Source organism: Streptomyces sp. NPDC002130, assembly GCF_040296465.1.
GTDB lineage: Bacteria > Actinomycetota > Actinomycetes > Streptomycetales > Streptomycetaceae > Streptomyces.
The window spans coordinates 1-43,738 of sequence record NZ_JBEOXI010000042.1; the positions used below are offsets into that span (position 1 = coordinate 1).

Here is a 43,738-nt window from a genome sequence, read left to right on the forward strand (position 1 = left end):
GCCCGGGGGTGCGATGTGATCACCTTCGATCACGAACACGTACCCACCGAGCACCTCAGCCGTCCGGTCATCCGGCGGACGGCGGCCCGGGCTTCAGGTCAGGCCCAGTGCCGGCAGCACGGCGGCTTCCACGAATCGGACCAGGTAGTCCGGGTCCGCGTACTCGCCCTCCAGGACGGGCCGGATGCGCAGGACGCCGAACATCTGCGCCGGGATGTACTCCAGCGCCGGGTGGTCGGCGGGCACTTCGCCCCGTTCGATCCCACGTCGGATGATCTCCTTCAGCGCGGCGATCTCCGGTTCGACCAGCGCCTCGCGCAAGGCGCGCTGCAGCTCCGGGTCCTGAGGGGCCGCGTGAACGAGCGCCTGGAGGAGCTTGGTGTCCCGGCCCGACAGCTCTCCCGCCGCCCGGGCCGCCTCACGCAGGTCGTCCGCGAGCGAGCCGGTGTCGATACAGCGCGTCCGCCGGTGCGAGCGCAGCGCCGCAGCGACGAGCTGGGGCTTGGTCTTCCACTGGCGGTAGAGCGTGGACTTGCTGCACCGGGTGCTGGCGGCGATCCCCTCCATGGTGACGGAGTCGTAGCCGCACTCACGGAGCTGCTCCAGCACGGCGTCGTAGAACTCCTGCTCACGCTCGGGGGTGATCTTGGAGCGGCGCGTGACACCGACCGGCTCGGGCCGGTCCGCGGCCTGCGACGTCATGGGCGGTGCTCCTGCTTTCCTCGGGCGGCCGGAAAATTCCCGGCTCGCGATGTGTTCCACGTCTATCGATACGCCAGTGTACCGGTACGCGGCCGTATCGGTACACTGGCGTATCGGTACGCTCCCGTACCGATAACAGCACCACCGTCACCGAAGGGGCCGGGGGATGAATGCCCGTACCGAGCCTGTGCCGGCGGGGTCCGACGCCGTAGCGCGACCGCCGCTCGTCCGGGAGCTCCTGCTCGTCGCAGGGCTCTTCCTCGTCTACAAGTTCGGGCGGCAGCTGGCCACCGGCCACACCGGCGAGGCCTTCCACAACGCACACCGCGTGTGGGACTTCGAGCGAGCGGTCCATCTCCCCGGTGAGGGAGCGGTGCAGTCGCTCCTGCTGCACGGTGACGGCCTGGCGCACATCGCGAACACCTATTACGCGGCCGTCCACTTCCCCGCCACGGCCGCCTTCCTGATCTGGCTCTACCTGCGCCGGCCGGTCCACTACGTCTGGGCCCGCCGGGTGCTGGCCGCGGTCACGGCCGCCGCCCTGGTGCTCCATCTGCTGTTCCCCCTCGCCCCGCCGCGCATGCCGGCCGTGACCGGCCTGGTCGACACGGCGCGGGTGTACGGGCCGTCGGTGTACGGCAATCCCGCGACGGACTCCCTGTCGAACCAGTTCGCGGCGATGCCGTCGCTGCACTTCGGCTGGGCGCTGATGGTCGCGATCGGCCTGATCGCCGCCACCCGCTCACGGTGGCGTTGGCTCTGGCTGGCGCATCCCCTGCTGACACTGCTGGTGATCGTCGGCACCGCGAACCACTACTGGCTCGACGCGATCGTGGCGGCGGCCCTGCTCGGCCTCGCCCTCTCGGTGATCCTCCCCCGGGCTCCGTCCGGGGAGAGCCCCGTCTCGCTTCGCTCGCCGCACCGCACGGCGACCACGGCAGGCCGGACACGGGGCAGTCTCGTACCGGCTCGGCGGGACGAGCAGGCGCTCGCGGGAGCCGGCCGATGAACACCGTGCCGGCCGCCGTCGCCCTGTCCCTCGTCTCCGCCGTCGCCTACGCCGCCGCCGCGGTCGGCCAGGAGCGGCTCGCCTCCCGTTCCCCGGGAGCGGGCACGCTGCGGCTGCTCGGCAGCGGCGCCTGGTGGTGGTCGGTCGGGCTGAACGCGTCGGCCGCGCTGCTGCACGTCGTCGCCCTCCGGTACGGCCCGCTGACCGTGGTCCAGCCGCTCGGCGCGCTCACCCTGGTCGCGGCGGTGCCCATGGGGGCGCGGATGGCGGGACGGCGGGTGAGCGCGGTCGAGTGGAAGGGCACCGCCCTGACCCTCCTGGGACTGGGCGCGATCCTGGTCACGGCGTCCGGTCCGGCGCCGGACGGTGTGCTGAGCGTTCCCGAGGCGCTGGCAGTGGCCGGCGCCACCGCGGTGTTCATCGGGGTGCTGTCCCGGCCCGGCGCCCGCCCCGGGCTGCGGCACGCGACCGCGTCCGGTCTCGCCTCCGGGGTCGCCTCGGCCCTCACGCAGACCGTGACGGTGGCCGCGACCGACCGGTCCGGCCCGGCGCTGAGCGTCCAGGTGGTCGGCGTGGCCCTGCTCGTGGCGGCCTTCGCGGCCGGCGGGCTGGTGCTGTCGCAGACGGCGTACCGGGGCGGTCTGGGCGGACCCCTCGCGGTGGTGACCCTGTCCAACCCGCTGGCCGCCGCGGTGATCGGCCTGTCGCTGCTCGGCGAACGCCTGCAGGGCGGGCCGGCGGGTGTGCTGCTCGCGCTCGCCGGGGCGGGCCTGGCGGCCTGGGGCGTGGTGTCGCTGACCCGGGCGGCACCCGCGACCGCCCCGGTCGACGACGACCACCCGGTGGCCGCCGTCCTGGCCCTGGAGCCCGGCTCGGCCACGCCCGAACCGGCCCTGGTGCCCCGGCCGCACGATCCGGGGCACCTCACTCCCGCTACGCGGTGATAATTGCCGGGTCGCTCACCCCCGGCTGCCCGTTCTCGACGTGCCCGGCGAACCGCCGCAGGAACGCCTTGTCGCCCTCGGTGGTGACGGTCAGGTCGTACCAGCGGCGGCTGGCGGCGAGTTCGACGGTCCTGCGCACCGTCGCGCCCGGGCGGACGGTGACGGTCGAGGGCCGGCCGCCGTAGCCGCTCGCGAGCTTCAGACGGGCCGTGCCGGAGCCCTTGTTGGTGAAGGTCAGCTCGATGTCGTCACCGGTGTGGCGGGCCGTGACCTCGCAGCCGGCCGTCTTGTTCGAGCCCCTGAAGACGCGCACGAAGCCGTTGGGGCCGTGCACGGTCAGGTCGTAGGAGCCGCCGGAGTACGCCGAGTTCCAGGTGTCGGAGAGCGTCTTGCCGGCCTCGGTGGTGTACGTCCAGGGGCCGTCGGCGCGGTTGCCGGAGGTGACGTGGAAAGCGCCGCCGGCCTTCGGGCCGGAAACGAAGGTCAGGTTGAGCTTCCCGGCCGCCGCGTCGACCGAGGCGTCCACGTGCGGGGCGTACTTCAGCGGCCGGGAGCGGCGCAGACCGCGTTCCTGCCGGGGCATGCGCGGGTCGGTGGGCGGGACCGGCTTGTAGTCGGGGTGACGTTCGCGGTCCTGCGGCTCGTACCCGTCGGTGCCGGGCAGCGGGGCGGGGCGCGCGTCCTTGCGGGAGAAGTCGAACGCGGACGTCAGATCACCGCAGATGGCGCGTCGCCAGGGCGAGATGTTCGTCTCGCGGACGCCGAAGCGGCGCTCCATGAACCGCAGGATCGAGGTGTGGTCGAGGGTCTCGGAGCAGACGTAGCCGCCCTTGCTCCACGGGGAGACGACCAGCATCGGCACCCGGGGGCCGAGGCCGTAGGGGCCGGCCGTGTTCTTGCCGTCGCCCGGGAAGAGGTCGAGGGAGACGTCGACGGTGGACAGACCGCGGGAGGCGTCCTTCGGGGGCAGCGGCGGCACCACGTGGTCGAAGAAGCCGTCGTTCTCGTCGTACGTGATGAACAGGGCCGTCTTGGACCAGACCTCCGGGTTGGAGGTGAGGGCGTCCAGGACCTGGGCGATGTACCAGGCGCCGTAGTTCGAGGGCCAGTTGGAGTGCTCGGAGAAGGCCTCGGGGGCGGCGATCCAGGAGATCTGGGGCAGCTTGCCGGCCTTGACGTCGGCGCGCAGCAGGTCGAAGTAGCCCTCGCCGGCCTTGGCGTTCGTGCCGGTGCGGGCCTTGTCGTACCAGGGGTCGCCGGGCTTGGCCTCGCGGTACCTGTTGAAGTACAGCAGCGAGTTGTCGCCGTAGTTGCCGCGGTAGGCGTCCTGGATCCAGCCCCAGGAGCCGGCGGCGTCGAGGCCGTCGCCGATGTCCTGGTAGATCTTCCAGGAGATGCCCGCCTGCTCCAGGCGCTCGGGGTAGGTCGTCCAGCCGTAGCCGAGCTCGTCGTTGCCGAGGACCGGGCCGCCGCCGGTGCCGTCGTTGCCGGTGTACCCGGACCACATGTAGTAGCGATTGGGGTCGGTGGAGCCGATGAACGAGCAGTGGTAGGCGTCGCAGACGGTGAAGGAGTCGGCGAGGGCGTAGTGGAAGGGGATGTCCTCGCGGGTCAGGTACGCCATGGTCGTGGTGCCCTTCGCGGGCACCCACCGGTCGTACTTGCCGCCGTCGTAGGCCTGGTGGCCGTCGGGCCAGGAGTGCGGCAGGCCCTCAAGGAACTGCATGCCGAGGTCGTCGGCGTCCGGGTGGAACGGCAGGATCTCCTTGCCGTCCTTCTCCTGGTGCCAGACCGGTTTGCCGTTGTCGAGGGTGACCGGACGGGGGTCGCCGAAGCCGCGGACGCCTCTCAGGGTGCCGAAGTAGTGGTCGAAGGAACGGTTCTCCTGCATGAGGACGACGATGTGCTCGACGTCCTCGATCGACCCGGTGCGGTGGTTCGCGGGAAGGGCGGCGGCGCGCTGGATGCTGGCGGACAGGGCACTGAAGGCCGTGGTGACACCCGCGAGTTGGAGAAAGCGGCGCCGGTTGACTTCGGACATGAAGGACAGACCTCTCATCCTGAGGTGCGGGATGGCCGGAACGTGACGGAATCTGCGCGGAAGGAGTGTTTCAGGGACACCAAACGCCAAGGAAGGGGCGCGTGACACTCGTGTGAAAGTCGCCGGTACGGACGGTGTGCCGGGGCAATGCCGGGGGAGGGTGAGGGACGTGACAGAGACGCAGACGGTTTCCCCGCCGACGAAACGGCCCGTTCGCCAGCTCCTCGCCGCCTCGGTGGGCAACGCCGTGGAGTGGTACGACTGGTACGCCTACACGTTTCTGGCCACGTACATCGCCGCTCAGGTCTTCCCGCAGAGCGCGGACAACTCGCTGGTGCCGCTGCTGTCCACGTTCGCGGTGTTCGCGGTGGGGTTCTTCATGCGGCCGGTGGGCGGGCTGCTGATGGGCGCGGTCGCGGACCGGCACGGACGACGGGCCGCCCTCACGGTCACCATCCTGCTGATGGGGGGCAGCAGCCTGCTGGTCGGGCTCACCCCGACCTACGCGGCCGTGGGCGTCCTGGCGTCGGTGGTCCTCGTCCTCGCCCGGCTGTTGCAGGGCCTCTCCGTGGGCGGCGAGTTCGCGGCCTCGACGACGTTCCTGGTGGAGTCGGCGGGGCCCGGCCGGCGCGGGCTGTTCTCCAGCTTCCAGTACGTGTCGACGACGGTGGGACAGCTGGTCGCCTCCGGCGTCGCCACCCTGCTCGTGGACACGCTGAGCGACGGGCAGATGAACGGCTGGGGATGGCGGGTGCCGTTCGTGCTCGGCGCCCTGCTGAGTCTGGTCGGGTTCTGGATCCGGCAGGGCGCGCAGGAGACCCGCAGCGCCGAGCAGCAGCAGGCGCCGCGCCCGGGGCTGTTCGAGGCGCTGCGCCGGCATCCGCGCGAGTCGCTGCTCATCGGCGGCATCACGGCCGGCGGCACCATCGCCTACTACACGTGGACGTCGTACCTGCCGACGTACGCCGAACTCAACGCCGGCGTCGAGAAGGCGGACGCGCTGCTCGCGGGCACGATCTCACTGGCCTTCTTCGCCCTGCTGCAACCGCTCGGCGGTCTGCTCTCGGACCGCTACGGCCGCCGCCCCCTGCTGCTCTTCTTCGGCCTGGGCTTCGCGCTGCTCGCGGTGCCCCTGCTGCGCACCCTGAGCGACTCGTTCGCCGTGCTGCTGCTCGTGCAGTGCGCGGGCATGGTGCTGCTGACCGGGTTCACCTCGATCAGCGCGGCCGTGAACGCGGAGATCTTCCCGCCCCGGGTCCGCGCGGCGGGCATCGGCTTCCCCTACTCCCTGACGGTGGCCCTCTTCGGCGGCACGGCCCCGTACGTGGGCACGCTGTTCAAGGAGCAGGGGCACGCGGGGCTGTTCCCGTGGTACGTCGCGGTGATCTGTCTGGTGTCGTCGGTGGTGTACCTGCGGCTGCCGGAGACGGCTCACGCACCGCTGCGGCGGTGAGGGGTGCGCCGTCGGGGGTCGGCTCGCCGTCTCGCTCGGCCGCGGACGCCGGCTCGTGCGACCCCACGCCGTCCCTCGACCCGGCCGGTGATCCCTGGCCAGCCTGCCGGCGTCGGTACCCGCCGGGACGTTGTGGTGTTTCCGCGGTAGGGCAGACGACGGTGATCCGCTCCGTGTCCTCGGGACCGTTCTGCAGGCTGCGCACCCGGAGAAGTTCGTAGACACCAGCTGAAGCAGTATCACCTCCGCACTGCGGATATTGGACCAGACGCCCTCGCGGGCGGCCGGACCGATGTCCTCGCGAGGCCCCGGCCAGGCGGGGCGGGAGCCCCCGTCGACGGTTCAAGCCGGCGTCATCCAGCTCTCGCGCTCTGCACAGTCCTCCTCGGTACTCCCATGTTTGATGCGACGTCAGGGCGCGGGCCGGAGGCACATTCGCAAGGGACCAAGTCTTTTGGTGTCGAGAGACTGGACAGAGGCAACGTTCGTATCCGTTAATCCATCCCATGTAAGTGGCGTGGCGGCCGGGGACGGTGGCCGCTACAGCTCCGCCGTGAGTGAACGCACCGACGATCAAGAGTCACCCTCGCCTCACCGAAAGGTGCAAGATGACTTCTTCCGTCAGCAGGCGGCGCCTGCTTCAGGGAGCCGCGGCCACCGCCGCCACCGGATCCTTCGTCTCAGCGTCTCCCGCCCAGGCGGCCGCTCCTCCCGCAAGGGCCGAGATCGGGGTCTTGGCGCACCCTTTCGCGCTGGACCAGGTCCGGCTCACCGCGAGCCGCTGGCTGGACAACCAGAACCGCACGCGGAACTACCTGCGGTTCGTCGATGTAGACCGGCTGTTGTACAACTTCCGCGCCAACCACCGGCTGTCCACCAACGGCGCTGCTGCCAACGGCGGTTGGGACGCGCCGACCTTTCCCTTCCGCACCCACGCCCAAGGCCATTTCCTCACGGCATGGGCACAGCTCTACGCGGTGACCGGGGACATCACCTGCCGGGACAAGGCAGCCACCATGGTCGCGGAGTTGGCCAAGTGCCAGGCCAACAACAGCGCGGCCGGCTTCAGCGCCGGGTACCTCTCCGGCTACCCCGAGTCGGACTTCACCGCTCTCGAGGAGCGGACCCTGAGCAACGGCAACGTGCCATACTACACCATCCACAAGACCCTCATGGGCCTGCTGGACGTGTGGCGCCACATCGGCAGCACACAGGCCCGCGACGTGCTGCTCGCCCTGGCGGGATGGGTCGACCGGCGCACCGGCCGACTGAGCACCCAGCAGATGCAGGCCATGCTGCAAACCGAGTTCGGCGGCATGAACACCGTGCTGACCGATCTCTACCAGCAGACGGGCGACACGCGGTGGCTCACCGTCGCCAGGCGATTCGACCACGCCGCGGTGTTCGACCCCCTGGCGTCCAACCAGGACAAGCTCAGCGGACTGCACGCCAACACCCAGGTTCCCAAGTGGATCGGGGCCGCCAGGGAGTACAAGGCCACCGGCACCACCCGCTACCGGGACATCGCGGTCAACGCCTGGAACCTCTGCGTCAACTCGCACACCTATGCCATCGGCGGCAACAGCCAGGCGGAGCACTTCCGCGCCCCGAATGCCATCGCCGGCTACCTGAACAAGGACACCTGCGAAAGCTGCAACACCTTCAACATGCTCACCCTCACCCGGGAACTGTTCGAGCTGGACCCGAACCGGGCCGCCCTGTTCGACTACTACGAGCAGGCGTGGCTGAACCAGATGATCGGCCAGCAGAACCCGGCGGACAACCACGGCCACGTCACCTACTTCACCCCTCTCAACCCGGGAGGCCGACGCGGAGTGGGCCCGGCGTGGGGCGGTGGCACGTGGAGCACCGACTACGGCACCTTCTGGTGCTGCCAGGGCACCGGCCTGGAGACGCACACCAGGCTGATGGACTCGATCTACTTCCGCACCGACAACACGCTGATCGTGAACCTGTTCGTGCCCTCGGTGCTCGACTGGTCGGAGCGGGGCATCACGGTCACCCAGACCACGGCCTACCCCATCAGCGACACCACGACCTTGCAGGTCACCGGGAACGTCAGCGGAACCTGGGCGATGCGCATCCGCATCCCTGGCTGGACCGCCGGGGCCACCATCAGCGTCAACGGCGCGGCGCAGGACATCACCACCACCCCCGGCGGCTACGCCACCTTGACCCGCTCCTGGACCTCCGGTGACACCGTCACCGTCCGCCTGCCCATGCGGATCGTCATGCGAGCGGCCAACGACGACCCGAACGTCGCTGCGATCACGTACGGCCCGGTGATCCTTTCCGGCAACTACGGCGACTCAGCGCTGACCTCCCTCCCGACGCTGGACACGTCCTCGATCACACGGGCCAGCAACACTGCGCTCGCCTTCACCGCCCGCGCCAACGGCTCCGCCGTCAGCCTGGGCCCGTTCCACGACGCGCACGGACACAACTACACCGTCTACTGGAACACCGGCGGCACCGGCACCGTCCGTCTCACGAACGCGGGCAGCGGTCTCGTGCTGGGCATCCAGAACATGTCCACGGCGGACGGTGGCCGCGCTCTGCAGTGGAACGACTCGGGCACCGCCGACCATGACTGGCAGATGGTCCCCGACGGGAACGGGTTCCGCTTCCGCAACGCCCACAGCGGCAAGGTGCTCGGCATCCAGGACATGTCCACGGCAGACAACGCGACCGTCCTGCAGTGGTCGGACAACGGCACCGCCGACCACCGTTGGACACTGCTCGACCAGGGAGACGGGTCCTACAAGATCCGCAACGTGCACAGCGGCAAGTTGCTCGCCATCGCGAACAACTCCACCGCTGTCGGCGCGTTTGCAGTCCAGGACTCGGACAACGGCACCGCCGACAACCGGTGGCGCATCGTGCGGAACTGAGGCCCTCCCCGGAAGCGGATCGCGGTCGCTCTCCCCCCTCCCGCTTGCGCGACCCTTCGACCCTCGTTCGACATGACGAACCTCGCCCGCCCGGGCGATAGCGCATCAACAGTCCGGACAGCCTCTGACGGGCCAACCGGAACCGCTCACTCAAGGAATGGGACCCCCATGCGCAGACGTGGTTTCAACCGCAGGCAGCTGTCCGTGGTGCTCGCCGCCCTGGTCACTTCGGCGGTGACGCTCGTCGCCAACCCGGCTCAGGCGGCCACCAGCGGCGCCTTGCGCGGCGCTGGTTCCGGCCGGTGTCTCGATGTGCCGAACGCCAGTCAGACGGACGGCACGAACCTGCAGATCTGGGACTGCTCGGGCGGGACAAACCAGCAGTGGACGCTGACGGACAACAACCAGCTGAGGGTGTACGGCAACAAGTGCCTTGACGTACCGGGCCACGCCACCACGGCCGGTACCCGGGTGGTGCTCTGGGCCTGCAACGGCGGTACGAACCAGCAGTGGAGGGTGAATTCCGACGGCACGATAGTCGGAGTGGAGTCCGGGCTGTGCCTGGACGTCAGCGGCGGTGCCACGGCCAACGGCACGGCGGTGCAGCTCTGGAACTGCACCGGCGCCAGCAACCAGAAGTGGACCGGCCCGGCCACCGCGCCGGGCGGCACGTGTGCTCTTCCGTCGGTATTCCGGTGGGCGTCGACCGGCCCGTTGGCACAGCCGTCGAACGGCTGGGTCGCGCTGAAGGACTTCACCACCGTGCCGTACAACGGCAAGCAGCTGGTCTACGCGACCACCTCCGACGGATCGTCGTGGGGCACGATGGCGTTCCGTCCCTTCACGAACTGGTCGGAGATGGCGACGGCCACCCAGACCGGGATGAGCCAGGGCCTGGCCGTGGCGCCCAAACTGTTCTACTTCGCGCCCAAGAACATCTGGGTGCTGACCTCGAACGGGTGGGGTACCGCCTGGCCCTTCACCTACCGCACGTCCAGCGACCCCACCAACCCCAACGGCTGGTCCGCGCCGCAGGCGCTGTTCACCGGCAGCCTCCCCGAAGGCGGCCCGATCGACCCGACCATGATCGCCGACGACCAGAACATGTACATGTTCTTCGCCGACGACAACGGCAAGATCTACAAGTCGACCATGCCGATCGGGAGCTTCCCGGGCAGCTTCGGCTCGTCGTACACCACGGTCATGAGCGACACGAAGGAAAAACTGTTCGAGGCGCCGGAGGTCTACAAGGTCCAGGGCCAGAACCAGTACCTCATGATCGTTGAGGCGATGGGTGCGAACGGCCGCTACTTCCGCTCGTTCACCGCCTCCAGCCTGAACGGTCCGTGGACCCTCCAGGCCGGCAGTGAGAGCAGCCCCTTCGCCGGCAAGGCCAACAGCGGTGCCACCTGGACCAACGACATCAGCCACGGTGACCTGGTCCGCACCAACGCCGACCAGACCATGACCGTCGACCCCTGCAACCTGCAGTTCCTCTACCAGGGCAGGAGCCCCGCATCCGACGGCACCCCCTATCTGCAACTGCCGTACCGGCCGGGTGTCCTCACCCTGCAGCGCTGACCCGAACGCACATGATCACAAGCTCCTGACCCCGTCGATCAGGCCCGCGAAGCGCCCTCCGCAATGCGGGCCAGGAAGGGTCCCCCACACAGGATCGCGCCTCGACCGCGGACGGGACGGCGACGCTGATCCGGGAGCCACACCCCCGCCGACCAGCTCTGCACCACGCTCCAGTAACCCACCTCAGCGACGGCGGGGCCGCAGACGGTTGTGCCTGCTGCCCCGCTCGGGGGTTGGGGTCAGGACGGGTCGCCGTACTGGAGGCCGCGTCGCGCACCGAGACGGCCGACGGTGCCGCCGTCATCCGGTGGACTGGCAGCGGCGGCACGAAGCAGTGGGGTCATCCAGCGGCCAGAGTGGTCCACTTCTGATTGGAGCCGCCATGGCAGTCCCACAGGTGGAGCTGCGTGCCGTCGGCCGTGGAGGAGCCCGGAACGTCGAGGCAGCGGCCGGAGGCGGGGTTGCGGTAGCCGCCGTTGTAGGGCTGCCAGACCTGGTTGGCGCCGCCGTGGCAGGACCAGAGCTGTACTTTGGTGCCGTTGGCGGTGGCCCCGCCGGCTGCGTCGAGGCACTTGCCCATGGAGCGCAGCGTGCCGTCGGTGTAGGCGGACCAGAACTGGTTGGCACCGTCGCCGCAGCTCCACGTCTGGACAGCGGTCCCGTCGGTGGTGGTGGCACCCTTGACGTCCATGCACTTGCCCGCCACACCGGACTGTACGCGGGCGGGGGCGGGCGCGGGGTTCTTCAGCCATCCGGCGCTGTCCGCTGCCTGGATTCCGCGGTGGAAGGCGTCGGCCATATTCTGGTACCCGGAGTCGTTGGGGTGCAGGGGGTCGGCCAGGTCGGTCGTGGTCAGGCTGCTCATGTCGACGTGTGCGACGTGTTTGCCCGCGGCCTGTGCCTCGCTGACGATGTGGCGGGTGGCCTGGTTGTACGCGCCCCGGAACCGCTCCTCCGAGCTGCTGGTGGACACGACCAGGGAGGCGACGAGGACGGTTGCGTCGGGGGCGTCGGCGGTGATCTGGTTGACCAGCGACTTCAGCCGGGCGATGGCCGTGTTGACCTCGGAGGCCCCTTGGAGGTCGTTGGTGCCGATGTGCAGCGTCACGACATTCGGCCGATAGCGGGTGAGAGAGGCGTCGGCCAGTGCGGCGATCTGGTCGATGCGGTATCCCGAGTGGCCTTCGTTGTCGGGGTCGGACATCGAACCGGCCCGCCCGGTGCCCACGAAGTCCAGCGGATGACCGTCCGCCCTGAGCCTGTCCCACAACGGCGCCCGGTAGCCGTTGCCCGTACTGCTTCCAACGCCCCAGGTTATCGAGTCGCCCAACGGCATGACCCGCAAAGGCGTGTCGGGGGCGGCGGCGGCAGGGGCCACCCCTGCCGCTGTCACTCCGAGCGAGGCGGAGACAAGCGTGACCAGGGGAAGAAGCCAGGACTTTCTCATCGAGGTTCCTCTCTTCTACGAGTGATTGCCGCTCAGCGGGATTGACGGCCGAACACGAGGGCGCCGCGGCGAGAACTACGGCTGAACTCCACTGCCACCGGCCTGGGTTCGAACATCCCAAGGCGCAATCGCCGTGCGGCTCCGCCTCGTGGGCGAGAACAATGGCTGAGCTGAAAGGCAGACATCCCATTACTGCGACGCGATGTTCAGTCGAAGCGCTTCGATGTTGTTGTGAGGTTAAGTGAAGGCATGAGGGGGCACAAGGTCGCCTCCAAGAATCCTTCAAGGGACGAGAAGGGACTCCTCAGCGATCTCTTGGCACACCGCCAAGACGTTGATCTCGACGCTCCCTCTGGCGCCTGACGAGCATCGAAGCGCTTCGGTGTCATTCTCCGCTCCATCACGAGGAAATCCCCTTTGTCTGCATACCCGCCTCACACACCAGCGCCGTTCCGCGATCGCGGCCGCCGTTCGCGAAGCGCGTGGACGACCTGCTGTCGCGGCTCGCCTTCGACCGAAAGATGGGATCCCTGCCTGGTCAACGTCTGCCGTCGAGCGCTTGGGCGGCGACGGCCACTGGTACCTGTCGGCGGGCGCGTGGGAACGCGCAACGCCCGTGAGACGCCGGACGGCCCGTCGCACCACCCCCGGACGAAACCCACCGCCACTGCTGGGCAAGACGCATCACAAGATCCTGACCAGCTCTTTCACTGGGACGCTTCCGCCTGACAGAAGCCGCCTTGCGCCGCAACCGCACCGCTTAGGACCCTGATCCCAACCACGGCACGCGGGGCGAAGACGCCCCGCCGACAGGGACGGGAACCCCATGCCTCACACCACCGCCTTCGCCAGGAACCAGTGGTACGTCGCCGCCTACAGCCACGAGGTGGGACGGGAGTTGCTCGGCCGGACGATCCTCGGGGAGACGCTCGTGCTCTACCGGACCGAGGAGGACGGTACGCCGGTCGTCCTGCACGACCGCTGCGTGCACCGCCGTTACCCGCTGTCCGAGGCGCCGACGCGGCTGGACGGGGACCGGATCGTGTGCGGGTACCACGGGTTCACCTACGACACATCCGGTACGTGCGTGTACGTGCCCGGGCAGAAACGGGTGCCGCGCACCGCCCGGATCGCCTCCTACCCGGTCGTCGAGCAGGACTCGCTGGTCTGGGTGTGGATCGGCGACCCGGCGCTCGCCGACCCGCAGACCATCCCCCGGGCCCGGCACCTCGACTCCCCCGGCTGGGTCACCGTGCGCGGCATGGAGCCCATCGACTGCGACTACGGACTGCTCGTCGACAACCTCCTCGACCTGTCACACGAGACGTATCTGCACGGCGGCTACATCGGCACCCCCGAGGTCGCCGAGACGCCGATCACCACCGAGGTCGACGAGGGCGCCGGAATCGTCCGGGTGAGCCGGCACATGGACGACGCCGAGTGCCCGCCGTTCTACGCCAGGTCGACCGGCATCGAGGGCCGCATCACCCGCTGGCAGGACATCGAGTACCACGCCCCCTGCCTGTATCTGCTGCACAGCCGTATCGCCCCGGTCGGGGTGCTGCCCGAGGCGGACGGCAGCGACCCGAACGGCTTCCACACCGAGATCACCTACGCGATCACACCGTCCGGCGACGGCACGGTGTACGACTTCTGGGCGGTCTCCCGGGACTGGGCGACCGACGACGCCGAGGTCACCGAGTTCCTGCGGGGCAACAACCACACCGTGGTGATGCAGGACGTCACCGCGCTCAACCTGCTGCAGAAGACCCTCGGCAGCGAACGCACCGGTTACCAGGAGCTGAGCATCAACATCGACACCGGTGGTCTGGCCGCCCGCCGCATCCTCGCCCGGCTGGTGGAACAGGGCGAGAAGCCCGAGGAGAAGGTCCGGTGAGCGCTCCGACCGGCGAGGTCTACCGCATCGCCTGGCTGCCCGGCACCGACACCCTGCACGGCACGTGCCACTGCGGCCGCGAACACACCGCGCATGACCCCGTCGAGATGTGGGAGTGGATGCTCGCCCATCCGCAGGGGCACTTGGTCGACGAGCCACGAGGAAACAGTTCATGAGCATCTACGAGTCCGAACTCGTCGTCGAGCGAAGGGAGTTCGCGGCCGACGGCGTGCTCGCCCTCACCCTGCGCCATCCGCTGGGCGAGCCGCTCCCGGCGTGGGAACCGGGCGCCCACGTCGACGTCCTGCCGGCGCCCGGTCTGGAGCGGCAGTACTCGCTGTGCGGCGATCCGGCGGACCGGTCGGCCTGGCGGATCGCGGTGCTGCGCGAGCGCCCCGGGCGGGGCGGATCGGCCCATGTGCACGAGCAGTTGGGCGAGGGCGGCAAGGTGCGGGTGCGCGGGCCCCGGAACAACTTCCGGCTGGAGCCCGCTCCCCGGTACCGCTTCGTCGCGGGAGGCATCGGCATCACACCGATCCTGCCGATGCTGGCGGCGGCCGAGGCGGCGGGCGCCGACTGGACGCTGCTGTACGGCGGGCGCACCCGCGGGTCCATGGCCTTCGCCGAGGAACTCGGCCGCTACGGGGACCGCGTGACGATCGCGCCCGAGGACGAGTCGGGCCTGCTGGACCTGCCGTCCGTGCTGGACGACGTGCCCGGGGGCACCCTCGTCTACTGCTGCGGTCCCGGGCCGCTGCTGGACGCGGTCGAGGCCCGGTGTCCGTCCGGGGTGCTGCGCGTCGAACGGTTCCAGCCCAAGGAGCAGGAGAGCGGCACCACCACCGCGTTCGAGGTGGAACTCGCGCGGAGCGGACGGACGCTCACCGTCGCTCCGGACGTGTCCGTGCTCGACGCCGTGCGCGCCGCCGGGGTCGAGGTGCTGTACTCCTGCACCGAGGGCACCTGCGGCACGTGTGAGACCGACGTCCTCGACGGCGAGCCGGACCACCGGGACTCGGTGCTGACGGAGGACGAGCGCGCGGCCGGCGAGACCATGATGATCTGCGTGTCCCGCTGCCGCGGGAAGCGCCTCGTGCTGGATCTGTGAAGCGCCCGCCCCTGTCCGCCCGGCCTGTTCAGGGCGCGGCCCACAGGCCCCGGACGTGTCCGAGGTGCCGGGCCATCACGGCGCGTACGGCCTCCTCGTCGCGGGCGAGCAGCGCGTCCAGGATCTCCAGGTGCTCCTCTGCCGACGCCTCCAGCCGCCCCTGTTCCACCAGCGCCGTCAGGCCGTAGAGCCGGGAGCGGCGTCGGAGGTCGCGTACGACGTCGACGAGGTGGCCGTTGCCGGCCAGGGCCAGCAGACCGAGGTGGAAGCGCAGGTCGGCCTCGACGTAGGCGATGAGGTCGCCGGCCGCCGCGGAGGTGACGATCTCCCGGGCGACCGGGCGGAGCGCCTCCAGAGCCACCGGGTCGGCCGTGCGGGCCAGCTCCGCCGTGGTGGGGATCTCGATCAGCGCCCGGATGTGCTTGTACTCGTCGAGTTGCCGCTCGGAGACGGCGGTGACCCGGAAGCCCTTGTTGGGCACGGTGTCGACCAGGCCCTCCTTGGCCAGGTCGAGCATGGCCTCGCGCACCGGTGTGGCGGAGACGCCGAAGCGGGCGGCCAGGCCGGGGGCCGAGTAGACCTCGCCGGGCCGCAGTTCACCGGCGATCAGGGCGGCCCGCAGCGCGTCCGCGACCCGCTCCCGGTGGCTGGGCTTCCTGCTTCCCAGCACGGGCAGGGCGGGGGTGTGCTGCGGAGCCATGACGTTCGAAGTTCCTCTCGTGTGCGCTTGCGGGGTGTCTACAGGACGAACCCCGCCGGGAACGGGTCCTCGGGGTCCAGCAGGTACTGGGCGGTGCCGGTGATCCAGGCGCGGCCGGTGAAGCTCGGCAGCACGGCCGGGCGGCCGGCGACCTCGGTGGTGCCGAGCAGTCTGCCGGTGAAGTGGGTGCCGATGAAGGACTCGTTCACGAACTCGGTGTGCAGCGGGAGTTCGCCGCGCGCGTGCAGCTGGGCCATGCGGGCGCTGGTTCCGGTGCCACAGGGCGAGCGGTCGAACCAGCCCGGGTGGATGGCCATGGCGTGCCGCGAGCGGCGGGCGGTCGAGCCGGGGGCGGCCAGGTAGACGTGGTGGAGGCCGCGGATGGAGGGGTCCTCGGGGTGGACGGGCGGGTCCTCGGCGTTGACGGCGGCCATGAGGGACAGGCCCGCGGCGAGGATCTCGTCCTTGCGGGACCGGTCGAAGGGCAGACCGAACCGCTCCAGCGGCAGGATGGCGTAGAAGTTGCCGCCGAACGCGAGGTCGTACGTCACCGTCCGTCCGTCGGCGAGGGTGGCCTCGCGGTCGAGGCCGACGGCGAAGGAGGGGACGTTCCGCAGGGTGACCGCCCGGGCGGCGCCGTCCTCGACCGCCACCTCGGCGACGACCGGGCCCGCCGGGGTGTCGAGCCGGATGGTGGTGACCGGCTCGACGACCTCGACCATGCCGGTCTCGACCAGCACGGTCGCCACACCGATGGTGCCGTGCCCGCACATCGGCAGATAGCCGGAGACCTCGATGTAGACGACGCCCCAGTCGCAGTCGGGCCGGGTCGGCGGCTGGAGGATCGCGCCGCTCATGGCGGAGTGGCCGCGGGGCTCGTTCATCAGCAACTGCTTGATGTCGTCGCGGTGTTCGCGGAACCACAGCCGTCGTTCGTTCATGGTGGCGCCGGGGATGGTGCCGATGCCGCCGGTGATCACCCGGGTCGGCATGCCCTCGGTGTGCGAGTCGACGGCGTGCAGGACGAGTTTGCTGCGCATGGTCCTCAGCTCAGTCCGGCCGCGACGGCCTTCTCGGTGGCGGCTCGGACGGCGGCTTCCTGCTCGGGCGGCAGTGGCACCCGCGGCGGACGGCAGGGGCCGCCGTGGCGGCCGACGAGATCCATGGACAGCTTGATGGCCTGGACGAACTCCACCCGCGAGTCCCAGCGCAGCAAGGGGTGCAGCTGCCGGTACAGGGGCAGGGCGGTGTCCAGGTCACCGCCGACGGCGGCCCGGTACAGCTCGACCGAGGACCGGGGCAGCGCGTTCGGGTAGCCCGCCACCCAGCCCTTGGCGCCAGCGACGGCCAGCTCCAGCAGGACGTCGTCCGCACCGATCAACAGATCCAGCTCGGGGGCGAGTTCGGCGATCCGGTAGGCCCGGCGGACATCCCCCGAGAACTCCTTCACGCCCTGGATGTGCCCCTCGCCGTGCAGCCGGGCGAGCAGCTCGGGCACGAGGTCGACCTTGGTGTCGATCGGGTTGTTGTACGCGACGACGGGCAGGCCCGCCCGGGCGACCTCGGCGTAGTGGGCGAGGACGGCACGTTCGTCGGCGCGGTAGGCGTTCGGGGGCAGCAGCATCACCGCGCGGCAGCCGGCCTCGGCGGCCTGCTCGGCCCAGCGGCGGGACTCCGCGGACCCGTAGGCGGCGACGCCGGGCATCACGCGCTCCCCGCCGATCGCGGCGACGGCCGTCTCGACGACCCGGGCGCGCTCCTCGGGCGTGAGCACCTGGTACTCGCCGAGGGAGCCGTTCGGCACGACGCCGTCGCAGCCGTTCTCGACCAGCCAGGCGCAGTGCTCGGCGTACCGGTCGTGGTTCACCGAGAGGTCGTCGTTCAGCGGAAGCGCGGTGGCGACGAGGACGCCGCGCCAGGGGCGGAGTTCGGTCATGACGGTCCCTCCTGGGAGTGTTGCCGAGCGAGGACGCCGAGCGGCACGGGACGGGCGAACGGGCGTTTGGCCGGGGTGGGTGCGCAGCCCGCGAGAGCGGCGATCGTGGTGCCGCACATCCGGCCCTGGCACCAGCCCATCCCGGCCCGGCTGAGCAGCTTCACGGTGCGTTCGTCGCCCGCCCCGAGGCCCAGGGCCTCGCGCACGGACCCTGCGGTGACCTCCTCGCAGCGGCAGATCACGGTGTCGTCGGTGATCTGCTCGGGCCAGTGCGCGGGCGGCGTGTAGGCGGAGTCGAGGGCGGCGGCGGATCGTCTGAGCTTCGTACGGGCCTTGAGGGCGGCCGGCGCCGGGCCCGGGGCGGTGCCTCGCAGGTGGGCGGCGGCGGAGCAGCCGGCGATGTGCCCCTCGGCGAGGGCGAGGGCGGCACCGCCGATGCCGGTGGTCTCACCGGCCGCCCACACGCCGGGCACGTCCGTGCGCTGCTCGGGGTCGACGCCCACGGTGAGCCCGTCGAGGCGGCAGCCGAGGCTGTCGGCGAGGTCGGTGTGCGGGAGCATGCCGTGGCCGGTGGCGAGGGTGTCGCAGGGCAGGTGCCGCTCGGTGCCGGGCCGGACGCGGCCCTCGGCGTCGAGCGCGGCGACCGTGACGCCGGTCAGCCGGTCGTCGCCGTGGGCGCGGACGACGGTGTGGCGGGTGAGGACCGGAACGCGGTGGCGCAGCAGCCGGGCGGCGTGTCCGGCGCCCTCGGGGAGCTTGCCGGCCAGGGCCGGGGCGTGACGGGCGAGGCGCCCGGGGGCGGCGGACTCGACGAGTGCGGCGACCTCGACACCGGCTGCGGCGAGCCCGGTCGCCACGGGCAGCAGCAGCGGTCCGGTCCCGGCCACGACGGCTCGACGCCCGGGCACCGCCAGCGCGCCCTTGAGCATGGCCTGGGCTCCCCCGGCCGTGACGACGCCGGGGAGGGTCCAGCCCGGGAAGGGCAGCACCTGCTCGTAGCCGCCGGTGGCCAGGACCACGGCACGGGCGTGCACCTCGGCGGGCTCTTCCTGGTCCGGCCCGAGCAGGGCGTGCACGGTGAAGCTCTCCGACGTCCGCTCCACACACCACACGTGGTGTTCCGTCAGGACGCGCACGGCACCGGCGGCGATTCCGTCCCGCAGCCGCTCCCAGGTCCGCCACCGGTGGTGCAGCGCCTCGGGCCGCCCGGCGCCGAGTCCTGCGGCGGGCTGCCGGTAGAACTGCCCGCCGGGCTGCGTCGCGGCGTCGACGAGGACGACCCGTACGCCGCGCGCGGAGGCAGCCAGGGCGGCGGCGAGTCCGGCCGGTCCGGCGCCGATCACGGCGAGATCAGTCCACACGCCGCACCTCCGGTTGCCCCGCCCCGTCCGGCGTGCCGATCACGTCCCCGTGGTGGCCCGTTCCCCTCGCGCTCCCGTGGCGCCCCGTTCCGTCCGGCGTGCCGATCGCGTCCCCGTGGTGGCCCGTTCCCCTCGCGCTCCCGTGGCGGCCCGTGCCGTCCGATGTTCCCCTCACGCTCCCGTGGTGGCCCGTGCCGTCCGGCGTGCCGATCACGTCCCCGCGGTGGCCCGTTCCGTCCGGGGTTCCCCTCACGCTCCCGTGGTGGTGGCCCGTTCCGTCCGGCGTACCGCTCGCGCCACCTCGGCCCGCCCCGTCCTGCGTGCCCATGACGTCCCCGTGGCCCGTTCCGTCCTGCGTGCCGATCACGTCCCCCGGCCGCACCGGCACCAGGCAGGCGCGTTGGTTGGGGCGTCCGTTGACGGTCACCAGGCAGTCGAAGCAGACGCCGATCCCGCAGAACACCCCACGCGGACGGCCCTCGCCGCGCGTGGCACGCCAGGACGTGACGCCCGCCGCCCACAGCACGGCGGCGACCGTCTGCCCGGGCAGGGCCTGCACCGGTCGCCCGTCGAACGTGACCGTGAAGGCGGGGCCCGGTCCGGCCTCCGCCAGTTCCAGCGGGTTCACTCGGTCTCCTCGGTGAAGCGGTCGGGCCGGAACGGGCCGAGATCCAGGTCGGGCGTCCGCCCGGTCAGCGCCTGGGCGATCAGATGCCCGGTGCCGGTGGCGAGTCCGATGCCCGCGCCCTCGTGCCCGCAGGCGTGGAAGAGCCCGGGCGCCCTCGGGTCGGCGCCGATCGCGGGCAGGTGGTCCGGCAGATACGGCCGGAAGCCGGCGTAGGTCCGCATCGCCCGGACTCCGGCCAGGAAGGGGAAGAGCCCGGTCGCCCCGGCCGCCAGCGCGCGCAGTGCCGGCAGCGACAACGACCGGTCGAAGCCGACCCGTTCACGGCTGGCGCCGATGAGGACCGGACCGGCCGGGGTGCCCTCGACCACGGGGGAGGTCTGCAGCGCCGCCGAGTCGCTGGCGACGTTGGCCACGTAGTCGGCGGCGTACACCTTGTGCCGGATGCGGGGCGGCAGCGGCTCGGTGACCAGGACGAACCCCCGCCTGGGCAGCACGGGCAGGGACACTCCGGCGCGGGCCGCCACCTCGCCGCCCCAGGTACCGGCCGCGTTGACGACCGCGGGGGCGTGGAGGTCGCCCCGGTCGGTCCGCACGCCGCGCACCGCACCGCCCGGACCGCGCAGGACCCCGGTCACCTCCCGGCCGGTGAACACCCGGGCCTTCGAGGCGCGCAGCAGGTGCGCCGCCGCGAGGGCGGGCATCACCTGGGCGTCCTGCGGGTAGTGCATGCCGCCCACGAGGCCGGGGGTCAGGTACGGCTCCAGGTCGGTGAGCCGGTCGGGCGGCACCGGGACCGCCTCGACCCCGGCCGCGCGCTGCTCCGCCGCGAGTTTCTCCAGCCCGGCCAGGGCCCGGTCCGTGCCGGCGACGACGACACCGCCCTTGGCCTCGTACTCGACGGCCCTGTCCAGCCCTTCCCGGGCCAGGTCGGCCCACAACCGGGCGGACAGCAGGGCCAGTTCGAGCTCTGGTCCGGGTTCCTTGTCGGAGACGAGGAGGTTCCCCTCCCCCGCTCCGGTCGTGCCGCCGGCCACCGGACCCCGGTCCACCACGACGGCGTCCAGGCCCGCGCGGGCCGCGTACAGAGCGGCGGCGGCGCCGACCACTCCGGCTCCCACCACCACGACATCGCAGGTCAGCGACTCGCTCACGCCAGTACTATGTCACACACCACAGGGTCCGGGAAGGGTGCCGACAAGGCGGGCGGACATCCGGGGGCGGTCAGTCGGCCGCGGGGACGACCCTCAGGTGGGAGGTGGTACGGCGGGTGCGGCGCTCCCGGGACGTGGAGCGGCGGGCCTCGCGCAGGACGAACGTGACCCGGGCGCAGCCCAGTTCCTCGAGCGTCCTGGACGTCTCGATGACGACCCGGCACTCCGTGGCGCCCCGGTGCGGGTCCGGGTGCAGCAGGGGCCGTACGGCACCGTCCTGCTCGACGGCCCCCTCGCCGACCGCGCGGATCCAGTGCGGCAGGCCGTGCCGGTAGGCGGCCTCCATGATCGGGTCCTGGGCGATGTCGCGGCGGATGGCCTGCAGCCCGTGGTCGGGGCCGTGACTCTCCACGGTCCGCGCGAAGTGCGCGAGCATCGGCAGGCACCAGCTCGCCTCGTGCTCGCCGAGCACCGTGGGGGCGTCGGGGTGGAAGAGGACGAACCTGAGGAAGTTGTCGCCCGGCATCGCCGTCGGGTGCGGGCCCACCTCACGGAAAAGTGACCGGAAGGCGCCGTTGGTGAGCACCACGTCCCAGCAGTGGTCGACGACGAGCGCGGGGAAGGAGACACCCTCCAGAAGCCCTGCGTAGTCCTCCAGGTAGGCCTGGGCCTCGGGAGTCTCGGGGACGGGCCGCGGTGCCGGCCGCTGCCCTCCTGCCTGATATGCCATCGGGAGGTCACCCCTCTTGCCTGTGCGGCCTTGACGCGGCGCCCCGATCCTGCTGCCCGGAGCTGAGGCGTGTCAACTATCGTGGCATTCCATGTCTGTTGACGGCTGAAATTGGCCACAGTTGTGGCGAGACCTGGATGCGAGTTCGAACCACCGGCTACGCTCCGGGAAGTTCACGCCGGGGTAGGTCACGGCATCCACTTGTGAGAAGCCTGTGAGATACGTAGGAGATCTGTCGGTGACGGGTGGCTTCGTCGAAGGTCCGGGCGTCACGCCGACGGCCGTGCTGCCGGCCGTCGTCTCCCGTGTCGGCGCGCTCGCCGACCGGCTCGGCGTGCCGCACGCCGAGGTCTTCGACATCGGCCGGCTGTCCGTCGCCTCCGGCGTCCCGGAGCCGGTGGTGAAGGCCTTGCTGTGCGGCAGGCCCGCGGGCGAGCCCGATGTGCAGGCCCGGTTCCTGCAGCGGCTGGACCTGTTGCGCCGGACCCGGCTCAAGCCCAACGGCCGCAAGTACACCCAGCAGGAGATCGCCGACGGCGCCGGCATGTCCCGCCAGCAGGCCGGCGCTCTCATCAACGGCGACCGACGGCCGACCATGGAGCACTGCGACGCCCTCCAGCGGTTCTTCCGGGTGCACGCCGGCTTCCTGACGGCCGAGGACCCCGAGGCGCTCGTGAGCGCCCTCCAGCACACCGAGCAGGATCTGCTGCAGAAGCTCGCCGACCGTGAGCGGCAGGCCGCCGCGGCACAGGACGACCCGCTGGAGCGGCTGCTGCAGGACCACGGCGTGCGCGGCATCGCCTGGCGTGCCGCGCAACTGCCCACCGACCAGCACCGCGACAAGGTCGCGGAGTGGCTGGACATGCTCCTGGAGAGCGTCAAGCGGCCCGAGTCGTGACCGTGGGGAGAACTGTGGGCATCGGTAAGGAAATGCGCCGTCTGTGCGGCGAGCTGGTCGCGGAGCTGACCCTCCCCGCGCCGGCTCGGCCCGAGGAGCTGTACGCCGCCCTGTGCGACGGCATGAGCAGACGCCGCGGCCGCCCCGTGCGCTTCCGCACGGCCGCGTTTCCGCCCGGGACCGCCAGCGGGCTCTGGCTGGACATGGCCGAGCAGGACCTCGTCGTGATCGAGGAACGCACCGCTCCGGATCACCAGTTGGTGATCCTGGGCCACGAGCTGTGGCACATGAAGGCGGGGCACTGCTCCCACCACGTCGAGGGCGCGGCCGTCGCGGCCAGGCTGCTCGACGACGGGGCCGACCTCCAGGCGACCGTGCTGAAGGTCGCCGCGCGCACCCGTTTCGACCTCGACGACGAGCGGGAGGCCGAGAGCTTCGGCCTGCTGCTGGCCAGCAAGTGCCGGGCGTGGCTGACCGGTTCCTCCTCGCGGGGGCCGGTGCAGCGGGACCATCTGGCGGGGCGGATCGAGGCGTCGCTGGGGTACCGCGGACCGCAGGGCTGAGGGGCCGTTCCGCGCGGCGACGTGGTGCGGTGCGCCTGCGCCGAGCGGGCGAACCGGAGGGCGGCGGGACCGGATTGTCAGTGGTGGGCGGCAAGCTGGAGGTGCGCCACCGCTGTGCGGGGCGTACGCGCCGCGAGGGGCGCGGGACCGACGACGCCGACACGGGGAGAGCCGACCGATGCCCACCGCCGTTCTGACCGATCGTGAACGCACCGCCGTCCAGGCCTATCTGCGGCTGCTGCACACCGTCCGGGCCGCCTTCGACCTGGAGGGCAGCCCGCCGCTCGTCCCGCCCGCTGTGCTCGCCGAGGCGGAGCAGGCCCTGGAGCGTGCCGGACTGACCGGCAACGAGGAGGCGTTCTTCCGTCTCCTGGAGAACTGGTGTCCGAAGCCCGGTCCCTGACCGGGAGTGCCACCGGACGAGTGCCGGGGAGCGGGGTCAGGTGTGCGGTACGGCGACCGCCGTCGCGATCAGGCCCCGTCCCGCCGTCCAGCGGCCGTCGAAGTGGCCGAGGCGGCGGGCGCCCACCCATGGCCCGGGGACGAGCAGCTCCGCTCGGAAGGTGCCGTCGGCGGTGAGCTCGATGTCGGCCTCCATGAAGTCCAGCCACTTCCCGGTGAGGGGGAACCACGCCTTGTAGACGGACTCCTTCGCGCTGAACAGCAGCCGGTCCCAGTGCACGTCGGGGCGTTCGGCCCCGAGCCGTCGCAGCCGGTCGGCCTCGGCCGGCAGGGACACGGACGGCAGGACACCTTCGGGCAGCGGGCCGTGGACCTCGGCGTCGATACCGAGCGACGCCAGGTCGGTGGCGCGGACCAGCGCGGCGGCGCAGTAGCCGTCGCAGTGGGTCATGCTGCCGGTCAGTCCGGCCGGCCAGCCGGGGGCGCCGCGTTCCCCGGGCAGGATCGGCCGCGGCTCGACGCCGAGCTTCTCCATGGCTCTGCGGGCGCAGGAGCGCACGACGGCGAACTCCCTGCGCCGCTTGGCGACCGCCCGTGTCAGAAGGGCCGCCTCCTCGGGGTACAGCGGGGCGTCCGCGTCCTCGTGTCCGTACGCCTCGACGCTGACCACCGTCTCCGGCAGCAGGTCCTCGATCACCGCTGTTCGCCCTCCCCCGGCAGGATCCGCCGCAGCCGCCCCGGCGCCTGGGACCGCTTGCTCCACTCACGTGGATAGCCCACCGACACCTCCTCGAAGCGCACGCCCTCGTGGAAGGTGGTGCGGGGGATGTGCAGATGGCCGTAGACCATGGTGTGCACGGGGAATCTGCGGTGCCAGTCGGCCGTCAGGTCGGTGCCGCACCACATGGCGAACTCGGGGTGCCAGAGCACGTCCATCGGATGCCGGTGCAGCGGGTAGTGGTTGACCGGGATCACGGGCAGGCCGACGGGCAGTTCGGCGAGTCGGCGTTCGGTCTCGGCGACCCGGGCCCGGCACCAGGCCTCCCGGCTCGGGTAAGGGTCGGGGTGCAGCAGGTACTCGTCGCTGCACACGATCCCGGTGCCCTGCGCGTGCTCCAGGCCCTGCTCCTTGGTCGTGCAGCCGGCCGGCAGGAACGAGTAGTCGTACAGGAGGAACAGCGGGGCGACGGCGACCGGCCCTCCGGGGCCCTCCCAGACGGGGTAGGGGTCCTCCGGTGTCGTCACGCCGAGTTGGCGGCACATCTCGACCAGGTACTCGTACCGGGCGACGCCGCGCAGGGTGACGGCGTCGCCCGGATGGGTCCACAGCTCGTGGTTGCCGGGCACCCAGACGACCTTGCGGAAGCGGGCCGCGAGCGTCTTGAGGGTCCAGCGGATGTCCGCCACGGTCTCCGCGACGTCCCCGGCGACGAGCAGCCAGTCGTCGTCCGTCCCGGGCCGCATGTCCTCGACCAGGGCGCGGTTCTCCGGGTAACCGATGTGCAGATCGCTGATGGCCAGCAGTTGTGCGGCGCCACCGGCCGTCGACGTCACCTCTCGCCCCCTCCGCGCGCACCCGGACGTCACCAAGAGATCACATCCGCGCGACGGGGAGCAAGAGCGGCCCGGGGGCCGTGGCGGGAGAATTCCTTCACACGCGCGTTGCACGAGGGGGCCCGCCGAAGCCGTATGATCTGGCCCAACACCACCGCTACGAACTTCCCTTTCACAGGGGCGGTTTGGTGTCCCTCCCTTCTCCTGCCCGGGCACGGGCTGCTCAGCCCTGCCCGCGAACCGTGAAAGGCGGCCTGCATGGTCTCTCGCGTACGCGTCTGGCTCAACCGCACGTACGCGGAGAACGTGTTCTTCATGGATCAGCTGCGGAGGAATCCCAGCGACCGGGCGGTCGAGATCCATGCCACACACGGCGACCCCGACTCGCCGGTGCTGGCCGCCGCCGACACCGCCGAGCTGGAGCCCGAGAACCTCTCCCCCGCCGGGTACGTCGAGTACGCGCTGGACCAGTGCGCGCGGCGTGGCATCGACGTCTTCGTGCCCCGGCTGCACCAGTCGGCGATCGTGGCGCACCGTGCCGAGTTCGAGGCGGGCGGCACGGCGGTGCTGGCGCCGCCGCCCGAGGCCGTGGCCGTCTTCCACGACAAGGTGATCGCCTACGAGGCGGTCCAGGCGATCGGTGTGCCGGTGCCGCCGTGGTACCGGGTCCGCTCGGAGGACGAACTCGTCGCGGCGGTCGAGGAGTTGGAGGCGGGCGGTCACAAGGCGTGCTTCAAGCCGGCGTCCGGGGCCGGCGGAGTGGGCTTCCGCGTGATCACGCGTACGCCCTTCTCGCTGATGCATCTGAGCGGGTTCCCCAGCCCGTACGTGCCGCTCGACCTGGTGGTGGAGGCGCTGCGGCAGGGCGAGGAGCCGGTGGACTGGCTGGTGATGCCGCGCCTGGAGCAGCCCGAGGTGTCGGTGGACTGCCTGACCGGGCCGGACAACCGGGTCCGGCTGGCGGTGGGCCGCACCAAGAACGGCCGCCGCCGGGGCTTCAGCCTGCACGAGCAGTGGCTGGACCCGGCCCGGCGGATCGCCGAGGGTTTCGGTCTGCACTACCTGTCCAACATCCAGTTCCGGATGTTCGGCGACCGGCCGGTGCTCATGGACGTCAACACGCGCCCGGCCGGCGGACTGCACCAGCTGTCCCAGTGCGGTGTCAACGCCCCCTGGGCCGCCGTGCAGCTGGCGCTCGGCGAGGACCCGGGCGAAATGGTCCCGCCGTTCCTGGGCCAGGACTACACGGTGGTGTCGGGGCCGCGTCCCCTGCGGCCGGTGTCGCTGCCGCAGCAGCGGCCCGGGGCGACGGAGCCGCTCCCGGCGGTACCCGCGCCCGCCGCGGCCGAGCAGGCCGGCTCCGTCGGGGCGGCGGCTCAGGCGCTGCCCCTCTGAGGCCTCAGGCCCGGGCCGCGAGTGCCTCGCGCCAGACGGGGCTGTCGACGTAGTGGTTGTCGAAGCGTTCCGAGGAGTCCCTGATCTCCTGTGGGTCGGCCTCGCCGCGCATCACCCGGCCCAGGAGCCGCAGGTAGTCGAAGCGTCCCGCGCCCGGTGTGAAGACGAACAGCACGTCGGCTGTCGCACCGGGCGCGGCGGCGAAGGCGTGCGGGGTGTGCGGGGGCACCAGCAGGAAGTCGCCGGCCTCCAGCACGGTGATCTCCTCGCCCACCAGCAGCTGGAGCGCACCGTCGATGACGTAGAACATCTCGGACGCCTCGGTGTGCAGGTGGGCAGGGGCGCCGACGGCGCCCTGAGCGAACGTCGACCGGTAGCTGGTGAGCCGCCCGCCGGTGTTCCCGGAGTCGGCGAGGAGGGTCATCACGCTGCTGGGGTCGCGCGTCGTCTCGGCCTCGGCGGCGCGGGTGAGGACCGGTGCGAAGCCGCTGCCGTTTCCCGTTTCGTTCTGTGTCGTCGTCATGACATCGACCCTACGGAGCCGGGCGACCCACGGCAGGGGGCATTCCGGCGTCGAAACAGTGGGTCAATTCGTCCGTCAGAAGCGGCCCCCTCCCCGGTACAGCTCCAGCTCTCCTTCCAGTTCGACGGCCAGCATCGTGGCGTGCGGGTCGAGGTCCGAGGCCGTTGGGGGTTCGATCCAGAGGATGCCGGGTGTCTCGTGGAGGCCACCGGTGACACTGTGGGCCAGTTCCGTGCCGCTGCCCAGGACCGAGACGCGGCGGACCTCGCTGAGCAGGCCCCGGACGTTGATCTCGGCGCGCGGGGCATCGAAGAGGGTCAGGTAGAGGGTGCGGCGGTCCTTGGAGAGGGTGCTCGGGCCGTAGTGGTGGCCCGGCGGGAGTCCCCGTACGGTGCCGTACACGGCTTCGGCGTGGCGGGTGATCCAGTCGCCGAGCCCTTCCAGCCGCCGCGCCTGTTCGTCCGTGATCGTGCCGTCCTCCCGCGGGCCGACGCTGAGCAGCAGGTTGCCTCCGCCGCCGATGGTCTCGGTGAAGTAGCGGATCAGCTGGTCGACGGACTTGTGGTTGTGATCGTGATGCTGGTGGCCCCACGAGTCGTTGATCGTGAGGCACAGCTCCCAGGGACCCTCCGGCGGGATGACGGGTGCGCCCTGCTCGGGGGTGGCGTAGTCGCCCTCGCTGAGCATCCGGGCGTTGAGGACGACGTCCGGTACCTCGGAGCGGATCAGGGCGGCCAGTTCGGGGATGCGCCACTGCTCCTCGCTGCGGTCCCACTCGCCGTCGAACCAGAGCAGGTCCGGCTTGTAGCGGGAGGTGAGTTCGCGTATCTGGCCGTCGCGGTAGGCGAGGAACCTCTCCCAGGCCTGAAGGTCCTCGAACTCGGCGGCGACCTCGGAGTAGCGGTTGTCCTCCAGCTCCGGCGGACGGCCGGGCTTGCGGGTGGAGGCGTAGTCGGGGTGGTTCCAGTCGGAATGGGAGTAGTAGAGGCCGACCCGGAGGCCCTGCTCGCGCAGGGCCTCGGCATAGCCGCCGATCAGGTCACGGCCCACGTTCAGGTCGCCGTACGCCGTGTCCCACAGGGCGACCCCGTCGTGATGACGGCTGGTCAGGACGGCGTACCTGGCGCCGGCCCGCGCGAAGAGCCTCGCCCAGTCGCGCGGGTCGTAACGGGCGGCCGTGAACCGGTCGAGCTGGGACATGTACCGCTCGTGCGGAACGATGTCGTCGTAGAACGACCAGGACTCCTGGACGCCGTCGACCGCGTAGATGCCCCAGTGGACGAAGATGCCGAGCTTGGCGTCCTCGAACCACGGCTGCATGGCCATGAGGTCAGCCCCTTTGCAGGCGCAGGGTCAGGATCTGGAAGGGCCGCAGCGTGAGGGCGACGGCCCCGTCGGTGATCTCCGCGTCCTCCAGCGGGCGTTCCAGCAGGTCGGTGATCTGGGCGCCGGCGAGCGGGAACCCGGTGCGCAGGGTGCCGGTGGCCCGGCCGCCGCGGGACTCGTAGAGCCGTACGACGACATCGCCGGAGGCGTCGTCGGCCAGCTTGACGGCTTCCACGGTCACGCCCTCGCCCTCGGCGGAGACCACCGGTGCGGGGGCGCCTGCCGCGTCGGCCACCCGGAGCGGCAGGTTGAGGGCGTAGCCCTCGGCGACGGCGTCCTCGATGGTCGCGCCGGGCAGCAGCGCGTAGGTGAAGCGGTGGCGGCCCTGGTCGGCCTCGGGGTCCGGGATGCGCGGGGCGCGGACGAGGGACAGTCGGACGGTGGTCGTGGTGCCGCCGTCCTCGCGGACCGTGCGGGAGACGTCGTGGCCGTACGTCGAGTCGTTGATGACGGCGACGCCGTAGCCCGGCTCTCCGAGGTGCACCCAGCGGTGGCCGGAGACCTCGAAACGGGCCGCCTCCCAAGTGGTGTTGGTGTGGGTGGGGCGCTGGATGTGGCCGAACTGGATCTCGGCGGAGGAGTGTGGGGCCCTGATGTCGACGGGGAAGGCCGCCTTGAGGATCTTCTCGGTCTCGTGCCAGTCGATGTCCGTCTCGATGTCGATCCTGGGGCTGCCGGCGCGGACGGTGATCGTCTGGGTGACCGTGGAGCCCTTGCCGAAGGACCGCTCGACGCGGATGGCGCCGATCAGCGGGTCCTGCTCGACGACCGTGACGGACGAGGCGTCCAGGAGGTCGGTGTAGCGGTTCTTGTAGTGCTTGTCGATGTCCCAGGCGTCCCAGTAGTTGGGCAGGTCCGTGTGCAGGCGGAGCAGGTTGCCCGGCTCGGCGAGGACCTCGCGGCCGGCGCGCAGGTCGCGCACGGAGGACAGGGTGCCGTCCTCGGCGACCTCCACCCGGACCAGCCCGTTGTCGAGGACGCGGCCGTCGACGGTCACCGGCTGCGGGGGCGCCGAGTCGGTGAGAGGCGCGGAGCCGTTCGCGGGCACCTCCACGTACACCGGTGCGCCGTCGGCGGTGCGGACCACTTCGGAGCGGTCGTAGGGGCTGGTGTTGAAGACGCGGGGGCCCCCGGCGCCCAGCGCGGCCACCGCCTCGGCGGTCAGCGCGTGCAGCTCCCGCGCGACACGGGCGTACTCGGCCTCGGCCTCGCGGTGCACCCAGGCGATGGAGGAGCCGGGCAGGATGTCGTGGAACTGGTGCAGCAGCACCGTCTTCCAGAGCCGGTCCAGCTTCTCGTGCGGGTAGGTGTAGCCCGGCGCGTGCAGGGCGGCCGTGGTCGCCCAGAGTTCGGCCTCGCGCAGGAGGTGCTCGGAGCGGCGGTTGCCCTGCTTGGTGCGGGCCTGGGAGGTGTAGGTGGCGCGGTGCAGCTCCAGGTAGAGCTCGCCGACCCAGACGGGCGCGTCCGGGTACTCCTCGCGGGCCTTGGCGAAGAACTCGTCGGGGTGCTCGACGACGACCTTCGCGGAGCCCTCCAGGTCCGCCAGCCGGCGGGCGCGTTCCATGATCTCGCGGGTGGGGCCGCCACCGCCGTCGCCCCAGCCGAAGGGGGCCAGGGAGCGGGAGGCGCCGCCCTTCTCGGCGTAGTTGCGGACCGCGCGGGACATCTCCACGCCGCTGAAGCGGGCGTTGTAGGTGTCGACCGGCGGGAAGTGGGTGAAGATCCGGGTGCCGTCGATGCCCTCCCACCAGAAGGTGTGGTGGGGGAACGTGTTGGTCTGGTTCCAGGAGATCTTCTGGGTGAGGAACCACTCGTTGCCGGCGAGCTTGGCGAGCTGCGGGTAGGCCGCGTTGTAGCCGAAGGAGTCCGGCAGCCACACGCCCTTGGTCTCGATGCCGAAGTGGTCCATGAAGAACCGCTTGCCGTGGACGAACTGGCGGGCGACGGCCTCGCCGCCGGGCAGGTTGCCGTCGGACTCGACCCACATGCCGCCGACCGGCGCCCACTGGCCGTTCTTCACCGACTCCTGGATGCGGGCCCAGACCTTGGGGTAGTTGTCGCGCACCCACTCGTACTGCTGGGCCTGGGAGCAGGCGAAGATGAAGTCGTCGTACTCGTCGGCGAGCGAGGTGACGTTCGAGAAGGTGCGGGACGTCTTGCGCTTGGTCTCGCGGATGGGCCAGAGCCACGCGGAGTCGATGTGGGCGTGGCCGACGCCGGAGATCGTGTGCGCGCTGGCGTGCGCGGGCTTGGACAGCACCGGCTTCAGCGCTTCGCGCACCGCGGCGGCCGAGCCGGAGACGTCGTCCAGGTCGAGCAGGTCCATCGCCCGGTCCAGGGCGTGCGCGATCTCGTGCCGGCGCGGGTCGTGCTCGCCGAGCTCCAGCATCAGCTCGCGCAGCACCTGCACGTCGAGGTCGAGGTGCCAGACCTCCTCGTCGAGGATCGCGATGTCGGCGCTGCGGAAGGTGTAGAGGGGCTTGTCGCCCGCGGTCAGCTTGTCGCCGAGCGGGGTGGTCCTGGAGAAGTTGTCCGCGAGGATGTCCGGGTTGGAGGCGGCTTCGACCAGGTAGTCGACCGTCTCGCCGCCCTGCGCGGGGTTGGCGATCGCCACGTACTGGTTGAGCGGGTTGACGGCTTTGAGGGGGGTGCCGTCCGTGAGGTGCACGAGGGCCTCGGCCTGGTTGCCGGGCCAGTCGCCGACAAAGCCGAGGTCGATGACGGCCTCGACGCGCTTTCCTGCCCACTCGGCGGGCACCTGTCCGCGCATGCGGAACCAGGTGGTGCCCCAGGGCGGGCCCCACGGGGTGCCCATCGTGAACGGCTCGTAGGAGGCGGCGGCGGCCTCCTCGAACGGGACCGGCTCCCCCGGGGCCTGCCAGGCCTCCACCTCGAAGGGGACGGTGGCCGCGTAGACCGCGGACTTGATGCGCTGGTCGTGAAGGCGCTGCACGCGCTCCTCGATGCGGCGGCTTTCGTCGTGCATGAGATGTCTCCAGGAAGCGGGGAAGAGCGGCGGGGAAAGCGCTTACCTCTCGGTGCTCACCTAAGGTACGCCAGCCCGGGGTGGACCTCGGTGTAGCCCTCGACCAGCCTGCGGGCCACGTTGACGGAGTCGACGAGCGGGTGCAGGGCGAAGGCCTTGACGGCGGTCGTGAGGGAGCCGGAGTCGGCGGCGGCCAGCACCTCGCGCTCGACGGCCTTGACCGCGCAGACCAGGCCCGTGGCGTGGTCGGGCAGCGGGTCCACGGCGACGGGGTGGGCGCCGTTGGCGTCGACGAGGCAGGGCACCTCGATGACGGCGTCGGTGTCGAGAACCGACAGCGTGCGCTGGTTGCGGACGTTGAGGATCAGGGTGGTGCGCTCGTCCCGGGCGATCGCCCGCATCAGCGCGAGGGCCACCTTCTCGTAGCCGCCGGACAGGTCGTCCTCGTCGCGTTCACCGGCGCCAGCGGTCTCGCGGTTCTCGGCCATGTACGTGGCCTCGCGCTCGGCGCGGGTGCGGTCCCAGACCGTGAGGGCGGGGGCGTCCGGGTTCCGCATCTCGGCGTAGAAGCGGGCCTGCTGGTCGTGCAGGAAGGCACCGCGGGTCTTCTCGGCCTGCTGGTAGGCGCGGACGGCCTCGCGGTTGAAGTAGTAGTAGTGCAGGTACTCGTTGGGGATCGCGCCCAGGGAGCGCAGCCAGTCGGCGCCGAAGAGCTTGCCCTCCTCGAACGAGCCGAGCAGGTCGGGGTCGGCGAGCAGGCGCGGGAGCTCGTCCCGGCCGGCGACGCGCAGGCCCCGCACCCAGCCGAGGTGGTTGAGGCCGACGTAGTCGATCCACGCCTCCGCCGGGTTCTCCACGCCGAGCACCCGTGCGATACGGCGGCCGAGACCGACCGGGGAGTCGCAGATGCCGATGACGCGGTCACCGAGGTGGCGGGACATGGCCTCGGTGACCAGGCCGGCCGGGTTGGTGAAGTTGATGACCCAGGCATCGGGCGCGAGCCGGGCCACCCGCCGCGCGATGTCGACGGCGACCGGGACGGTGCGCAGGCCGTAGGCGATGCCACCGGCGCCCACCGTCTCCTGACCCAGCACCCCTTCGGCCAGGGCCACGCGTTCGTCGTCCGCCCGCCCTTCGAGGCCGCCGACGCGGATCGCGGAGAAGACGAAGTCGGCGCCGCGCAGGGCCTCGTCGAGGTCGGTGGTGGCGCTCACCTCGGGCGCGTCGGGGACGCCGGCCGCCTGTTCGGCGAGGACACGCGTCACCGCCGACAGCCGTCCGGCGTCCAGGTCGTGCAGGACGACGTGGGTCACCCGGCCCTCGGCGTGGTCCTGGAGGAGCGCCCCGTACACCAGTGGCACGCGGAATCCTCCGCCGCCCAGAATCGTCAGCTTCACGCTTGCACCTTTCCCGCCACGACCACCTCGACGCCCGCCTCCTGGAAGGACGTGAGCGTCGCCGCGTCGACCGGCTCGTTCGTCACCACCGCGTCCAGGTCCTCGGGACCGCAGACCTTCGCCATCCCGTGCCCGGGGAACTTCGCCGCGTCGGCGAGCAGCACCACTTTCTCGCCGGCCTTGATCATGGCGCGCTTGACCGGCACCTCCACGACCGTCGTGTCCATGACCTGCCCGCCGGGCCGTACCCCGCTGGTGCCGAGGAAGAGCCAGTCGGCGTGCAGCTGCCGCAGGTTGTCCTCGGTGAGGAAGCCCACCAGGGAGCGGTACTCGCGGCGGACCATGCCGCCGAGCAGGACCAGCTCGATGCCCTCGTCGTCGGCGAGTTCCTCGTAGACCACCAGGTTGCTGGTGATCACGGTGAGCCGGCGCCCGTGCAGCTGCCGGGCCAGCCGGTAGGCCGTCGTCCCGATGTCCAGCAGCACCGACTGACCGTCCCTGACCATCGCGGCGGCCCGTTCGGCTATGGCGTCCTTCTCGGTGACGCGCACCTCGGCGACCTCGGCGAAGGGCTGGTCGCCCTCCTCCACGACGGCGCCGCCGTGCACGCGGGTGAGCAGTCCGTCTTCTTCCAGTTTGACCAGGTCACGCCGGATTGTGGCAGGGCTCACGCCCAGCTGCTCCGAGAGGTCGGTCACGGCCGCGGGCCCGCCGGCACGCAGGGCCCGCAGGATGAGTTGGTGTCGTCGTTCAGCCAGCACGGCGTGCACATTACTCGTCATCTCCAATCATCGCCATGCTTATTTCTGCTCGGGTATTGACCAATCTCGCTGAGCGGCGCACGATTCCGGTCACCGAAATGAAGAGTTTTGACGATCTCCGTCGAAGCCGTGAGCGAGAGGACACGTCCGTGGACGACGACCGGCCCGATGTGCTGCTGACCGGGCTGCTCTTCTACGACCTCGTCCTCACGGGGCTCGGCAGGCCGCCCACACCGGGCGAGGAGATCTGGACCGGGGGCATGGGCTGCGGCCCGGGGGGCATCGCGAACCTCGCCGTGGCCGCCTCCCGCTTCGGCCTGCGCACCTGTCTGGCCACGGTGTTCGGCGACGACTTCTACGGCGAGCACTGCCGGGACGTCCTGTGCGACCAGGAAGGCGTCGACCTCTCGCTCTCACGTACGGCGGACGGCTGGCCGACCCCGGTCACCGTCTCCGTCGCCTACGGCCACGACCGGGCCCTGCTCACCCACGGCCAGGAGCCGCCGTACTCGCAGGACGTGCTGATGGGCGACCCGCCCGACGCGCGGACCGCCCTGGTGCACCTCGAGGCCGAGCCGCGCGAGTGGCTCGCCAAGGCCGCCGCGAACGGCACGCAGATCTACGCCGACGTCGGCTGGGACCCCACCCAGGAGTGGTCGACGGCCCTGCTGGAGCAGCTGTCCCTGTGCCACGCCTTCCTCCCGAACGAGACCGAGGCGATGGCCTACACCCGCACCGACAGCGCGCTGGCCGCGCTCGGCACGCTCTCGGAACTGGTGCCGGTCGCCGTGGTGACCCGGGGCGGGGACGGCGCCATCGCCGTCGACCAGATCACCGGCGAGTACGCCGACGTCCCGGCCCTGGACACCGACGTCCTGGACGCGACGGGCGCCGGCGACGTCTTCGGCGCGAGCTTCGTCGCGGCGTCCCTCGGCGGCTGGCCGCTGGCGGAGCGGCTGCGGTTCGCGGTGCTCGCGGCAGGGCTGTCCGTCCGGCACCACGGCGGTGCCCTCGCGGCCCCCGGCTGGTACGGCATCGCCCGCTGGTGGCGCTCCCTGAGCGACCCCGGACTGCGACGCGCCTACGGCTTCCTGGCCGACCGTGTCCCGGCCGATCCCAGGCCGCCCGTGCACCACGCCCCCGTCACCCCGCCCGCCCCTCACACCCCCGTCGGTCCGCGCGCCTGTGAAGGGCCGCACTGACCCTCCCACCCCTCTCCACGTCGAACAGGAACAACAGGAGTGACCCGTGGACCTTTCTCGTAGAGGCTTCCTCCAGGCCGCCGCGCTCACCGCGGCCGCCTCCGGTCTGACCGTCGCCTGCGGCGGCGGAACCGGATCGGCCGGCAGCAAGAACGGCAAGAACCTCACCTTGTGGTACTGGGGAGGCGCGCTCAGCGACAAGGTCGTCGCCGAGGCCAAGACGCACTTCAGCGGCCAGGTGAAGCTGACCGCCGCCTCCATCGGCGGCGACTTCAAGCAGAAGCTGACCACCACCCTCGCGGCGGGCGCCTCCGTGCCCGACATCACCGGCATCAAGGGCGAGGACATGGCGTCCTTCCTGCCCAACGCGGGCCGCTTCCTCGATCTGAACGACCTGGGCTTCAAGAAGATCGCGTCCCAGTACCTGGACTGGAAGACCAAGCTCGCCAGGACCGAGGACGGCAAGCAGATCGGCTTCCCGATCGACATCGGCCCGACCGCCCTCTTCTACCGCGCGGACCTGTTCGACAAGGCGGGACTGCCCACCGACCCCGACAAGGTCGCCGCCCGGGCCGGGACCTGGGAGGAGTACTTCGCGCTCGGCACCGAGCTGCACAAGAAGGTGCCGGGCACCTACCTGGTCAACAACATCGGCTCGGTCTTCACCATGGCGGTCGGGCAGGGCACCGAACGGTTCATCGACAAGGACAACCGCTTCATCGGCGACCAGGACCACATCCGCAAGGCCTGGACCACGGCGGTCCGCCCCTACACCCTCGGCCTCGACGCCAAGATCAACGACAACACCTGGAACGCCGCCGTCGGCAGGACGCTGACCACCGAACTCGGTGCCGCCTGGCACGCCTTGGACATCGAGCAGGCGGCCCCGAAGACCAAGGGCAAGTGGCGGGTCTGCGCGATGCCCGGTGGACCGGCCAACCAGGGCGGCTCCTACCTGGCCCTGCCCAAGCAGTGCCGGAACCCCGAAGAGGCGTTCAAGATCATCAGCTGGATCCTCAGCCCGGAGAACGACGCCCGCGGCTTCACCGACGCCGCCATCTTCCCCGCCGCACCGGCGGCCTACTCCATGCCGGCCATGACGGGCGGTGACCCGTTCTTCGGCGGGCAGAAGATCATCGAAGTCTTCGGCCCGGCCGCCAAGGCCATCCCGGCCGCCTACGAGGCACCCGCCGACGCGGCCGTCATGGCGCCTTTCATGACCGAGCTGTCCAGCATCGAGGCCAAGGGCAAGAAGCCCGACGACGCCTGGAAGGACGCGGTCAGTCAGGCCAAGCAGATCGCCCGGCGGCAGGGGGTGAGCTGAGCGATGGCGTCACCTCCGGTCACCGGTTCCGCCGCGGTGCCCCGGCACCACGGCGGGCCCGGCCCGGCCCGCTTCCGCCCGCGGCGCACGCCGCCCGCGGACACCGTGCGGCCAGGGCGTCGCGGTGTGCTGTCGCACTGGCGGCAGTACCTGGCGATCTCGCCCTTCTTCCTGATCTTCGGCGTCTTCTCGTTCTTCCCGGTCTTCTACTCGCTCTACCTCGCCTTCCAGCGCTGGGACGGCCTGGGCACCGTGCAGTTCGTGGGCCTGCAGCAGTTCGCGTTCCTCTGGGACGACCCGGTCTTCTGGCTGTCGATCCGCAACACTCTGGTGATCTGGGTGCTGTCCACCGTCCCCACCCTGTTCGGCGCCCTGGTGCTGGCGACGCTGCTGCATTCGGTGCGCCGCTTCAAGGGCTTCTACCGCATCGCCCTGTACATACCGAACGTCACCTCGATCGTCGCCGTGTCGATCTTCTTCGGCGCGGTGTTCAGCAACAACTTCGGTTTGGTCAACGCGATCCTCGGCACGGTCGGCATCCCACCCGTCCCCTGGCTGAGCAATCCGTGGCTGATCAAGCTGGTCATCGCGCTGCTGATGACCTGGATGTGGACCGGCTACAACATGATCATCTACTTGGCCGGCCTCCAGGCCATCCCCACCCAGATCTACGAGGCGGCCAGGCTGGACGGGGCCGGACCCATCCGCACGTTCTTCCAGATCACCATGCCGATCATGCGGCCCATCATCCTGTTCACCGTCATCATCTCGACCATCAACGGCCTGCAGAGCTTCAGCGAACCCCAGGTCCTGTTCGGCAGCAACGCCGCCAACCCGAACCTCGGCGGTCCCGGCCAGGCCGGCCTGACCACGCTGCTGTACTTCTACCAGTCGGCCTTCGTCAACAACGACTACGGCTACGGCGCGGCCATCGTGTGGGCCTTCTTCGTACTGATCATGGTGCTGGTCGTCGTCAACTGGCGGGTCGTCCAGCGCGGGAGGAAGTCATGACCGCACTGGTCCCGAGGCGGTCCCGGCGTCCCAAGGGCCTGACCGCGCACATCGTCCTCGTCCTGGCCGTCCTGGTCTCGGTCTTCCCGTTCGTGTGGACGATCGTCATGGCGACGAACACCACCGAGGACATCTACAAGAGCCCTCCGAAGCTGACCTTCGGCTCCCACCTGCTGGAGAACATCCGGCACGTGCTCGACACCATCGACTTCTTCGGGTCGATGCTGAACACGCTCGTCGTCGCCTGCGTCACCACCGTCCTGGTCCTGTTCGTCGACTCCCTGGCGGCGTTCACCTTCGCCAAGTTCGACTTCCCCGGCCGCAAGGTGCTGTTCGCCATGCTGGTGGGGTTCATGATGCTGCCACTCCAGCTGGCCGTCCTGCCGCAGTTCATCCTCATGTCCGACATCGGCTGGGTCGGTACGCTCAAAGCCCTAATCCTGCCCGCCCTCGCCAACGCCTTCGGCATCTTCTGGCTGCGCCAGTACATTGAGAACGGCGTGCCGGACGAACTGCTCGACGCCGCGCGCATCGACGGCGCGGGATTCTTCCGCCAGTACTGGAACATCGTGCTGCCGATGATCAGGCCCGCGCTGTCCTTCCTCGCCATCTACGCCTTCGTCGGCGCCTGGAACGACTACATCTGGCCCCTGATCGTGCTCAACGACCCGAGCCATCTGACCCTCCAGGTGGCACTGGCCCAGCTCCACGTCGGCCACACCACCGACTACAGCATGGTCATGGCCGGCGTCCTCATGGCGTCGGTGCCCCTGGTCGTGGTCTTCACACTCTTCGCCCGCGGCTTCATCGCGGGCGCCACGGAGGGGGCGGTACAGGGCAGCTGAGCACCCTCGGGCCGCGCCCTGAAGGGGCGCGGGGAACTGCGCGACCAGCCACAGCGGACATGCACCCAAGAACCGGCCGGCGGCCCCGAGCTCTTGGCAACCACACGAGAGAGGCACCCAGTGACGGACGTCAACGACGAGGGCCTACGCCCCAAGGTACTGGTCGTCGGCATGGACGGCCTGCGCTACGACCGTCTGACCCACTCTCCGGCCAACGCCCCGACACTGCACGCCCTGATGGCCGAAGGTACCGTCGGCACGAGCCTGCTGCCCTACGGCAAAGCCGACGGCGAGCCCTCGGCCGGCACGGCCTACACCGACTCCGGCCCCGGCTGGTCGAGCATCCTCACCGGGGTGTGGCCCGACCGCCACGGCGTCACCGGCAACGATTTCAAGGGTGCCGCCTACGCCCGCTACCCCGACTTCCTGACCCGCGCCGCCACCGCCCGGCCCGGTCTGCGCACGGTGGCCGCGGTGTCCTGGCCGGCCCTGGTCCGCCGGGGCACCCTCGGCCGGGCCATCGGCCGGCGTGTACGCCACAACGGCGAATTCAGGGGCTACGAAACCGCGGACCGCCGCGTCGCCCGCACCGCCCTGCGCTGGCTCACCAAGTCCGACCCGGACGTCATGTTCGTGTACTTCGGCGCCACCGACGAGGCCGGCCACGCCACCGGCCCCCTCTCCGCCGCCTACGACCGGGCCCTCCTCGCCCAGGACACCCACCTCGGGCACCTGCTGGACGCGATCGGGGCCCGGGCGTCGGCTCCCGGACGCGTCCGGGAGCGCTGGACCGTGCTGATCACCACCGACCACGGTCACCTCGACTCCGGTGGCCACGGCGGCGACTCGCGTGCCGAACGGGAGGTCTTCGTCATCCTCGCCGAGCGCGGAGCCCGCGGAGGCCCCGGCGACCACGGAGGCACCCGGCCCGCCGCTCCCCGACTCGTCGACATCGCCCCCACCGTCCTGGACCGTCTCGGCATCCCCGTCGACCCCGACTGGGGCCTGCAGGGCCGCGTCCTGCCCCGCCCCACCGCACCGACTCCGGAATGGTCATGACCGACGAACGTCCCGATCCCCTGATCGCCCTGCGTCCCTGGGAAGCCCCCGAGGTGACCTCCTGGGGCCGGCTGCCGATGAACGCCGTCGACCGGCGCCCCGGAGCCGTCCTGCTCGACGGCGACTGGCGCTTCCAGCTGCTGCCCGCGCCCGACGCCCCGCTCGGCGAGGTCTGGTCGTCGTCGTACGTCCCCGGTGTCTGGACCGTGCAGGGCACGGACGACCTCCCGCGGTATCTGAACGTCCGTATGCCGTTCGCCGAGTTCCCGCCGCACGTGCCCGCCGCCGATCCGACCGGGGTGTACGAGCGTTCCGTGGACGTGCCCGCCGAGTGGGCCGGGCGGCGGATCGTGCTTCAGGTCGGGGCCGCCGAGAGCGTGCTGCTGGTGCACGTGGACGGGCGGCCCGTCGGGATCTCCAAGGACTCGCACCTGGCCGCCGAGTTCGACCTGACGGGCCTGGTGCGCCCCGGGGAGCGGTCCACCCTGCGGCTGACCGTCGTGAAGTGGTCGGACGCCTCGCACATCGAGGACCAGGACCAGTGGTGGCACGGCGGGATCACCCGTTCGGTGCTGCTGTACGCCGTCGACCCGCTGCACCTCGCGGACGTGACCGTGCGGGCCCGGCGGGACGGGGACCTGCTGGTGGAGTGCCGGGTGCGGGACGCGGGAGGGGCGCTGCCCGAGGGCTGGTACGTCAGCGGGGAGCTGGAGGGGCACCTGCTCACGCAGGACGCGGAGTTCGACCGGGCCAACGCCGAGGACGAGCGGGTCTCCGGCTTCCTCGGCGAGGCACGGCTGCGCGCCGCCGTGCCGGAGGTGCGCACGTGGAACGCCGAGACGCCCGAGCTGTACGGCCTGACCGTGCGCCTGCACCGCGCCGACGGCACGATCACCGACACCTCCCGGCACCGTGTCGGCTTCCGTGACGTCGAGATCACCGGCCGGGACCTGCTCGTCAACGGCGAGCGGGTGTTCATCCGGGGCGTCAACCGGCACGACTTCCACCCGCTGACCGGGCGGACGGTGACGTACGACGACATGCGCGCGGACCTCGTCCTGCTGAAACGCTTCGGCTTCAACGCGATCCGCACCGCGCACTACCCGAACGACCCGGCCCTGTACGACCTGGCGGACGAGCTCGGGTTCTACGTCGTCGACGAGGCGGACATCGAGTCCCACGACCACGCCCACGAGATCGCCGACGACCCGCGCTACCTGAACGCCTTCGTGGACCGGGTCTCACGGATGGTGCTGCGGGACAAGAACCACCCGTCCGTCATCATCTGGTCGCTGGGCAACGAGTCCGACTACGGCGCCAACCACGACGCGGCGGCGGGCTGGGTGCGCCGCCACGACCCGACCCGGCCGGTGCAGTACGAGGGGGCCGCCAAGCGCGGCTGGGCCGATCCGGACCTGGCCTCCGACATCGCCTGCCCGATGTACGCACCGCTGGAGGAGTGCATCGTGCACGCCATGTCCGGCACCCAGACCAAGCCGATCGTCCAGTGCGAGTACTCGCACGCCATGGGCAACAGCAACGGCACGCTGGCGGACCATTGGGAGGCCATCGAGACCACCCCGGGTCTTCAGGGCGGGTTCATCTGGGAGTTCTGGGACCACGGCATCCTCCAGCGTGTGAACGACGGCAGACCGGCCGGGCGTGGGGGCGCCGGGCTGTATGACAACGGTGTCGCCGCGCCCGGACATCGCTGGGCGTACGGCGGCGACTTCGGTGAGACCGACCATGACGGCGCCTTCATCGCCGACGGCGTCGTCTTTCCCGACCGCACGCCCAAGCCCGTGATGTTCGAGCACCGGGAGATCGCCGCGCCGGTGCGGATCGAGTCCTTCCGGCACGAGGGCGTGGTCCTGGGCAACCACCAGCACTTCCGGGGCCTGGACTGGCTGTCCGGCGAGTGGGAGCTGTCCCTCGCCGACGGCCCGACGCTGACGGCTCCGGCCGAGCTGCCCGACCTGCGGCCCGGCGAGACGGCCGCGGTGCCGCTGCCGCTCGCGCTGCCGGAGGACGGCGGCGAGGCGTGGCTGACGCTTCGGGTCACGACGGCCCGGGACGAGCCGTGGGCACCGCGCGGCACGGTGGTGTGCCTGCCGCAGGTCCGGCTGCGGGCGGCGCTCCCGCCGGCGCACACCCGGATCCCGGACGGCACGGTAGAGGTCGACGAGGACGGGCTGCTGGTCCATCCGCTGCTGACGGCCGCGCCCACGCTGTCGCTGTGGCGGGCGCCGACCGACAACGACGAACTGGGCGGCATGGCGGCCCGCTGGCGGGACTGGGGGCTGGAGGCGCCCACCCGCAAGGTGGTCTCCGTACGGCGGTCCCCGGGCCGGGTCGCCGTGGTGTCCGACTACCTCTGCGCGGGCGGGACCGTCCGGCACGAGCAGGTGCTGACGGCCGTGGGCGGCGGGCTGATCGTCGACGAGAGCGCCGAGCTGCCCGAGGCGCTGAACGACGTGGCCCGGGTGGGAACCGTGTTCGAGACGGCCGCCGGGCTGAACCTCCTGGAGTGGTTCGGGCAGGGCCCCTGGGAGTCGTATCCGGACCGGGCCGCGGGCGCGCCGGTCGGCCATCACCGCCTCCCGGTGGACGAATTGTTCACGCCGTACCTGCGGCCCCAGGAGAGCGGCGGACGGCACGGCGTGCGCCGGTTCACCCTGTCCGCGCCCGACGCCACCGGCCTCGCGGTGCGGCTGGACCGGCCCCGTCAGGTGTCCGTGACCCGGCATCGCGCGGCCGACCTCGCTTCTGTCGCGCATCATGACGAACTGGTGCCGCGGGCGGGGTGCGTGGTGCACATCGACGCGGCGCACCGCGGGCTCGGCACGGCGTCGTGCGGGCCCGACACCTTCGCTTGTCACCTCGTCGCGGCCGGTATCCATCGCTGGAGCTGGACGCTGCGCGTTCTCTGAGGCCTCCTCCTCTCTCCGTCACCCCCCGTCGCCCCTCTCAGTCACCCCATGGAGCACCCATGTGCGTTTCGCATGACCACGACCCGGGCGAAGCGCCCCAGGCCGGTGCCGGAAGACGCGGTTTCCTCCGCGCCACCGCGCTGCTCGGGGCGACCGCCGCCGCGGTGACCGCACTGCCGGCCGTCACCGCGCAGGCGGCGCCCGCGGGCCGGCGTCCCGACCCGCGCAGCCGCCGCTTCACGCTCGCGGTGATGCCGGACACGCAATACCTGTTCGACGGTCCGAGCATCGACAAGGCTCCGGTGGAGGCGTCGTTGCGCTATCTGCTGGAGCACGGCGGGGAGGAGAACATCGTCTTCCTGTCCCACCTCGGCGATCTCACGCAGAACGGGGCGAAGGAGGAGTTCGCCGCGATCGGCGAGGCATTCCGGGTGCTGGACCGGCGGGGTGTCGGCTACAGCGTCCTGGCAGGCAACCACGATGTGAAGTCGTCGACGACCGACCAGCGCGGCGCGACCCCGTACCTCGACGTCTTCGGACCGCAGCGGTTCGAGGGGAAGCCGACGTTCGGCGGCGCCTCCCCGGACGGCTACAACACCTACCACCGGTTCGAGGCGGGCGGCCGCGAGTGGCTGGTGCTCGCGCTGGACTGGCGGCTGTCGCCGCCAACGTAGTACTCGGCGCGAGAACCGAAGAGAATTTGAAATCCGTCTGCGAGGAGATAGATCCGACCGGTGCTCACGTCGCCTACTCGGTGACGGACATCGCCGATCCGGAGTCGTGCTCACGGTTGATCGCCACCGCCACAGAATGTTTCGGGCGAGTGGACGCGTTGGTCAACGTCGCAGCCAAGGAGGACGTGTTCGGTGGGCTCGAAGGTGCCGATCTGAGTGCCTGGAAGGCCATGTCGGACGTCAACGTCATCGGAACTCTCACTTTGACGCAGGCGGCGCTACCGGAATTGAAGAAGCGTGGCGGCGCCGTCGTCATGATCGGCTCGCAGGCCATGTTTCATCCTCAGTTGCCGCAATCGGCATACGCGACGTCCAAAGGTGCGCTGTATGCAGCGATGTGGTCGCTGGCAAAAGAACTGGGACAGTATCGAATCCGAGTCAACACCGTGGTCCCGACCTGGATGTGGGGACCGCCGGTACAGCTGTACGTCGGGCTCGCGGCCGCCGACCGTCGGGTCCCCGAAGAAGACATCATCGCCGAGATCAGCAAGAACATGCCGCTCGGTGAAATCCCGGCAGACGACGACGTAGCGGACGCCGTGGTCTTCTTCGCCTCCAACCGCGCCCGGATGTTGACCGGGCAGACGCTTTTCGTCAACGGCGGCGAGTTCTTTCGCTGACCGTCTATCGGCTCTGTTCCGGAAAGGACTGCACTGCAATGAAACACAAGGTCATCGTGTGGGGTACGGGCGTCGTGGGTAAGTTGGTCATCCGCGAACTGCTCGATCATCCCGAATTCGAACTGGTCGGCGTGATCGTGCACAACCCCGACAAGGACGGCGTCGACGTCGGCACGCTCATCGGAGTCGAGCCGGTGGGGCTGGCAGCCACGATCGACAGTGAGGCAGCCCTGGCCGTCGATGCCGACGCCGTTGCATACTTCGGTCCGACTGCGGAGTTCGCCGTCGAGAACATCGCGAACATGTCGCGCTCCCTGCTGTCGGGTAAGCACGTGGTGTCGACGTCGATGACGCCGTTGGTCTACCCGAAGGCCTGCCCCGAAGAAATGCTCGTGGACCTCGAAAAGGCGTGTCGCGAAAGCGGAAAGTCGTGCTTCACCACGGGAATCGATCCGGGATTTGCCAACGATCTCTTCCCGCTGACGCTCATGGGGGTGTGTGGCCGCGTAGACAGCGTACGGGTGCAGGAACTGTTGGACTATGCGAAC

Annotated in this window: 35 protein-coding genes and 3 pseudogenes; 21 read left to right on the forward strand and 17 right to left on the reverse strand. The window is 70.8% G+C overall.

The features are described 5' to 3' along the window. Positions 1 to 93 precede the first annotated feature (93 nt). Positions 94 to 702 (reverse strand): TetR/AcrR family transcriptional regulator, encoded by a 609-nt coding sequence (locus ABT116_RS10795; protein ID WP_350705904.1) that lies wholly within the window; start codon positions 700 to 702, stop codon positions 94 to 96. A 166-nt stretch (positions 703 to 868) separates the two neighbouring features. Here ABT116_RS10795 and ABT116_RS10800 point away from each other — a divergent pair, with 166 nt between their 5' ends. Next, positions 869 to 1,711, forward strand: a complete 843-nt coding sequence (locus ABT116_RS10800) for a phosphatase PAP2 family protein (RefSeq protein ID WP_351630748.1) — start codon at positions 869 to 871, stop codon at positions 1,709 to 1,711. After that, positions 1,708 to 2,655, forward strand: coding sequence for a DMT family protein (locus tag ABT116_RS10805; protein WP_351630751.1), 948 nt, complete (start codon positions 1,708 to 1,710; stop codon positions 2,653 to 2,655). Before ABT116_RS10800 ends, ABT116_RS10805 begins: the two co-directional genes overlap by 4 nt. On the opposite strand, the gene ABT116_RS10810 is transcribed toward ABT116_RS10805, so the two are convergent. Continuing rightward, positions 2,645 to 4,696 carry a phosphocholine-specific phospholipase C gene (locus ABT116_RS10810; protein WP_351630754.1) on the reverse strand — a complete coding sequence of 684 codons (2,052 nt, stop codon included), beginning with the start codon at positions 4,694 to 4,696 and terminating at the stop codon, positions 2,645 to 2,647. The two genes, ABT116_RS10805 and ABT116_RS10810, sit on opposite strands and share 11 nt — an antisense overlap. 169 nt (positions 4,697 to 4,865) lie before the next feature. Between ABT116_RS10810 and ABT116_RS10815 the strand changes: the two genes are divergently transcribed. From ABT116_RS10815 to ABT116_RS10825, 3 genes are all read left to right on the forward strand, one after another. Next, the gene (locus tag ABT116_RS10815; RefSeq protein ID WP_351630756.1) at positions 4,866 to 6,149 is read left to right on the forward strand and encodes an MFS transporter; all 1,284 of its coding nucleotides are present in this window, start codon (positions 4,866 to 4,868) and stop codon (positions 6,147 to 6,149) included. Positions 6,150 to 6,757: 608 nt separating this feature from the next. After that, positions 6,758 to 9,061, forward strand: coding sequence for a beta-L-arabinofuranosidase domain-containing protein (locus ABT116_RS10820; RefSeq protein WP_351630758.1), 2,304 nt, complete (start codon positions 6,758 to 6,760; stop codon positions 9,059 to 9,061). 168 nt (positions 9,062 to 9,229) lie between these two features. Beyond that, positions 9,230 to 10,642 (forward strand): non-reducing end alpha-L-arabinofuranosidase family hydrolase, encoded by a 1,413-nt coding sequence (locus ABT116_RS10825; protein WP_351630760.1) that lies wholly within the window; start codon positions 9,230 to 9,232, stop codon positions 10,640 to 10,642. A 340-nt stretch (positions 10,643 to 10,982) separates the two neighbouring features. Here ABT116_RS10825 and ABT116_RS10830 read toward each other — a convergent pair whose 3' ends face one another. After that, entirely contained in the window at positions 10,983 to 12,089 is a 1,107-nt protein-coding gene (locus ABT116_RS10830; protein ID WP_351630763.1) for a ricin-type beta-trefoil lectin domain protein, read from the reverse strand. Between the two features lie 826 nt (positions 12,090 to 12,915). Here ABT116_RS10830 and ABT116_RS10835 point away from each other — a divergent pair. Genes ABT116_RS10835 through ABT116_RS10845 form a run of 3 tightly spaced genes read left to right on the forward strand, consistent with a single transcriptional unit; the run spans position 12,916 to position 15,094 of the window. Then, complete coding sequence (locus ABT116_RS10835) at positions 12,916 to 13,986, forward strand: Rieske 2Fe-2S domain-containing protein (RefSeq protein WP_351630766.1); 1,071 nt, start codon at positions 12,916 to 12,918, stop codon at positions 13,984 to 13,986. Then, positions 13,983 to 14,162 (forward strand): hypothetical protein, encoded by a 180-nt coding sequence (locus tag ABT116_RS10840; protein ID WP_351630769.1) that lies wholly within the window; start codon positions 13,983 to 13,985, stop codon positions 14,160 to 14,162. Before ABT116_RS10835 ends, ABT116_RS10840 begins: the two co-directional genes overlap by 4 nt. Further along, a complete protein-coding gene (locus ABT116_RS10845; protein WP_351630771.1) occupies positions 14,159 to 15,094 on the forward strand; it encodes a PDR/VanB family oxidoreductase in 936 nt (311 codons plus the stop codon). The genes ABT116_RS10840 and ABT116_RS10845 overlap by 4 nt, the downstream gene beginning before the upstream one ends. Before the next feature lie 28 nt (positions 15,095 to 15,122). Here ABT116_RS10845 and ABT116_RS10850 read toward each other — a convergent pair whose 3' ends face one another. The 7 genes and pseudogenes from ABT116_RS10850 to ABT116_RS10880 form a co-directional block, all read right to left on the reverse strand. Next, on the reverse strand, positions 15,123 to 15,794 hold the full coding sequence (locus tag ABT116_RS10850; RefSeq protein WP_351630774.1) for a GntR family transcriptional regulator: 672 nt from the start codon (positions 15,792 to 15,794) through the stop codon (positions 15,123 to 15,125). Between the two features lie 38 nt (positions 15,795 to 15,832). Then, a complete protein-coding gene (locus ABT116_RS10855; RefSeq protein ID WP_351630776.1) occupies positions 15,833 to 16,834 on the reverse strand; it encodes a proline racemase family protein in 1,002 nt (333 codons plus the stop codon). Positions 16,835 to 16,839: 5 nt separating this feature from the next. After that, positions 16,840 to 17,730, reverse strand: a complete 891-nt coding sequence (locus ABT116_RS10860; protein WP_351630779.1) for a dihydrodipicolinate synthase family protein — start codon at positions 17,728 to 17,730, stop codon at positions 16,840 to 16,842. Next, positions 17,727 to 19,091, reverse strand: a complete 1,365-nt coding sequence (locus tag ABT116_RS10865; RefSeq protein ID WP_351630781.1) for an FAD/NAD(P)-dependent oxidoreductase — start codon at positions 19,089 to 19,091, stop codon at positions 17,727 to 17,729. The genes ABT116_RS10860 and ABT116_RS10865 overlap by 4 nt, the downstream gene beginning before the upstream one ends. A gap of 331 nt (positions 19,092 to 19,422) precedes the next feature. Then, a pseudogene (locus ABT116_RS10870) lies at positions 19,423 to 19,719 on the reverse strand ((2Fe-2S)-binding protein); the annotation flags it as partial. Beyond that, a complete protein-coding gene (locus tag ABT116_RS10875; protein ID WP_351630783.1) occupies positions 19,716 to 20,870 on the reverse strand; it encodes an NAD(P)/FAD-dependent oxidoreductase in 1,155 nt (384 codons plus the stop codon). The gene ABT116_RS10875 and the pseudogene ABT116_RS10870, both read right to left, overlap by 4 nt. 70 nt (positions 20,871 to 20,940) lie before the next feature. After that, entirely contained in the window at positions 20,941 to 21,600 is a 660-nt protein-coding gene (locus tag ABT116_RS10880) for an MmyB family transcriptional regulator (RefSeq protein ID WP_351630785.1), read from the reverse strand. A gap of 238 nt (positions 21,601 to 21,838) precedes the next feature. On the opposite strand from ABT116_RS10880, the gene ABT116_RS10885 reads away from it, so the two are divergent. The 3 genes from ABT116_RS10885 (at position 21,839) to ABT116_RS10895 (ending at position 23,464) form a co-directional block, all read left to right on the forward strand. Beyond that, entirely contained in the window at positions 21,839 to 22,498 is a 660-nt protein-coding gene (locus ABT116_RS10885; RefSeq protein ID WP_104781073.1) for a helix-turn-helix domain-containing protein, read from the forward strand. Positions 22,499 to 22,530: 32 nt separating this feature from the next. Then, complete coding sequence (locus tag ABT116_RS10890; protein ID WP_351630824.1) at positions 22,531 to 23,061, forward strand: toxin-antitoxin system, toxin component; 531 nt, start codon at positions 22,531 to 22,533, stop codon at positions 23,059 to 23,061. A gap of 178 nt (positions 23,062 to 23,239) precedes the next feature. Next, positions 23,240 to 23,464 carry a hypothetical protein gene (locus ABT116_RS10895; RefSeq protein WP_104781071.1) on the forward strand — a complete coding sequence of 75 codons (225 nt, stop codon included), beginning with the start codon at positions 23,240 to 23,242 and terminating at the stop codon, positions 23,462 to 23,464. Positions 23,465 to 23,500: 36 nt separating this feature from the next. Here ABT116_RS10895 and ABT116_RS10900 read toward each other — a convergent pair whose 3' ends face one another. Further along, positions 23,501 to 24,160, reverse strand: coding sequence for a 4'-phosphopantetheinyl transferase family protein (locus ABT116_RS10900; protein WP_351630789.1), 660 nt, complete (start codon positions 24,158 to 24,160; stop codon positions 23,501 to 23,503). Then, complete coding sequence (locus ABT116_RS10905) at positions 24,157 to 25,017, reverse strand: metallophosphoesterase family protein (protein WP_351630792.1); 861 nt, start codon at positions 25,015 to 25,017, stop codon at positions 24,157 to 24,159. Before ABT116_RS10905 ends, ABT116_RS10900 begins: the two co-directional genes overlap by 4 nt. A 258-nt stretch (positions 25,018 to 25,275) precedes the next feature. On the opposite strand from ABT116_RS10905, the gene ABT116_RS10910 reads away from it, so the two are divergent. Then, the gene (locus tag ABT116_RS10910) at positions 25,276 to 26,412 is read left to right on the forward strand and encodes an ATP-grasp domain-containing protein (protein WP_351630795.1); all 1,137 of its coding nucleotides are present in this window, start codon (positions 25,276 to 25,278) and stop codon (positions 26,410 to 26,412) included. A gap of 4 nt (positions 26,413 to 26,416) precedes the next feature. On the opposite strand, the gene ABT116_RS10915 is transcribed toward ABT116_RS10910, so the two are convergent. The 5 genes from ABT116_RS10915 to ABT116_RS10935 all read right to left on the reverse strand — a co-directional run bounded on the left by ABT116_RS10915 (position 26,417) and on the right by ABT116_RS10935 (position 33,465). Next, positions 26,417 to 26,935 (reverse strand): cupin domain-containing protein, encoded by a 519-nt coding sequence (locus tag ABT116_RS10915; RefSeq protein ID WP_351630798.1) that lies wholly within the window; start codon positions 26,933 to 26,935, stop codon positions 26,417 to 26,419. A 75-nt stretch (positions 26,936 to 27,010) separates the two neighbouring features. After that, a complete protein-coding gene (locus ABT116_RS10920; protein ID WP_351630800.1) occupies positions 27,011 to 28,261 on the reverse strand; it encodes an alpha-L-fucosidase in 1,251 nt (416 codons plus the stop codon). Between the two features lie 4 nt (positions 28,262 to 28,265). Further along, positions 28,266 to 31,307 carry an alpha-mannosidase gene (locus ABT116_RS10925; protein ID WP_351630802.1) on the reverse strand — a complete coding sequence of 1,014 codons (3,042 nt, stop codon included), beginning with the start codon at positions 31,305 to 31,307 and terminating at the stop codon, positions 28,266 to 28,268. Between the two features lie 56 nt (positions 31,308 to 31,363). Beyond that, positions 31,364 to 32,704 carry a 6-phospho-beta-glucosidase gene (locus ABT116_RS10930; protein ID WP_351630805.1) on the reverse strand — a complete coding sequence of 447 codons (1,341 nt, stop codon included), beginning with the start codon at positions 32,702 to 32,704 and terminating at the stop codon, positions 31,364 to 31,366. Further along, the gene (locus ABT116_RS10935; protein ID WP_351630827.1) at positions 32,701 to 33,465 is read right to left on the reverse strand and encodes a DeoR/GlpR family DNA-binding transcription regulator; all 765 of its coding nucleotides are present in this window, start codon (positions 33,463 to 33,465) and stop codon (positions 32,701 to 32,703) included. Before ABT116_RS10935 ends, ABT116_RS10930 begins: the two co-directional genes overlap by 4 nt. 149 nt (positions 33,466 to 33,614) lie before the next feature. Between ABT116_RS10935 and ABT116_RS10940 the strand changes: the two genes are divergently transcribed. The 9 genes and pseudogenes from ABT116_RS10940 to ABT116_RS10980 form a co-directional block, all read left to right on the forward strand. Then, positions 33,615 to 34,667, forward strand: coding sequence for a carbohydrate kinase family protein (locus ABT116_RS10940; protein WP_351630807.1), 1,053 nt, complete (start codon positions 33,615 to 33,617; stop codon positions 34,665 to 34,667). A gap of 46 nt (positions 34,668 to 34,713) precedes the next feature. Then, complete coding sequence (locus tag ABT116_RS10945) at positions 34,714 to 35,991, forward strand: ABC transporter substrate-binding protein (RefSeq protein ID WP_351630810.1); 1,278 nt, start codon at positions 34,714 to 34,716, stop codon at positions 35,989 to 35,991. A gap of 126 nt (positions 35,992 to 36,117) precedes the next feature. Beyond that, the gene (locus tag ABT116_RS10950) at positions 36,118 to 37,002 is read left to right on the forward strand and encodes a carbohydrate ABC transporter permease (RefSeq protein WP_351630830.1); all 885 of its coding nucleotides are present in this window, start codon (positions 36,118 to 36,120) and stop codon (positions 37,000 to 37,002) included. Next, complete coding sequence (locus ABT116_RS10955; protein WP_351630813.1) at positions 36,999 to 37,847, forward strand: carbohydrate ABC transporter permease; 849 nt, start codon at positions 36,999 to 37,001, stop codon at positions 37,845 to 37,847. Before ABT116_RS10950 ends, ABT116_RS10955 begins: the two co-directional genes overlap by 4 nt. 171 nt (positions 37,848 to 38,018) lie before the next feature. Then, positions 38,019 to 38,906: an alkaline phosphatase family protein gene (locus ABT116_RS10960; protein ID WP_502983851.1), complete on the forward strand. Its 888-nt coding sequence runs from the start codon at positions 38,019 to 38,021 to the stop codon at positions 38,904 to 38,906. Continuing rightward, entirely contained in the window at positions 38,903 to 41,836 is a 2,934-nt protein-coding gene (locus ABT116_RS10965; RefSeq protein ID WP_351630818.1) for a glycoside hydrolase family 2 TIM barrel-domain containing protein, read from the forward strand. The genes ABT116_RS10960 and ABT116_RS10965 overlap by 4 nt, the downstream gene beginning before the upstream one ends. A gap of 59 nt (positions 41,837 to 41,895) precedes the next feature. Next, positions 41,896 to 42,498 (forward strand): annotated as a pseudogene (locus tag ABT116_RS10970) (metallophosphoesterase family protein); the annotation flags it as partial. Then, positions 42,465 to 43,190, forward strand: a complete 726-nt coding sequence (locus ABT116_RS10975; protein ID WP_351630821.1) for an SDR family oxidoreductase — start codon at positions 42,465 to 42,467, stop codon at positions 43,188 to 43,190. The pseudogene ABT116_RS10970 and the gene ABT116_RS10975, both read left to right, overlap by 34 nt. 38 nt (positions 43,191 to 43,228) lie before the next feature. Then, positions 43,229 to 43,738 (forward strand): annotated as a pseudogene (locus tag ABT116_RS10980) (dihydrodipicolinate reductase); the annotation flags it as partial.

Bases quoted from the DNA above. Each gene is read 5' to 3' on its own strand.
- ABT116_RS10795 (WP_350705904.1), bottom strand. From the start codon at position 702: ATGACGTCGCAGGCCGCGGACCGGCCCGAGCCGGTCGGTGTCACGCGC.
- ABT116_RS10800 (WP_351630748.1), top strand. From the start codon at position 869: ATGAATGCCCGTACCGAGCCTGTGCCGGCGGGGTCCGACGCCGTAGCG.
- ABT116_RS10805 (WP_351630751.1), top strand. From the start codon at position 1,708: ATGAACACCGTGCCGGCCGCCGTCGCCCTGTCCCTCGTCTCCGCCGTC.
- ABT116_RS10810 (WP_351630754.1), bottom strand. From the start codon at position 4,696: ATGTCCGAAGTCAACCGGCGCCGCTTTCTCCAACTCGCGGGTGTCACC.
- ABT116_RS10820 (WP_351630758.1), top strand. From the start codon at position 6,758: ATGACTTCTTCCGTCAGCAGGCGGCGCCTGCTTCAGGGAGCCGCGGCC.
- ABT116_RS10825 (WP_351630760.1), top strand. From the start codon at position 9,230: ATGCGCAGACGTGGTTTCAACCGCAGGCAGCTGTCCGTGGTGCTCGCC.
- ABT116_RS10830 (WP_351630763.1), bottom strand. From the start codon at position 12,089: ATGAGAAAGTCCTGGCTTCTTCCCCTGGTCACGCTTGTCTCCGCCTCG.
- ABT116_RS10835 (WP_351630766.1), top strand. From the start codon at position 12,916: ATGCCTCACACCACCGCCTTCGCCAGGAACCAGTGGTACGTCGCCGCC.
- ABT116_RS10845 (WP_351630771.1), top strand. From the start codon at position 14,159: ATGAGCATCTACGAGTCCGAACTCGTCGTCGAGCGAAGGGAGTTCGCG.
- ABT116_RS10850 (WP_351630774.1), bottom strand. From the start codon at position 15,794: ATGGCTCCGCAGCACACCCCCGCCCTGCCCGTGCTGGGAAGCAGGAAG.
- ABT116_RS10855 (WP_351630776.1), bottom strand. From the start codon at position 16,834: ATGCGCAGCAAACTCGTCCTGCACGCCGTCGACTCGCACACCGAGGGC.
- ABT116_RS10860 (WP_351630779.1), bottom strand. From the start codon at position 17,730: ATGACCGAACTCCGCCCCTGGCGCGGCGTCCTCGTCGCCACCGCGCTT.
- ABT116_RS10880 (WP_351630785.1), bottom strand. From the start codon at position 21,600: ATGGCATATCAGGCAGGAGGGCAGCGGCCGGCACCGCGGCCCGTCCCC.
- ABT116_RS10890 (WP_351630824.1), top strand. From the start codon at position 22,531: ATGCGCCGTCTGTGCGGCGAGCTGGTCGCGGAGCTGACCCTCCCCGCG.
- ABT116_RS10895 (WP_104781071.1), top strand. From the start codon at position 23,240: ATGCCCACCGCCGTTCTGACCGATCGTGAACGCACCGCCGTCCAGGCC.
- ABT116_RS10910 (WP_351630795.1), top strand. From the start codon at position 25,276: ATGGTCTCTCGCGTACGCGTCTGGCTCAACCGCACGTACGCGGAGAAC.
- ABT116_RS10915 (WP_351630798.1), bottom strand. From the start codon at position 26,935: ATGACGACGACACAGAACGAAACGGGAAACGGCAGCGGCTTCGCACCG.
- ABT116_RS10920 (WP_351630800.1), bottom strand. From the start codon at position 28,261: ATGGCCATGCAGCCGTGGTTCGAGGACGCCAAGCTCGGCATCTTCGTC.
- ABT116_RS10925 (WP_351630802.1), bottom strand. From the start codon at position 31,307: ATGCACGACGAAAGCCGCCGCATCGAGGAGCGCGTGCAGCGCCTTCAC.
- ABT116_RS10955 (WP_351630813.1), top strand. From the start codon at position 36,999: ATGACCGCACTGGTCCCGAGGCGGTCCCGGCGTCCCAAGGGCCTGACC.
- ABT116_RS10960 (WP_502983851.1), top strand. From the start codon at position 38,019: ATGGACGGCCTGCGCTACGACCGTCTGACCCACTCTCCGGCCAACGCC.
- ABT116_RS10965 (WP_351630818.1), top strand. From the start codon at position 38,903: ATGACCGACGAACGTCCCGATCCCCTGATCGCCCTGCGTCCCTGGGAA.